The 57,671-nt window shown below is 67.4% G+C and carries 54 protein-coding genes, 1 tRNA gene and 1 pseudogene (2 of these 56 only partly in view); 26 read left to right on the plus strand and 30 right to left on the minus strand.

The annotated features are described in order from the left end of the window. Positions 1-61 carry the final stretch of an arginine deiminase gene (arcA, locus tag AU192_RS21530; RefSeq protein WP_120275758.1) on the plus strand. The gene continues 1,151 nt to the left of window position 1, outside the view, so the window shows 61 of its 1,212 coding nt (coding positions 1,152-1,212); the start codon falls outside the window, past its left edge; it ends in the stop codon at positions 59-61. Positions 62-110: 49 nt separating this feature from the next. Here the strand turns inward: arcA and AU192_RS21535 are convergent, their stop codons facing one another. Together AU192_RS21535 and AU192_RS21540 are read right to left on the minus strand one after the other, a co-directional pair. Beyond that, positions 111-974, minus strand: coding sequence for a type IV toxin-antitoxin system AbiEi family antitoxin (locus tag AU192_RS21535; RefSeq protein WP_064399540.1), 864 nt, complete (start codon positions 972-974; stop codon positions 111-113). A 154-nt stretch (positions 975-1,128) separates the two neighbouring features. Beyond that, positions 1,129-2,670: a dolichyl-phosphate-mannose--protein mannosyltransferase gene (locus AU192_RS21540; protein WP_064399541.1), complete on the minus strand. Its 1,542-nt coding sequence runs from the start codon at positions 2,668-2,670 to the stop codon at positions 1,129-1,131. Between the two features lie 23 nt (positions 2,671-2,693). On the opposite strand from AU192_RS21540, the gene rsmI reads away from it, so the two are divergent. Beyond that, the gene (gene rsmI / locus AU192_RS21545; RefSeq protein WP_064399542.1) at positions 2,694-3,530 is read left to right on the plus strand and encodes a 16S rRNA (cytidine(1402)-2'-O)-methyltransferase; all 837 of its coding nucleotides are present in this window, start codon (positions 2,694-2,696) and stop codon (positions 3,528-3,530) included. Here rsmI and AU192_RS21550 read toward each other — a convergent pair. The 7 genes from AU192_RS21550 to metG all read right to left on the minus strand — a co-directional run bounded on the left by AU192_RS21550 (position 3,486) and on the right by metG (position 12,063). Beyond that, on the minus strand, positions 3,486-4,739 hold the full coding sequence (locus tag AU192_RS21550; RefSeq protein WP_064399543.1) for an aminodeoxychorismate synthase component I: 1,254 nt from the start codon (positions 4,737-4,739) through the stop codon (positions 3,486-3,488). The genes rsmI and AU192_RS21550 overlap by 45 nt on opposite strands. Positions 4,740-4,751: 12 nt before the next feature. Continuing rightward, positions 4,752-5,654 carry an RNA polymerase sigma-70 factor gene (locus AU192_RS21555; protein WP_064399544.1) on the minus strand — a complete coding sequence of 301 codons (903 nt, stop codon included), beginning with the start codon at positions 5,652-5,654 and terminating at the stop codon, positions 4,752-4,754. Continuing rightward, complete coding sequence (locus AU192_RS21560; RefSeq protein WP_064399545.1) at positions 5,651-6,826, minus strand: NAD(P)/FAD-dependent oxidoreductase; 1,176 nt, start codon at positions 6,824-6,826, stop codon at positions 5,651-5,653. Before AU192_RS21560 ends, AU192_RS21555 begins: the two co-directional genes overlap by 4 nt. Positions 6,827-6,953: 127 nt before the next feature. Beyond that, positions 6,954-7,859: an RNA polymerase sigma factor SigJ gene (gene sigJ, locus AU192_RS21565; protein ID WP_064399546.1), complete on the minus strand. Its 906-nt coding sequence runs from the start codon at positions 7,857-7,859 to the stop codon at positions 6,954-6,956. A gap of 2 nt (positions 7,860-7,861) precedes the next feature. Continuing rightward, positions 7,862-9,061 carry an NAD(P)/FAD-dependent oxidoreductase gene (locus AU192_RS21570; RefSeq protein WP_064399547.1) on the minus strand — a complete coding sequence of 400 codons (1,200 nt, stop codon included), beginning with the start codon at positions 9,059-9,061 and terminating at the stop codon, positions 7,862-7,864. A 60-nt stretch (positions 9,062-9,121) separates the two neighbouring features. After that, positions 9,122-10,471 carry an NADP-specific glutamate dehydrogenase gene (gene gdhA / locus AU192_RS21575; protein WP_064399548.1) on the minus strand — a complete coding sequence of 450 codons (1,350 nt, stop codon included), beginning with the start codon at positions 10,469-10,471 and terminating at the stop codon, positions 9,122-9,124. Between the two features lie 8 nt (positions 10,472-10,479). After that, entirely contained in the window at positions 10,480-12,063 is a 1,584-nt protein-coding gene (metG, locus tag AU192_RS21580) for a methionine--tRNA ligase (protein ID WP_064399549.1), read from the minus strand. A 24-nt stretch (positions 12,064-12,087) separates the two neighbouring features. Between metG and AU192_RS21585 the strand changes: the two genes are divergently transcribed. The 3 genes from AU192_RS21585 to rsmA all read left to right on the plus strand — a co-directional run bounded on the left by AU192_RS21585 (position 12,088) and on the right by rsmA (position 15,058). After that, positions 12,088-12,936, plus strand: a complete 849-nt coding sequence (locus AU192_RS21585; RefSeq protein WP_064399550.1) for a TatD family hydrolase — start codon at positions 12,088-12,090, stop codon at positions 12,934-12,936. Between the two features lie 89 nt (positions 12,937-13,025). Continuing rightward, positions 13,026-14,153, plus strand: a complete 1,128-nt coding sequence (locus tag AU192_RS21590; RefSeq protein ID WP_064399551.1) for a resuscitation-promoting factor — start codon at positions 13,026-13,028, stop codon at positions 14,151-14,153. After that, entirely contained in the window at positions 14,150-15,058 is a 909-nt protein-coding gene (gene rsmA, locus AU192_RS21595; RefSeq protein ID WP_064399552.1) for a 16S rRNA (adenine(1518)-N(6)/adenine(1519)-N(6))-dimethyltransferase RsmA, read from the plus strand. Before AU192_RS21590 ends, rsmA begins: the two co-directional genes overlap by 4 nt. Here rsmA and AU192_RS21600 read toward each other — a convergent pair. After that, entirely contained in the window at positions 15,045-15,842 is a 798-nt protein-coding gene (locus AU192_RS21600; protein ID WP_064399553.1) for a serine/threonine-protein kinase, read from the minus strand. The genes rsmA and AU192_RS21600 overlap by 14 nt on opposite strands. Positions 15,843-15,921: 79 nt before the next feature. Between AU192_RS21600 and AU192_RS21605 the strand changes: the two genes are divergently transcribed. The 4 genes from AU192_RS21605 (at position 15,922) to AU192_RS21620 (ending at position 20,808) form a co-directional block, all read left to right on the plus strand. Beyond that, positions 15,922-16,896: a 4-(cytidine 5'-diphospho)-2-C-methyl-D-erythritol kinase gene (locus tag AU192_RS21605; protein WP_064399554.1), complete on the plus strand. Its 975-nt coding sequence runs from the start codon at positions 15,922-15,924 to the stop codon at positions 16,894-16,896. A 340-nt stretch (positions 16,897-17,236) separates the two neighbouring features. Next, entirely contained in the window at positions 17,237-18,871 is a 1,635-nt protein-coding gene (locus AU192_RS21610; protein ID WP_064399555.1) for a fatty acyl-AMP ligase, read from the plus strand. 114 nt (positions 18,872-18,985) lie between these two features. Continuing rightward, a complete protein-coding gene (locus AU192_RS21615) occupies positions 18,986-19,945 on the plus strand; it encodes an ATP-binding cassette domain-containing protein (protein WP_064399556.1) in 960 nt (319 codons plus the stop codon). Positions 19,946-19,959: 14 nt separating this feature from the next. Then, the gene (locus AU192_RS21620) at positions 19,960-20,808 is read left to right on the plus strand and encodes an ABC transporter permease (protein WP_064399620.1); all 849 of its coding nucleotides are present in this window, start codon (positions 19,960-19,962) and stop codon (positions 20,806-20,808) included. Here the strand turns inward: AU192_RS21620 and AU192_RS21625 are convergent. Continuing rightward, positions 20,805-21,854: a phosphotransferase family protein gene (locus AU192_RS21625; protein ID WP_064399557.1), complete on the minus strand. Its 1,050-nt coding sequence runs from the start codon at positions 21,852-21,854 to the stop codon at positions 20,805-20,807. The genes AU192_RS21620 and AU192_RS21625 overlap by 4 nt on opposite strands. A gap of 82 nt (positions 21,855-21,936) precedes the next feature. Between AU192_RS21625 and AU192_RS21630 the strand changes: the two genes are divergently transcribed. Beyond that, complete coding sequence (locus AU192_RS21630) at positions 21,937-22,779, plus strand: alpha/beta fold hydrolase (RefSeq protein ID WP_064399558.1); 843 nt, start codon at positions 21,937-21,939, stop codon at positions 22,777-22,779. On the opposite strand, the gene AU192_RS21635 is transcribed toward AU192_RS21630, so the two are convergent. Further along, entirely contained in the window at positions 22,754-23,326 is a 573-nt protein-coding gene (locus AU192_RS21635; protein ID WP_233151321.1) for a TetR/AcrR family transcriptional regulator, read from the minus strand. The genes AU192_RS21630 and AU192_RS21635 overlap by 26 nt on opposite strands. A 120-nt stretch (positions 23,327-23,446) precedes the next feature. On the opposite strand from AU192_RS21635, the gene AU192_RS21640 reads away from it, so the two are divergent. The 4 genes from AU192_RS21640 to AU192_RS21655 all read left to right on the plus strand — a co-directional run bounded on the left by AU192_RS21640 (position 23,447) and on the right by AU192_RS21655 (position 27,419). Next, positions 23,447-24,379: a metal-dependent hydrolase gene (locus AU192_RS21640; RefSeq protein ID WP_064399560.1), complete on the plus strand. Its 933-nt coding sequence runs from the start codon at positions 23,447-23,449 to the stop codon at positions 24,377-24,379. A 9-nt stretch (positions 24,380-24,388) separates the two neighbouring features. After that, on the plus strand, positions 24,389-25,549 hold the full coding sequence (locus AU192_RS21645; RefSeq protein ID WP_242656992.1) for an Rv3169 family protein: 1,161 nt from the start codon (positions 24,389-24,391) through the stop codon (positions 25,547-25,549). A gap of 61 nt (positions 25,550-25,610) precedes the next feature. Continuing rightward, entirely contained in the window at positions 25,611-26,639 is a 1,029-nt protein-coding gene (locus AU192_RS21650) for an epoxyqueuosine reductase (protein WP_064399562.1), read from the plus strand. 57 nt (positions 26,640-26,696) lie between these two features. Further along, on the plus strand, positions 26,697-27,419 hold the full coding sequence (locus tag AU192_RS21655; RefSeq protein ID WP_064399563.1) for a cutinase family protein: 723 nt from the start codon (positions 26,697-26,699) through the stop codon (positions 27,417-27,419). A gap of 2 nt (positions 27,420-27,421) precedes the next feature. Here the strand turns inward: AU192_RS21655 and pth are convergent, their stop codons facing one another. From pth to AU192_RS21670, 3 genes are all read right to left on the minus strand, one after another. After that, on the minus strand, positions 27,422-28,000 hold the full coding sequence (pth, locus tag AU192_RS21660; RefSeq protein ID WP_064399564.1) for an aminoacyl-tRNA hydrolase: 579 nt from the start codon (positions 27,998-28,000) through the stop codon (positions 27,422-27,424). A gap of 6 nt (positions 28,001-28,006) precedes the next feature. Next, on the minus strand, positions 28,007-28,684 hold the full coding sequence (locus AU192_RS21665) for a 50S ribosomal protein L25/general stress protein Ctc (RefSeq protein WP_064399565.1): 678 nt from the start codon (positions 28,682-28,684) through the stop codon (positions 28,007-28,009). Positions 28,685-28,824: 140 nt separating this feature from the next. After that, the gene (locus AU192_RS21670) at positions 28,825-29,697 is read right to left on the minus strand and encodes an oxidoreductase (protein ID WP_064399621.1); all 873 of its coding nucleotides are present in this window, start codon (positions 29,695-29,697) and stop codon (positions 28,825-28,827) included. A gap of 115 nt (positions 29,698-29,812) precedes the next feature. Between AU192_RS21670 and AU192_RS21675 the strand changes: the two genes are divergently transcribed. Next, on the plus strand, positions 29,813-30,655 hold the full coding sequence (locus tag AU192_RS21675) for a hypothetical protein (RefSeq protein WP_064399566.1): 843 nt from the start codon (positions 29,813-29,815) through the stop codon (positions 30,653-30,655). 82 nt (positions 30,656-30,737) lie between these two features. On the opposite strand, the gene AU192_RS21680 is transcribed toward AU192_RS21675, so the two are convergent. The 5 genes from AU192_RS21680 to AU192_RS21700 all read right to left on the minus strand — a co-directional run bounded on the left by AU192_RS21680 (position 30,738) and on the right by AU192_RS21700 (position 34,485). Further along, positions 30,738-31,382 (minus strand): LpqN/LpqT family lipoprotein, encoded by a 645-nt coding sequence (locus AU192_RS21680; protein ID WP_064399567.1) that lies wholly within the window; start codon positions 31,380-31,382, stop codon positions 30,738-30,740. 32 nt (positions 31,383-31,414) lie between these two features. Further along, the gene (gene arsC / locus AU192_RS21685; protein WP_064399568.1) at positions 31,415-31,771 is read right to left on the minus strand and encodes an arsenate reductase (glutaredoxin); all 357 of its coding nucleotides are present in this window, start codon (positions 31,769-31,771) and stop codon (positions 31,415-31,417) included. Further along, complete coding sequence (locus tag AU192_RS21690; protein ID WP_064399569.1) at positions 31,772-32,752, minus strand: ribose-phosphate diphosphokinase; 981 nt, start codon at positions 32,750-32,752, stop codon at positions 31,772-31,774. A 98-nt stretch (positions 32,753-32,850) separates the two neighbouring features. Then, entirely contained in the window at positions 32,851-34,329 is a 1,479-nt protein-coding gene (gene glmU / locus AU192_RS21695) for a bifunctional UDP-N-acetylglucosamine diphosphorylase/glucosamine-1-phosphate N-acetyltransferase GlmU (RefSeq protein WP_064399570.1), read from the minus strand. An 84-nt stretch (positions 34,330-34,413) separates the two neighbouring features. Beyond that, positions 34,414-34,485, minus strand: a tRNA-Gln gene (locus tag AU192_RS21700). A gap of 159 nt (positions 34,486-34,644) precedes the next feature. Here AU192_RS21700 and AU192_RS21705 point away from each other — a divergent pair. From AU192_RS21705 to AU192_RS21750, 10 genes are all read left to right on the plus strand, one after another. Continuing rightward, positions 34,645-35,250, plus strand: a complete 606-nt coding sequence (locus tag AU192_RS21705; protein WP_064350709.1) for a TetR/AcrR family transcriptional regulator — start codon at positions 34,645-34,647, stop codon at positions 35,248-35,250. A gap of 76 nt (positions 35,251-35,326) precedes the next feature. Beyond that, on the plus strand, positions 35,327-38,962 hold the full coding sequence (gene mfd / locus AU192_RS21710; RefSeq protein ID WP_064399571.1) for a transcription-repair coupling factor: 3,636 nt from the start codon (positions 35,327-35,329) through the stop codon (positions 38,960-38,962). 257 nt (positions 38,963-39,219) lie between these two features. Further along, positions 39,220-39,795 carry a hypothetical protein gene (locus tag AU192_RS21715; protein ID WP_064399572.1) on the plus strand — a complete coding sequence of 192 codons (576 nt, stop codon included), beginning with the start codon at positions 39,220-39,222 and terminating at the stop codon, positions 39,793-39,795. Positions 39,796-39,963: 168 nt separating this feature from the next. Next, entirely contained in the window at positions 39,964-41,034 is a 1,071-nt protein-coding gene (locus tag AU192_RS21720) for a nucleoside triphosphate pyrophosphohydrolase (RefSeq protein ID WP_064399573.1), read from the plus strand. A 103-nt stretch (positions 41,035-41,137) separates the two neighbouring features. Beyond that, positions 41,138-41,869: a lytic transglycosylase domain-containing protein gene (locus tag AU192_RS21725; protein ID WP_064399574.1), complete on the plus strand. Its 732-nt coding sequence runs from the start codon at positions 41,138-41,140 to the stop codon at positions 41,867-41,869. 86 nt (positions 41,870-41,955) lie between these two features. Next, on the plus strand, positions 41,956-43,245 hold the full coding sequence (gene eno, locus AU192_RS21730) for a phosphopyruvate hydratase (RefSeq protein ID WP_064399575.1): 1,290 nt from the start codon (positions 41,956-41,958) through the stop codon (positions 43,243-43,245). A 14-nt stretch (positions 43,246-43,259) separates the two neighbouring features. Further along, positions 43,260-43,955: an FtsB family cell division protein gene (locus tag AU192_RS21735; RefSeq protein WP_064399576.1), complete on the plus strand. Its 696-nt coding sequence runs from the start codon at positions 43,260-43,262 to the stop codon at positions 43,953-43,955. Further along, positions 43,948-44,445, plus strand: coding sequence for a DUF501 domain-containing protein (locus tag AU192_RS21740; RefSeq protein WP_064399622.1), 498 nt, complete (start codon positions 43,948-43,950; stop codon positions 44,443-44,445). The genes AU192_RS21735 and AU192_RS21740 overlap by 8 nt, the downstream gene beginning before the upstream one ends. Then, positions 44,438-45,379 carry a Ppx/GppA phosphatase family protein gene (locus tag AU192_RS21745; protein WP_064399577.1) on the plus strand — a complete coding sequence of 314 codons (942 nt, stop codon included), beginning with the start codon at positions 44,438-44,440 and terminating at the stop codon, positions 45,377-45,379. Before AU192_RS21740 ends, AU192_RS21745 begins: the two co-directional genes overlap by 8 nt. A 106-nt stretch (positions 45,380-45,485) precedes the next feature. After that, entirely contained in the window at positions 45,486-46,463 is a 978-nt protein-coding gene (locus tag AU192_RS21750) for an Acg family FMN-binding oxidoreductase (RefSeq protein WP_064399578.1), read from the plus strand. On the opposite strand, the gene dosR is transcribed toward AU192_RS21750, so the two are convergent. From dosR to AU192_RS21780, 6 genes are all read right to left on the minus strand, one after another. Then, positions 46,460-47,098: a hypoxia response regulator transcription factor DosR/DevR gene (gene dosR / locus AU192_RS21755; RefSeq protein WP_064399579.1), complete on the minus strand. Its 639-nt coding sequence runs from the start codon at positions 47,096-47,098 to the stop codon at positions 46,460-46,462. The two genes, AU192_RS21750 and dosR, sit on opposite strands and share 4 nt — an antisense overlap. 22 nt (positions 47,099-47,120) lie before the next feature. Further along, the gene (locus AU192_RS21760; protein ID WP_278183974.1) at positions 47,121-48,125 is read right to left on the minus strand and encodes an Acg family FMN-binding oxidoreductase; all 1,005 of its coding nucleotides are present in this window, start codon (positions 48,123-48,125) and stop codon (positions 47,121-47,123) included. After that, the gene (locus tag AU192_RS21765; protein ID WP_064399580.1) at positions 48,106-48,558 is read right to left on the minus strand and encodes a pyridoxamine 5'-phosphate oxidase family protein; all 453 of its coding nucleotides are present in this window, start codon (positions 48,556-48,558) and stop codon (positions 48,106-48,108) included. Before AU192_RS21765 ends, AU192_RS21760 begins: the two co-directional genes overlap by 20 nt. Positions 48,559-48,564: 6 nt before the next feature. Then, the gene (locus tag AU192_RS21770; protein WP_064399581.1) at positions 48,565-49,974 is read right to left on the minus strand and encodes a WS/DGAT/MGAT family O-acyltransferase; all 1,410 of its coding nucleotides are present in this window, start codon (positions 49,972-49,974) and stop codon (positions 48,565-48,567) included. A gap of 63 nt (positions 49,975-50,037) precedes the next feature. Then, on the minus strand, positions 50,038-50,376 hold the full coding sequence (fdxA, locus tag AU192_RS21775) for a ferredoxin (protein WP_064399582.1): 339 nt from the start codon (positions 50,374-50,376) through the stop codon (positions 50,038-50,040). Positions 50,377-50,540: 164 nt separating this feature from the next. Beyond that, positions 50,541-50,993, minus strand: coding sequence for a DoxX family protein (locus AU192_RS21780; protein WP_064399583.1), 453 nt, complete (start codon positions 50,991-50,993; stop codon positions 50,541-50,543). 92 nt (positions 50,994-51,085) lie between these two features. Between AU192_RS21780 and AU192_RS21785 the strand changes: the two genes are divergently transcribed. Beyond that, the gene (locus AU192_RS21785; protein WP_064399584.1) at positions 51,086-51,754 is read left to right on the plus strand and encodes a helix-turn-helix transcriptional regulator; all 669 of its coding nucleotides are present in this window, start codon (positions 51,086-51,088) and stop codon (positions 51,752-51,754) included. A gap of 16 nt (positions 51,755-51,770) precedes the next feature. Here AU192_RS21785 and narI read toward each other — a convergent pair. The 4 genes and pseudogenes from narI to AU192_RS21805 form a co-directional block, all read right to left on the minus strand. Further along, a pseudogene (narI, locus tag AU192_RS21790) lies at positions 51,771-52,505 on the minus strand (respiratory nitrate reductase subunit gamma); the annotation flags it as partial. Next, positions 52,504-53,157: a nitrate reductase molybdenum cofactor assembly chaperone gene (gene narJ, locus AU192_RS21795; protein WP_064399586.1), complete on the minus strand. Its 654-nt coding sequence runs from the start codon at positions 53,155-53,157 to the stop codon at positions 52,504-52,506. The pseudogene narI and the gene narJ, both read right to left, overlap by 2 nt. Further along, a complete protein-coding gene (gene narH, locus AU192_RS21800; protein WP_064399587.1) occupies positions 53,154-54,821 on the minus strand; it encodes a nitrate reductase subunit beta in 1,668 nt (555 codons plus the stop codon). The genes narJ and narH overlap by 4 nt, the downstream gene beginning before the upstream one ends. Next, positions 54,818-57,671: the 3' portion of a nitrate reductase subunit alpha gene (locus AU192_RS21805; protein ID WP_064399588.1), read on the minus strand. 842 nt of this gene lie beyond the right edge of the window; 2,854 of the gene's 3,696 nt are visible here — the last part of the coding sequence; its start codon lies beyond the right edge, outside the window; it ends in the stop codon at positions 54,818-54,820. The genes narH and AU192_RS21805 overlap by 4 nt, the downstream gene beginning before the upstream one ends.

A 57,671-nucleotide genomic window follows, 5' to 3' on the forward strand; every position in this document is an offset into this window, starting at 1 on the left:
GGGCACCGGCCGCGGCGGCCCGCGGTGTATGTCGTGCCCGGCCGGCCGCGACCCGCTGTAGCACCTGCAGTTTCGCGAGACGTACACCAGGGCCGTCAGCTTGCCGGCTCTCACGACCCTGGTGTACGCCTCGCGAGCGGAGACCATCCGCGACGCTCAGCGGCTTCCCGTAGCCGGTGCAGCGTGAAGCCGCGGCTGTGCTCCTTGACCACATGGATGTCGAGCCAACCCTGACTCTCGACCATCGCGTTGCGTCCGATGTCATGAACGAATCGAGGTCGGTCGGTCTGATGCTGCTCACCGTCATAGTCCAACGCGATCATCGGCTCGTCCCAACCCATGTCGAGGAAAGCCTCGGCGGCACCGTCGCAAACCCGGATCTGTGTGCGAGGCCGTGGATACCCTGCGTCCAGGACGAGGAGGCGCAACCACGTCTCCTTCGGCGACTGAGCACCGCCGTCCATCAGGTCCAGTGCGATGCGAGCGCGCTTCATCCCCCGCCAACCGCGATACCGCTCTACGAGCGGCGCTACGTCGTCCACCTTCACGCCGGTCGCCGCCGCTAATGCGTCGAGGTGCCTTACGGCTAAGTCGCGGTGCAGGTGTCGAGCCAGATCCAGCGCTGTGCGAGCCGGTGTGGTGACTGCGAGTTCACCGATCGTGCAGATCTCATCCCAATCGATCCGTTCATTCCGAACGACCACACCTGATCTGAGTCGCTCACGCGGGCCAATCAAGTCGATCACCGTTCCGGGTGAGACCCATTGGGCTCCATGAAGTGAAGCCGCCGCTCGCCCGGCGACGATGCCCCGCCGATTGCTCCAGAGCCAAGCCGCGTGCGCCTCGAGCTGGAGCGATGGCAAGGCGGCCCGTGGCACGTATACGCGGGGGTGAACAGACCTGTAGCGCCAGCGTAGCTGGCTGCGAGTGAGACCGCCCTCAAGTAGTTCGTTGCCGAGAACTGCTCGTTCCATGCGCCGATGCTGGGTGCGCGCACTGACAAGTCGACTCACGATTCGCGATATCTACACCAGGGCTGTGGATAACTCGTCGACTGCGACCCTCGTGTGTGTTTCGCGAAAACAACTAGTGTCCGAGAGCCGATTAGCGTGGCTTCTGCGGCGACGGCTAACGCCAGGACGGCAGCCAGATCTGCATGTTCCAGGTGTTCTGCGATATCGGGATGCCGGTCAGGATCGGGTACATCCACGCGAAGTTCGTCAGCACCAGCGCGACATAACAACTCACCGCGATCAGCCCGAGCGTTCGGCGTTCGGCGTTCTGGTTCGGCTTGTGCAAGATGTCGCCGAGAATCAACGCGATCATCATCACCAGGAACGGCGCCATCGTCGCCGCATAGAAGAAGTACATCTGGCGGTCGATGTCGGCGAACCACGGCAGGAAGCCCGCGCTGTAGCCCACCAGCGCGACGCCATAACGCCAGTCGCGCTTGATGAATGCCCGCCACACCGCCCAGCCCAGCACCGGCACCGCCAGGAACCACATCGCGGGCGTGCCGACCAGCATCACGGCCTTCACGCACGATTGCGCGCCACACCCGGGCACGTCCTGGTTGTCGATGGCATAGAGCACCGGGCGCAACGACATCGGCCATGTCCACGGCTTCGATTCCCACGGGTGATGGTTTCCGTCGGCGTTGGTCAAGCCGGAGTGAAACCGGTACGCGGCATGCGTGTAGTGCCACAGCGAGCGCAACGCATCGGGGATCGGCAACACGCTGTCCGGGCCGATCGACTGCCCGACTTCATGGCGGTTGATGGCCGTCTCCGAGGCGAACCACGGCGTGTACGACGCGAGGTACACCCCGAACGGGATGAGCACCAGCGCGTACAGCGACGGTCCCAGATCGCGACGGAATGCGCCCAGCCACGGTCGCGTGACGCGGTACTGACGGCGCGCGAGAATGTCGAAGACCATCGTCATGACGCCGAAGAACGCGATGAAGTAGACGCCCGACCACTTTGTGGCGCAGGCCAATCCGAGCAGAACCCCCGCGCCGAACCGCCACCACCGGACCCCGAGCCTCGGCCCCCACACCGTCTCGCCGATGCGGCCCTCCAACAGCGCGATATGCATCCGCTCGCGCACCTGGTCCCGGTCGACGATGAGGCACCCGAACGCGGCCACCACGAACGTCACCAGGAACCCGTCGAGCAGCGCGGTCCGCGAGGCGACGAAGCTGACCCCGTCGGCGATCACCAGCAGTCCCGCGATGCCACCCACCAACGTCGAACGGCTGATGCGTCGCGTGATCCGCGCGACCAGGATGACGACGATCACGCCGCACACGGCGCCGGAGAACCTCCAGCCCAGCCCGTTGTAGCCGAACAGCGCCTCGCCGATCGCGATCAACTGCTTGCCGAGTGGCGGGTGCACCACCAGGCCGTAGCCCGGGTTGTCCTCGACGCCGTGGTTGTGCAGCATCTGCCAGGCCTGCGGCGCGTAGTGCTTCTCGTCGAAGACCGGGGTGCCGGCGTCGGTTGGCGATCCGAGATTGAGGAACCGCGTCACCGCGGCCAGCGCGCCGATGACGGCGGTCATCACCCAGCCCTGGAGCCGGTCTACCGGGCCGAAGTCCGCGGCGGGCACCTGCGGCGCTGGGCTGATGACCGGGACCGCGCGCGGCGCTTTGGTGGCGGGGGCGGTCACGAGAGCGATCGTAGGCTGTCGGCATGAGCCCCGGACGACTGCTCATCGGCGCCACGCCGCTGGGCCAGCCCTCCGACGCCTCGGCGCGGCTGGTCGGCGCGCTGGGCAGCGCCGACGTCATCGCCGCCGAGGACACCCGCCGGGTCCGCACGCTGGCCCAGTCGCTGGAGGTGAGGCTGACCGCGAAGGTGGTCAGCCTCTACGACCAGAACGAGGCGTCGCGGATCGCGGGCCTGCTCGACGGGATCCGGTCAGGCGCGACGGTGCTGCTGGTCAGCGACGCCGGTATGCCGTTGATCAGCGACCCCGGCTATCGCCTTGTGACGGCGTGCATCGACGCCGGGCTCACGGTCGCCTGCCTGCCGGGCCCGTCGGCGGTGACGACGGCGCTGGCGGTCTCCGGGCTACCGGCCGAGAGGTTCTGCTTCGAGGGGTTTGCACCCCGCAAGCAGACCGCCCGCAAGACGTGGCTGACGACGTTGGCGACCGAGCAGCGCACCTGTGTGTTCTTCGAGTCGCCCCGCCGGTTGGCCGGCACGCTCGCCGACGCGGTCGAGGTGCTCGGGCCGGACCGCCGCGCCGTGGTGTGCCGGGAGCTGACCAAGACGCACGAGGAGATCGTCCGGGGCCGGCTGGACGAGCTCTCCGACTGGGCCGCCGACGGGGTGCTCGGCGAGATCACCGTCGTGCTGGCCGGCGCCGTCCCGAAAGCGGACCTCGAGACCCTGGTGGCCGCGGTCCACAAGTTGGTCGACGACGGCGCGCGGGTCAAGGACGCCTGCGCCGACGTGGTCGCGGCGAACCCGGGCTCGCCGTCACGTCGTGAGCTCTACGACGCGGTGCTGCGGTCGCGTACGTGACGCGACGATCGGTGCCGCCTTGTGCAGGCATTCCTCCCACTCGCGATCCGGATCCGAGTCGGCGGTGATACCGCCGCCCACGCCGAGCACGGCATTGCCTGACGCGTCGAACTCCACCGTGCGGATCGCCACGTTGAGTTCGCACCCCGCCACCGGAGACGCCAGCCCGGCTGTGCCGCAATAGATTCCCCGCCTGACCGGTTCCCACTGCTCGAGCAGTTGGCGTGCCCGCGTCTTGGGTGTCCCGGTCACCGACGCCGGTGGGAACGTCGCGTCGAGCACCGTCGACATCGGCACGTCGACGGGCACGCGCGCGGACACCGTCGACACCAGATGCCACACCCCGGGCGCCGGTTGCACGACCAGCAGCTCGGGAACCGTGACGGTGCCGACATCGGCGACGCGGCCCAGGTCGTTGCGCACGAGGTCGACGATCATGATGTTCTCGGCGACATCCTTGACCGAGCCGCGCAACGCGTCCGGATCGGCCGAACGCGGCAGTGTGCCCTTGATCGGGCTCGACGCGATGTGCTCACCGCGCCTGCGCAGGAACAGTTCCGGCGACAACGACGCCACCGCCCCCCAGCTCCCCGCGAGGTACGCGGCACGCGCGGGCGACGTGCGGTGCACGGCGTCGGCGAAGAAGTCGAGCGGCGAGCCCTCCAGTCGGCCGCGGAACTGCGTGCACACGCACGCCTGGTAGACCTCCCCGGCGGCGATCGCGTCGAGGCAGTCCAGCATCCCCCGGCGATGCGCACCGCGATCGGCTTCGCCCCACTCGACGTGCGACGGCCGTGGCTCGACCGGCACCCGCAGCGCGTCGGCCACCCACCCGGGAAGCGTTGCGTCGGAGAGGCTTTCGAACCACCATCGCCCGTCGCCGTCCTGGCGCAGCACGCAGTCGGACCAGCCGCCCGCAGCCTCGGGAATCCGCGGACCGAGACCGTCGGCCGCCGCATCCGGATACGACAGAAAACCGAACCAGCCGCCCCCGACCGCCTCGCCATCACCCGACCCGCAGGGAATGTCGAAGGTACGCGACGCGTCGACCGGCGCGGCATCGACCGTCGGCGCGATGACCGCGCCCGAGCCGAACCACTCGCCGATCAGCGCGGCAGGTGGCGCCAGCCCGCGATCGGCCGCGGCGTATCCGACGGCGCGCAGAACCGCTTGGGCGCTGCCGAGGTCGCCGAGCAGGTCGATGCGCACCGACTCAGCTTGTCAGATGCTCCGCGTGACTTCCCGCGGGATCTCCACCCCGGTCAACTTGTCCGGGTTGCGCATCACGTAGAAGTGCGAGATCCGGCCATCGGTGATCTCGAGGTTGATGAGCCCCTCGAAGTGGTCGCCCAAGTAGAGCTTGAGCGCGGGCGCGTTGTTGTACATCGCCGGTTCCACCCGGCCGGCCTCGCCCGCCACCCGCACCAGCCCGATGAGCACCCGCGCGACCTTGTCGGCACCGACCACCGGCCGCCGCGCCGCGCTGACCTTGCCCGCCGAGTCGGCGGTCCACTGGACGTCATCGGTCAGCATCTCGAGCAGCGCATCGACGTCACCGGAGGACGCGGCCGCGAAGAACCGCTCCGTGATCTCCATCGACACCTTGGGATCGACGGGCTCGAACCGCTTCCGCCGCGACTGCACGTGTTCGCGGGCCCGGTGCGCCATCTGTCGCACGGCCGCCGCCGACTTGCCCACCGCCTCGGAGATCTCGTCGTGTCCGAAACCGAACACCTCGCGCAACACAAACACCGCGCGCTCGTCCGGGCTCAGGGTCTCCAACACGACCAGCATCGCCATCGAGACCGACTCGGCGAGAACGACATCCGATGACGGGTCATGTGCGTCGAGCAGCAGCGGTTCGGGCAGCCACGGGCCGACGTACTCCTCGCGCCTCCGCGACTGTGCCCGCAGCGCGTTGAGCGACTGGCGGGTGACGAGCTGGGCGAGGTAGGCCTTGGTGTCGTGCACCTTGGCGAGGTCCACCTCGGCCCAGCGCAGGTAACTCTCCTGCAGCACGTCGTCGGCTTCGGTTGCGCTGCCGGTGATCTCGTAGGCGATCGTGAACAGCAGCGGACGCAGCACCGTGAACCGTTCGGCGTGTTCGTTACCCGTGTCGCTCATCGGATCGCCGACCTTTGACTCTGTGCCGACACCACCACGTGCTCGCGGCGCGGGTTCGTCTTCCAGGTGTAGGAGCCCGGCTTGTCGGCCTCGCCGCGGATCCACTTCAACGTCAAGCGGCACACCTGCTCTTTGACCAGGGCACCGGTGCGACCGCCGATGTACCACCGACGTGGGGTGTCATCGACGTCGGCGAACTGGAACGTACCTGCGTTGCGGCCCAGGCTGATGCACTGCCCGGCCATCGCGTGATTCACGGTGGCGGGGTCCTGTCCGGCGAGCCGCGCCAGCACCGTGTTCGCGGCTTGCGCGCCGAGCGGAAGGGCGGCCTGGCAGCTCATGCGCCACGGCACGTCCGACGGTGAAGCCGCATCTCCTGCGCCCACGATGCGCACGTCGTCGACGCTGGTCAGCGTTTCGTCGGTGAGGAGCCGTCCGAGCTCGTCGGTGGCCAGGCCGCTGGCGGCGGCCAGACCCGGCACGCCGAATCCGGCGGTCCACACCGTCACCGCGCTCGGCACCGCGCGGCCGTCGGCCACCACGACCCGGTCGGCCGTGACTTCCGCGACGGCGCTGCCCTCGACGACGACGACGCCCAACTTGGCCAACCGCTTGGCCACCGATCGGCGCCCGCTGGCCGCCAGCGAAGGCCCGAGGACATCTGTCACCAGCGTGACGGGGCGACCCGTCTCGGCCAGCTCTGCCGCGGTCTCGATCCCGGTCAACCCGCCGCCGACCACGACAACCGGCGCCGACTGCGGAACGTCGGCCATCCGCGCGGTCAGCCGCTGTGCCTGCTCCAATTCACTGAGGGGGTAGGCGAATTCGGCGGCCCCCGGCACCGCCGCCGGAACGGTGCCCGTGCTGCCGGCGGCGTACACCAGATAGTCGTAGGGCAACGACGCACCGGACGTCAGCGTGACGGTGCGGGCGGCCGGATTGATCCGTGAAGCTCCGTCGACGACGATCTGCACGGCGGGCGACAGCACGGCCGAGTAGTCGGCGACAGCGTCGTCGTTGCCGGCGACCAACTGGTGCAGGCGGATCCGTTCGACGAACTCGGCACGCGGGTTCACCAGCGTCACGCGGGCGTGCGGGGCGAGGCGATTGGCGGCCATCACGCCGGCGTAACCGCCGCCGATCACGACGACGTGGGTGCTGGGCTCGGTCATTTCGATCTCCTCGGGTCATCCGGCCTGCCGCGCCCGCCGGGGATGGCGGTTCGGCTCAGAGCCGGTCTGACCTCGAGACACCGGGCATCTCCGCAGTGTGACATCTCGAAGGAGAATGTGGCACAGGTCACTGCCTGCTGATGCTGCGGGGGGTCGTGATGCCCGTTAGCTTGTCCGGGTTGCGGATGGCGTACAGGTTGGTGATCTTGTCCTCGATCACCTCGAACACGAACAAGCCCTCGAGGTGGTCGCCGGTGTAGACGACGACGGCGGGCGCACTGTTGTAGACGGCCGTTTCGAAGCGGATCTCCGGTGTCTGTTTGGCCACCTCGAACAGCCGCGCCATGAGCGCGGCCACCGTGCGGGCGCCGACGACCGGCCTGCGGATCGCGGTGGCCTTGCCGCCGTGGTCGGCGGTCCAGGTGACGCCGGGCGACAGCAGCGACATCAAGCCGTCGATGTCACCGGTGGCCGCCGCGGCCAGGAACTGTTCGGTGATCTGCTCGGTCCGCTGCTCGTCCACCGGGCCGAAGCGGTTGCGCCGCGCGTGGACGTGTTCACGGGCGCGGTGCGCCATCTGGCGCACGGTCGACGCGGATCTGCCCACCGCGCCCGCAATCTCGTCGTACTCGAAGCCGAACACCTCACGCAGCACGAACACCGCGCGCTCGTCGGGGGTCAGCGTCTCGAGCAGCACCAGCATCGCCATCGACACCGATTCGGCCAGCACGACATCAGAAGACGCATCGCGTGACTCGAGTAGCAGCGGCTCCGGCAGCCACGGACCGATGTACTCCTCGCGGCGACGTGACCTGGCGCGCAGTGCGTTGAGCGCCTCGCGGGTCACCAACTGCGCCAGATACGACTTCGTATCGCGCACGGTGCTCAGATCGACGTCGGCCCAGCGGAGATAGCTGTCCTGCAGCACATCGTCGGATTCGGTTGCGCTGCCCAGGATCTCGTAGGCGATCGTGAACAACAGCGGCCGAAGGACGGTGAACCGCTCGGCATGGTCTCCCGGTGTGGTGGTCACTTCTACGTGACCACCTTCGCAGCGGGAACCGGCTGCTGGGGACGGGGGCCGCCCTTGAGCCAGAACGTCCAGGCCGGCTTGCGCGCCGAGCGTCGCATCGCCCACAGGGTGCCCTTGCAGACCGCCTCTTTGAACTTGGCGACCGCCCGACCCGCGAAATAGACGCCCACCGGGGTGTCGTCCTTGCGGGTGAACTGCAGCGTCGCGGTGCGGCGCCCCAGGCTGATGCAGGATCCGGTGTACGCGTACTCGAATGCGGCGGGCGTCGCGCCCGCGATGCGGCTCAGCACGGTGTTCGCCGCCTGCGGAGCGAGTTGCGTTGCCGTGGCACAGCACATCCGCAGCGGCTGATCTGACGGAGCCGCACAGTCACCGGCCGCGACGATACGCTCGTCGTCCACGCTCGTCAGTGTCTCGTCGGTGATGAGGCGACCGATCGCGTCGGTACGCAGTCCGCTCGCCGCCGCGAGTTCAGGAACACCGAACCCGGCGGTCCAGACGGTGATCGCACTCGGGCGCACCGCTCCGTCGGCGAAAACCACCGCGCCGGCGCGTACCTCGGTGACCACGTCGGCCTCCATGACCGTCACGCCGAGCTTGGCAAGCGTCTTGGCCGTGGAGCGCCGGCCAGGTTCGGACAGCGACGGTGCAAGGCGCCCGCCGCACACCAGCGTCACGTTGCGGCCCTGCTCGGCGAGTTCCGAGGCGGTCTCGATGCCCGTCAGTCCGGCCCCCACGACGGTGACGGGTGCTGCGGGATGCAACCGCTCCAGTGCGGTGCGCAGTCGCTGTGCCTGCTCGAATTCCGCTATCGGGTAGGCGAACTCGGCCGCCCCGGGGATGGTTTTCGGCACCGTGCCGGTGCTGCCGACGGCGTAGACGACGTAGTCGTAGTCGAGCTCGCGCCCGGACGCCAGGCGCACGGTGCGCGCGGCGGTGTCGATGCGCGTCGCGGTGTCGACGACGAGCCGGATGCCTTCGCCGAGCAGCGTGCCGTAGTCGACTCCGGCGTCGTAACCGGCGGCCACCAGCTGGTGGAGCCGAATCCGTTCGACGAACTTCGGCCTGGGGTTGACCACCGTGACGTCGACGTCGGCGCGCATCCGCAGGTGGTTGGCCGCCAGGATTCCGGAGTAGCCGCCGCCGAGGACGACGACGCGGGTGTGGGCGGTGGAGTCTGTGCGTGCGATGAAATCAGTCATGCCCTCTAGACACCGGCCGGCGCCGGGGCGTGACAGTTTGTGACGCGCGTCACATCGACGTCAGACCAGGCCCAGTGCCAGCATCGCGTCGGCGACCCGGATGAACCCCGCGATGTTCGCGCCTGCCACGTAGTTGCCGGGTTGGCCGTACTCCTCGGCGGTGACCAGGCAGCGGTTGTGGATCCGCCGCATGATCTGCTCCAGGCGCTGTTCGGTTTCGACGAACGTCCACGAGTCCCGCGAGGCGTTCTGTTGCATCTCCAACGCGCTGGTGGCGACGCCACCGGCGTTGGCCGCCTTGCCCGGAGCGAACGTCACACCCGCGTTGGCGAAGTGCTTGAGCGCGGTTGGTGAGCACGGCATGTTCGCGCCTTCGGCGACGACGCGGCACCCGTTCTCGATCAATGCCAGCGCTTCGTCGCCGTTGATCTCGTTCTGCGTGGCGCACGGTATCGCGATCTCGCACGGAACGTCCCATACGTTGCGGTCGGCGACGAACTCCGCTGTGCCACCGCGCATCTCGACGTAGTCGGCGATCCGGCCGCGGCGCACCTCCTTGATCTCCTTGAGGACGTCGAGGTCGATGCCCTTCTCGTCGACGACGTAGCCGCTCGAATCCGAACACGCGACCACGGTGCCGCCCAGTTCCTGGATCTTCTCGATCGCATAGATCGCCACGTTGCCCGAACCGGACACCACGGCGCGCTTGCCCTCGAACGTGTCGTTGTTGGCCTTGAGGATCTCGTTGACGAAGAAGACCGTCCCGTAGCCCGTGGCCTCGGTGCGGACCTGCGAACCACCCCACGTCAGTCCCTTGCCCGTGAGGGTGCCCGACTCGTAGCGGTTGGTGATCCGCTTGTATTGGCCGAACAGGTAACCGATTTCACGCGTGCCCACGCCGGCGTCACCGGCGGGTACGTCGGTGTACTCACCGAGGTGGCGGTACAACTCGGTCATGAACGACTGACAGAACCGCATGATCTCGCTGTCGGAGCGGCCCTTGGGGTCGAAGTCGGCGCCGCCCTTGCCCCCGCCGATCGGCATGCCGGTCAGCGAGTTCTTGAAGATCTGTTCGAAGCCCAGGAACTTGACGATTCCGAGGTAGACCGACGGATGGAACCGCAGGCCGCCCTTGAACGGCCCCAGCGCGGAGTTGAACTCCACGCGGAAGCCGCGGTTGATCTGCACGGTGCCGCGGTCGTCGACCCAGGGCACCCGGAAGATGATCTGACGTTCGGGTTCGCACAGCCGCCGGATGACCTCGGAGTCGACGTATTCGGGGTGCTTCTCCACCACCGGTCCGAGGCTGTTGAGCACCTCGTAGACGGATTGATGGAATTCGGTCTCGCCTGCGTTGCGTTTGGCGACCTCTTCGTAGAGGTCGTGCAGTTTCTCGTGTAGTCCGTTCACTTTTCGAATCACTCAGCCTGGTAGCGGGGGAACACACCGGTCGGGGCCGGTAGGGCGGTGCCTGGCTTCAGCCGGGTGCTGATAGCGGCGAAGGTTCGTTCGTCGGGGTTCTGCCCGAGCAGATCGAGCAGCTTGGCCGACGAGTCGGGCATCACGGGCTGCGTCAGCAGCGCGGCGATCCGCACGACCTCGAGCGTCGTGTATAGCACTGTGCCGAACCGGCGCTGATCCTGCGCCGCCTCCGACTTGCGCAGCACCCACGGTTCCTGGGCGGAGAAGTACCTGTTCGCCGCGCCGAGGACCGACCAGATCGCCTCAAGCGCCAGGTGCATCGCGACGGCGTCGTAATGGCCACGCACCCGGTCGGTCAGCGCGTCGGCGGATTCGAGCAGGGCCGCGTCGTCGCCGGTGAGGTCCCCTGGCTCAGGGACGATCCCGTCGAGGTTCTTGGCCACCATCGACAGCGAGCGCTGCGCCAGGTTGCCCAACTCGTTGGCCAGGTCGGCGTTGATGCGGCCGATGATCGCGTCCTCGCTGTAGCTGCCGTCCTGACCGAACGGCACCTCGCGCAGGAAGAAATAGCGCACCTGGTCGAGCCCGAACGTGTCGACGAGGTTCACCGGGTCGATGATGTTGCCCACCGACTTGCTCATCTTCTCGCCGCGGTTGAGCACGAATCCGTGCGCGAAAACCCTGCGCGGCAACTCGATTCCCGCCGACATCAGAAACGCGGGCCAGTAGACGGTGTGGAACCGGATGATGTCCTTGCCGATCATGTGCAGATCGGCCGGCCAGTATCGCTTGAAGGCTTCCGACGAGGTGTCCGGGAAGCCGACGCCGGTCAGGTAGTTGGTCAGCGCGTCCACCCACACGTACATGACGTGGTCGGGATGGTCGGGCACCGGCACGCCCCAGTCGAACGTGGTGCGCGAGATCGACAGGTCTCTGAGCCCGCCGGAGACGAAGCTGACGACCTCGTTGCGCCGCACTTCGGGCTCGATGAACTCCGGGTGCGTCCGATAGTGCTCCAGCAAACGGTCCGTGTAGGCCGACAGCCGGAAGAAGTACGTCTGCTCCTCGGTCCAGGTCACGGGCGCGCCGGTCTCCACAGCGACCCGCACGCCGTCGGCGCCGGCGTTCGTCTCGGCGTCGGTGAAGAACCGTTCGTCGCGTACCGAGTACCAACCCTGGTAGGAGTCGAGGTAGATGTCGCCGGCGTCGTTCATCCGGCGCCAGATCTCCTTCGAGGCCTCGAAGTGGTCGGCGTCCGAGGTGCGGATGAACCGGTCGAACGAGATGTTCAGCTTCTCCTGCAGGCGTTCGAACACATCCGAGTTCTGCCGCGCCAGGTCGGCCGTGGGGATGCCCAGCGTTTTCGCCGCCTCGGCCATCTTCAGCCCGTGCACGTCGGTGCCGGTCAGGTACCGCACGTCGAATCCGTCCAGCCGCTTGAACCGGGCGATGGCGTCGGTGGCGATGTACTCGTAGGCGTGGCCGACGTGCGGATCGCCGTTCGGGTAGGCGATCGCGGTGGTGATGTAGAAGGGCGCGCCTGGGCTTGGCGCTTGCGCCCCGGGGACAGCGGTAGTCATTTCAACTCAGCTTATGGTGTGGCAGTGAACGCGAAGCGCTCAGGCGGAAGGGAGCGGCCCCCCGCTCCGGATCCGCTGAGCCCGCTGATCGACGCGCACACCCATCTCGACGCATGCGGTGCGTCGGACGCGGCCGAGGTCACCGCGATCGTCGACCGCGCGGCAGCGGTCGGCGTCCGGGCCGTCGTCACCATCGCCGACGACCTCGACTCCGCGCGCTGGGCCACCGAGGCCGCCGACGCCGACGAGCGGGTCTACGCCGCCGTCGCCCTGCATCCGACGCGGGCCGACGCCCTGACCGACGAGGCCAAGACCGTCGTCGAGCGACTGGCCGGGCATCCCCGCGTCGTCGCGATCGGCGAGACCGGCCTCGACCTGTACTGGCCCGGCAAGCTTGAAGGCTGCGCGGAACCGGCCACCCAACGGGACGCGTTCGCCTGGCACATCGACCTCGCCAAGCGGACCGGCAAGCCGCTGATGATCCACAACCGTGAGGCCGACGACCAAGTGCTCGACGTGCTGGCCGCCGAAGGCGCCCCCGACATCGTGATCTTCCACTGCTTCTCCTCGGGACCGGAGATGGCGCGTCGGTGCATCGACCAGGGCTGGCTACTGAGCCTGTCGGGCACCGTCAGCTTCAAGAACGCCCGAGCCCTGCGCGAAGCCGCACAGCTGATTCCGCCCGGGCAAATGCTGGTCGAGACCGACGCGCCGTTCCTGACGCCCCACCCGTACCGCGGCGCGCCCAACGAGCCGTACTGCCTTCCCTACACTGTGCGGGCGGTGGCGGAGATCGTCGGTAAGCCGGCGGAGGCCGTCGCACGCGAAACCACCACCACAGCCGAGCGCGCGTACGGCCTTGCGAGTTGCTGACTCGTGGCCTCTCCGTTACCGTGCTGTGACCGAAAGCGAAGCACCGCAAGGGCGCGGAGTTCCGTCCGATATCGGGGATATACGACGTTTTGAACACTTTCACAAAGCTCCACGAGGCGCGTTCACCGCTACTTCGTCTGCTGGTCGGTGCGACGTTGCTCGCACTCACCTTCGCCGGCGGTTACGCGATAGCTGCGCACAAGACCGTCACGCTGACCGTCGACGGGTCGTCGACGACGGTGGCGACCATGAAGTCGCGCGTGATCGACGTGGTCGAGGAGAACGGCTTCGAGGTCGGCGACCGCGACGACCTGTTCCCTGCCGCCGATCAGCCGGTGAACCAGGCCGACACCATCGTGCTGCGCCGCAGCCGTCCGCTTCAGCTCTCACTGGACGGCGAGGACAGCAAGCAGGTGTGGACGACCGCGTCGACGGTCGACGAGGCTCTCGCCCAGCTGGAGATGACCGACAAGGCGCCCGCGGCCGCCTCGCGCGCCAGCCGGGTTCCGCTGGCGGGAATGTCGCTGCCCGTGGTCAGTCCCAAGACCGTGTACATCGATGACGGCGGAGCGACGCGCAGCGTCACCCTGGCCGCCCCGAACGTCGCGGGTCTGCTCGCCGAGGCGGGCGCCCCGCTCGAGCAGCGTGACGCCGTGGTTCCGGCCGCATCGGCCCCCGTCACCGACGGTATGCACGTGCAGGTGACGCGCAACCGGATCGACAAGATCGCCGAGCGTGTGCCGCTGCCGCCCGGCCTCAAGCGCATCGAGGACCCGACGCTGAACCAGAGCCGCGAGGTCGTCGAGGACCCTGGGATGCCGGGCACCCAGGACGTGATCTTTGCCGTGGCGAAACTCAACGGTGTGGAGACCGGCAGGTTGCCAGTAGCCAATGTCGTTGTAACGCCGGCCCGTGAAGGAGTCGTGCGAGTGGGCACCAAACCCGGAACCGAGGTGCCGCCGGTGTCCAACGCAGCGACCTGGGACGCCCTTGCCCGGTGCGAAGCCGGAGGTAATTGGGCGATCAACACCGGCAACGGATATTACGGCGGCGTTCAATTCGACCAAAACACATGGGAGCGCAACGGCGGTCTGCGCTATGCTGCGAGAGCCGACTTGGCAACAAGAGAAGAACAAATCGCGATTGCTGAAGTCACTCGGGCGCGACAAGGGTGGGGCGCGTGGCCGACTTGTAGCGGGAGGATTGGTGCGCGCTGACCATTCGACTACTCGGGCGGACCGAGATACGACAACTGGCGAAGGCGATCGACTTTCGGCCGCGCAAATCGTTCGGCCAGAACTTCGTCCATGACGCCAACACCGTACGGCGAATCGTTTCGGCGTCCGGTGTCCACAAGCACGACCACGTTCTCGAGGTCGGGCCCGGACTGGGCTCGCTGACGCTGGCGTTGCTCGACCGCGGCGCGCGGGTGACCGCCGTCGAGATCGACCCCGTGCTGGCCCGGCAACTACCGACCACCATCGCCGAGCATTCGCACAGCGAGATCAACCGGCTCAGCGTGCTCAACCGCGACATACTCGGATTGCGCCGCGAAGAACTCGACGAGGAGCCGACGGCCCTGGTCGCCAACCTGCCCTACAACATCGCCGTGCCGGCGCTGCTGCATCTGATGGCCGAGTTCCCCTCGATCCGCACCGTGATGGTGATGGTGCAGGCCGAGGTGGCCGAGCGGCTCGCGGCCGAACCAGGCGGCAAGGATTACGGCGTTCCGAGTGCCAAGGTGCGCTTCTTCGGCAAGGTCCGCCGGCACGGCATGGTGTCGCCGACGGTGTTCTGGCCGATCCCCCGGGTGTACTCGGGTCTGGTCGGCATCGAGCGCTACGAGACGTCGCCGTGGCCGACCGACGAGAGCTTCCGTGAGCAGGTGTTCGAGCTGATCGACATCGGGTTCGCGCAGCGGCGCAAGACGGCGCGCAACGCGTTCGCCGAATGGGCGGGCTCGGGTAACGAGTCGGCCCGCAGGCTGCTCGCGGCCAGCATCGATCCCTCGCGCCGCGGTGAGACCCTGTCCATCGCCGACTTCGTCCGGCTGCTGCAACGGTCTGAAGAGGTCGACAAGCCGGTGGTTCGGGAAACCAAGGGCTCGATCAGCGTCCGCTGACCGCACGCACGATCAGCGCGACGAACTCCCGGCACGACTGGTAGCGGTCCGCGGGCGCCTTCGCCAGGGCTTTGGCCACGATCGAGTCGAAGGTGCGTGGCAGCCAGTCGAATTCAGCTGAGAACCGTGGTGGCGGGCGATGCAGGTGCGCCTCGACCAACCCGACTCGAGAATCGTCCCGAAACGGCGGTGACCCGGTGATCAGTTCGACCGCCGTGCAGGCCAGCGCGTATTCGTCGGTGGCTTCTGTCGGCGCCCGGCCCGCGATCAGCTCCGGCGCCGAGTACGGCAGCGAGGCCTCCACCTGCGAAGGGCGGCGGCCGATGTCGTCGGTGATCTCGACCGCCACCCCGAAGTCGATCAGCACGGCGTGCGAGCGGTCGGGCTCGACCAGGATGTTGGCGGGTTTGACGTCGCAGTGCACGATCGCGCGGTTGTGCATGTAGTCCAGCGCGTCGGCGATCTGGCCGAGGGCGGCGAGGCGGTCGGGGACCGTCGGCAGCTTCTGCACTCCGCCGCCCGCGACGTACTGCATCGTCAGCCACCCCGGGCCCCGCTCGTACACGGTGACGATGTGAGGGTGGTCGAGCCGGTCGGCGAACTCGAATTCACGCCGCAGCCGGGCCACGTGCGCTCGATCGCGAGCGTGTTCGGCGAGGACCTTCAACGCGACCACCCGCTGCGGGTTGTCCGCGGGATGCGCCAGGTAGACCGTGGCCGATCCGCCCTGGCCGAGGACCTCGTCGACCACGTAGTCGTCGAACCGGTCACCGGCGGACAGCACGAGCTCACACTAGTGCCGCCTCCTGCGCCGACTCGCGACACGACGACTGGTCGGCGACTCCTTTCGATAGTGTCGTGCCGTGCCGGGCTGGAACGGGAACACCGCCTCCGAGTGGGTGCCGACGGGGTCGGTCACCGTGCGAGTGCCCGGCAAGGTCAACCTCTATCTGGAGGTGGGTGACCGCCGCGACGACGGCTACCACGAGCTCACCACCGTGTTCCACGCCGTCTCGCTGCTCGACGAGATCACCGTCAGCAACGCCGACATGCTGTCGCTGGAAGTGTCCGGTGAAGGGGCCGAATCGCTGCCCGCCGACGAGCGCAACCTCGCGTGGCAGGCGGCTGAGTTGATGGCCGAACACGTGGGGCGGGCACCCGATGTTGCGATCTCGATCGAGAAATCCATCCCGGTGGCCGGCGGAATGGCCGGCGGTAGCGCTGACGCGGCGGCGGTGCTGGTCGCGATGAACACGCTGTGGGAGTTGGGCGTGCCGCGCCGCGATCTGCATGCGCTGGCGGCCCGGCTGGGCAGCGACGTGCCGTTCGCCCTGCACGGGGGGACCGCGTTGGGCACCGGGCGCGGTGAGGAGCTGGCGACGGTGCTGGCCCGCACGACGTTTCACTGGGTGCTGGCCTTTGCCGACGGCGGGTTGTCGACGCCGGCGGTGTTCGCCGAGATCGACCGGCTGCGCGACTCTGCGGGGCCGAATCGCGAACCACCGCCGCGCCTCGAGGATGCCGAACCGGTGCTGGCCGCGCTGGCCTCCGGCGATCCGGCTCAACTCGCCCCGCTGCTCGGCAACGACCTGCAGCCCGCCGCGCTGAGCCTCGATCCGGGGTTGCGCCGCACGCTGCGCGCGGGCACCGAGGCCGGAGCATTGGCAGGCATCGTGTCCGGGTCCGGGCCGACGTGCGCTTTTCTGTGCGCCTCGGCGGGTCAAGCGGTCGACGTCGGCGCGCAGTTGGCGGGCGCGGGCGTGTGTCGCACCGTGCGAGTGGCCAGCGGGCCCGTCCAGGGTGCGCGGGTGGTGCCGACGCCGTCGACCTCGGCGTGACCTCGTGTCGCCCGGGGAACAGTTCGGTCACGAGAGGGTGTGACCCAGTTCTCAATAATCGCGAGAGTTTGGCGGCTACTTAAGAGTTGCCTAAGATGGCCGATGGTGAAGATTAGCTGTCATGCATCGGAGACGACTTTCTTTCCCGCCGGGACCTCGGTGGGCGCCTCGTCGGATATGGCGAAGGCCTCGGTGCATCACCAATTCGAGACGAAACCGCTCCCGACTCGTGTGCGCGCCTTCGCGACCGCATCCCTGATCAGGCGGAGCATATGACGAGGATTTTTGCGCTGAGCCTCATGCCGCAGGCGCAGCGGCTCCAGGAACCGAGGAGGGTGTCGTGAGCCGATTCACCGAGAAGATGTACCGCAATGCCCGCACCGTGACGACGGGCATGGTCACCGGTGAACCGTACGAACCCGTCCGCCACACCTGGGGCGAGGTGCACGAGCGCGCCCGCTGCATCGCAGGCGGCCTCGAGAAGGCCGGTATCGGACTCGGCGACGCGGTCGGCGTGCTGGCCGGCTTCCCCGTGGAGATCGCCCCGACCGCCCAAGGCCTGTGGATGCGCGGCGCCAGCCTGACCATGCTGCACCAGCCCACCCCGCGCACCGACCTCGCGGTCTGGGCCGAGGACACGATGAACGTGGTGCGGATGATCGAGGCCAAGGCCGTCATCGTCTCCGAACCCTTCATGGTCGCCATCCCGGTGCTCCAAGAGCAGGGCATCACGGTCCTCACCGTGTCGGACCTGATGGCCTCCGATCCGATCGACCCGATCGACGTCGGCGAGGACGATCTGGCGCTGATGCAGCTGACCTCCGGCTCCACGGGCTCGCCCAAGGCGGTCCAGATCACGCACCGCAACATCTACTCCAACGCCGAGGCGATGTTCATCGGCGCCGAGTACGACGTCGAGAAGGACGTCATGGTCAGCTGGCTGCCGTGCTTCCACGACATGGGCATGGTCGGCTTCCTGACCATCCCGATGTACTTCGGCGCGGAACTGGTCAAGGTCACCCCCCTGGACTTCCTGCGCGACACCCTGCTGTGGGCCAAGCTCATCGACAAGTACAAGGGCACGATGACCGCGGCGCCGAACTTCGCCTATGCGCTGTTCGCCAAGCGGTTGCGCCGTCAGGCCAAGCCGGGTGAGTTCGACCTGTCCACGCTGCGGTTCGCGCTGTCGGGCGCCGAGCCCGTCGAGCCCGCCGACGTCGAGGACCTGCTGGACGCCGGCAAGCCGTTCGGTCTGAAGCCCGACGCCATTCTGCCCGCCTATGGCATGGCCGAGACCACGCTGGCGGTGTCGTTCTCTCCGTGCGGCGCGGGTCTGGTGGTCGACGAGGTCGACGCCGATCTGCTGGCCGCGCTGCGCCGCGCCGTGCCCGCGACCAAGGGCAACACCCGTCGGCTGGCCTCGTTGGGACCCCTGCTGCGCGACCTCGAGGCCCGCGTCATCGACGAGCAGGGCAACGTGATGCCGCCGCGCGGCGTCGGTGTGATCGAGCTTCGCGGTGAATCCCTGACTCCGGGCTACATCACCATGGGCGGATTCATCCCGGCGCAGGACGAGCACGGCTGGTACGACACCGGCGACCTCGGCTACATCACCGACGAAGGCAACATCGTCGTGTGCGGCCGGGTCAAGGACGTGATCATCATGGCCGGCCGCAACATCTACCCGACCGACATCGAGCGCGCCGCATGCCGTGTCGAGGGGGTCCGGCCGGGATGCGCCGTCGCGGTGCGCCTCGACGCGGGCCACTCGCGGGAGACGTTCGCCGTCGCCGTGGAGTCCAACGCCTGGCAGGATCCCGTCGAGGTGCGCCGGATCGAGCAGCAGGTCGCCCACGAGGTGGTCGGCGAGGTCGACGTGCGTCCGCGCAACGTCGTCGTGCTGGGACCCGGCACCATCCCGAAGACACCGTCGGGCAAGCTGCGCCGCAGCAACTCCGTCTCGCTCGTCACCTAGTCCCCTAGGTGCGCGAGCGGCCGTGTTTGCACACGGGCACGCCGCGTAGCGCCTGCAATTTGCGGTCGCTCGCCACGTAATGAGCAGTCCGTGAGTGGCGATACGTTCGGTGTCATGCCTTCCGCTCCCGCCATCGAGGCGATCGATCTTGTAAAGCGCTTCGGCGACGGCGAGCCGGCCGTCGACGGCGTCAGCTTCACCGTTCCCCCCGGTACGGTGCTCGGACTGCTGGGCCCGAACGGCGCCGGCAAGACCACCACCGTGCGCATGATGACGACGTTGACCGCACCGACCAGCGGCACCGCCCGCGTCGCCGGCTACGACGTCGTCCGCGAACCCGATCAGGTGCGCCGCAACATGGGCCTGACCGGGCAGGTCGCCACCGTCGACGAGCTGCTCACCGGCCGCGAGAACATCCGGATGATCGGCGGGCTCTACGGCATCCGCAAGAAGGACCTCACCAAGCTGGGTGATCAACTGCTGGAACAGTTCTCGATCGCCGACGCCGCCGATCGCGTGGTGAAGTCCTACTCGGGCGGTATGCGTCGCCGGCTCGATCTCGCGGTGAGCCTGCTCGCCTCGCCGCCGGTGTTGTTCCTCGACGAGCCGACCACCGGCCTGGACCCTCGCAGCCGCAGCGAATTATGGGACGCGCTAAGGGGTCTCGTCGACGGGGGCACCACGCTGCTGCTGACCACGCAGTACCTTGAAGAGGCCGATCAGCTGGCCGACAACATCCTGGTGATCGACAAGGGGCGCATCATCGCCGAGGGTTCGCCGCTTGCGCTCAAACAGCAGGCAGGCAACGCCAGCCTGGTCGTCACCGTGACGAACGCCGAGGACCTCTCCGCGGCCGAGGCGCTGCTCGCCGCGGACGGTAGCGAAGTGTTCGTCAACGCAGGTGCACGCGAATTGACCGCGGCCGCCGAGGGTCTCGATGACATGATCCGCGTCGCGGGCATGCTGCGCGACAACGACATCGCCGTCGACGACATCGGGTTGTCGCGACCCAGCCTCGACGACGTCTTCCTCTCGCTGACCGGTCACCGCAGCGAGGAGGAGGACGGTACATGACCATCGGAGGTGACATGACGACCGTGGCGCCACCGGCACACGCCCCCAGGCGACGGGTCGCGATTCGACGGACCAACATCGCCCAGCAGTCTTGGATCATGGTCAAGCGCAACATGATCCACACCAAGCGCATGCCCGAGATGCTGAGCGACGTCACCACCCAGCCCATCATGTTCGTGTTGCTGTTCGCGTTCGTTTTCGGCGCGTCGATACCTAACCCGGGAGGCACCAACTACCGTGAGTTCCTGCTGCCGGGCATCCAGGCGCAAACCATCGTGTTCTCGGCATTCGTCGTGGCATCCGGTATCACCGCCGACATCGAGAAGGGCATCATCGACCGGTTCCGCTCGCTGCCCATTTCGCGATCGTCGGTGCTCATCGGTCGCAGCATCGCCAGCCTGATCCACTCGTCGCTGGGCGTGGTGGTGATGGCGCTGACGGGCCTGGCGATCGGCTGGCGCATCCGCGGCAGCGTCGCCGAGGCGGTGCTGGCCTTCGCTCTGGTCCTGGTCTTCGGTTTCGGAATGATCTGGTTCGGCATCCTGATCGGCTCACTGCTGCGCACCGTCGAGGCCGTCAACGGCGTGATGTTCACCGTCTTGTTCCCGATCACGTTCCTGGCCAACACATTTGTCCCGACCGAGCCGATGCCTCACTGGCTGCGGGTCATCGCGGAGTGGAACCCGGTGTCGTCGCTGGCTCAGGCGATGCGCGAACTGTGGGGCAACGGCGGACCCGCGCCCGACAGTGCGCAGCTGCCGCTGCACCATCCGGTGCTGGCCACCATCCTGTGGTCCCTGCTGCTGACGGCGGTCTTCGCGCCGTTCGCCCTACGCGCCTACGCCCGCCGCACCGGCAGCTAGGCGCGAATCGCGGCCACCGTCCATGCGGGCAGGATCGGCGCCCTGGTGAGGAAGTGCTCCGACTGCCCGGTCGCCCGCAACAGGACCTGCGTCCGCAGGATGCAACACCCCATGCGGACCATCGCGAATATCTCGTACCAGTCGAGATCTTCGAGCGGCCTTCCGAGCATCTCCTCGTAGCGTCCGACAACCGAAGCGCGGCTGTCGAAGCCTTCCAGTTCGGGGTCGAGGTCCAAGCCGTTGACCTCGAGCATCTGCTTGCGGGTGGCCAGCCACCACGCGACATCGGCTTCGGCGGGGCAGACGCAGGCCTGCTCCCAGTCCAGGGCGCCGACAAGTTCGCCGGAGTCGTCGAAGATCGCGTTGGACAACCGCGCATCGCCCCAGCAGATGCTCAAATGGGTTGTGGCGGAGGGTGTGCGGCGTGTCAGCCAGTCGAAAGCTTCGGTGATGACATCGGGGACCTGGTCATCAGTGCCCCATCTGACGTACTCCCGCCACCACTCGAGTTCGGCGCTGACGCCGACTCCCTCGGGTCGGGCCAGCCACGGGGCCTGTTCGGGTGGCACCCGATGCAGGCGCGCCATCGTTTCCAGGAATGAGTCGTGCACTCGGCGCTGCACGGTCATGCCGGCGTCGTGCAGCCAACCGCGCGTGGCATAGCTGGTGTCCGACGGTGTGTGGCCGACGATCCGTGGCATTACAAGGAATTTCGACCCGATCCACGACTCGTCGGGCTCGTAGACGATCGGTGACGGCGTCGCGACACCGTGTTCGTGGAGGAGTCGCTGCGTCGCGGACTGGGCGTCGAGGTCGTATTCGGGAAAGATCCCGCCGCCGGCAGGCGGTATCCGGATGACGTGCTCGCTGGTGCGTCCGCCGGTTTCGACGGTGAACACCAGCGTTTCGCTCGACCACCCCGCGGCCCGGTTCGCCGGCCGTAGTTCGGAGAGGACCACCTCGTCGGTGTGCCGGTCGTCGAACCAGTCCCGCAGCCTGGCACGGGTGGCCTCGAGGTCGCGTCTGACCAGAGCGATGCCCGCCATGGAGAAAGGCTTACACGCTGCCGGTGAGATGTAAAGAAGAACCCTGTTACATCCGATGGTCCGTATGTAATACGCTCGCGAAGTGACCCGACCGCAGGCGCTCACCTTCGGCGACATCTCCGACCACGACCGGCCACTGGCTGTCCTGGTCCACGGCTTCCCCGACACCCCGTTCACGTGGCGCCACCTGGGACCGCATCTGGCCGGCCACGGCTATCGCGTCATCGCACCGTGGCTCCCCGGATACGACGCACCGATCGGGCACCCGGTCAGCGTGGGCACGTACGTGCGCCACGTACGCCGGGTCGCCCACGCGAGGGGAGCCGACGACCGCGCGGTGCTGATCGGTCACGACTGGGGTGCGCACGCGGGTTACGGCGTGGTCGCGGGCCCCGCCCCGGTGTTCGGGCGTTTCGTGGCGCTCGCCGTACCGCCGATCGGTGTGCTGGCGACCGGCCTGTTCACCTATCGGCAGCTCAAACGGTCGTTCTACATCTGGTTCATCCAGCAGGTCGGGTTGGCCGAGGCGGCGGTGCTCGCGCCGGGATTCTGGGAGTCCCTGTGGGCGGACTGGTCACCGGGATACGACTGCGCTGAAGACATCGCCGAACTGCGCAGGCACGTCACCGCCGAGAACGTCGCCGACGGCGTCGGGCCGTACCGCGCATCGTTCAATCCGGAGTTCGGCGATCCCGAAGTCGCCGACGAGACCGCGGCGACGGCCGTGCCGCCCCCGGTCCCGACGCTCTATCTGCATGGCCGCAACGACGGGGCGATAGGCGCCGAGCTGCTCGGGAAACTGGACGAGTACCTGCCGACCGCTGGGTCGTCGCACGAAGTCATCGACGGGGTCGGACACTTCCTGCACCTCGAACAGCCCGAGCTGATCGCGGCCAAGATCAGCGACTGGCTGGACGCGGGCTGAGCGATGCTGAACGGCCGTTGCGCGCGGCGTCGAGACCTGCGGCGTGGCGCAGTTCGGCGAGGAAGTTCTCGGGGCTGGCTCCTCCGAGCAGGTAGTGGCACACCGCGATGCGCACCACGGCCGCCGCGGCGACGTCCTTGTTGTCGCCGGGGATGATCCGTGCGATCCGCTCGTGCATGATCGGCAGCACCCGCCTCATTTGATGGAGCACGTGATCGGGTTCGGTATCGGCGAGCGATCCGAGGGAGTAGGTGCTCTGGAACTCGACGATGAAGCGCAACGCCGCATCGAGGCGGTCGCTGTCCACGAGGCCCGCCATCGCGTTCGCGATTCCCGCATCGAAATTGTCCTGTTCGTAGAGGCCGAACGCCTCGAGCAACCCCTCCTTGGAACCGAAGTGGCGGTACAGCGTCGGGCGGGAGACGCCCGCTTGGGCGGCGACATCGGACAGCTGCAGCTTCCGCCGACCGTCACGAGCCAGCACGACGAAAGTGGCCGCGAGGATGCGCCGCCGCGTCGACTGCTCGGAATCCTCGGTGTGGGCCACGATCAACCTTTACATCTGCAGGGTCAAATGTCACACTAGCGCTACATCAAGCCCGAGCACCCCATTGACGGGTGAGTTACCGGATGCGCAGTGCCACGTCCGGTGCGGAGGAGAGCAACGGTGACCGACCTCGTCGTCCGCAAGATCGGATGGGAGTTCGACGCCTCAGTGCCGTTCATGTGGCAGCCGGCCAACCCGAATTTCGGACTGTTCTGCAATGCGTTCACGTTCATCGCGGTGCCCTTCGAGCGCTACATCGTCAGCGCGGTGCGGATGGCCGCTGACCGGTTGGCCGAAAGTCCCGGCGTCGCGGAGGAAGCCGAGGGGTTCCTCAAGCAGGAAGCCCAGCATGCCGCCGCGCATCGCAAGCACATGCTCGCGCTGATCGACCGCTACCCCGACCTCGAGCAGTGCTACGCCGACGCCTGCGCGGCCTACGACGAGCTGCTGAGGAACGAGCCGGTCGCCTTCCACCTCGCCTACGTCGCCAACCTCGAAGCCACGTTCACCCCGCTGTTCAAAGTGATTCTGGACCACCGAGATTCGCTGTTCGGCGGGGGCGATGTCCGGGTCGCCTCGCTGATGATGTGGCACTTCGTCGAGGAGATCGAGCACCGCAGTTCGGGGCTGATCCTGTGCAATCACGTCAACCCCCACCCGTGGTCCCGCGTCAAGCACATCAAGAGGACGTTCAGCCATGTCGCCGCCATCGCCGACGCGATCGCGACGGTGTTCGACGAGGTCGTCCCGATCGAGGATCGCGGCGTCTCCACCCGCGAGTTGTTGTCGGGTGGCTTTCTGACCGGTGAACTCAAACACCGCCTGCCCATCCTGCGCCGCCGACGCGAGGGCGGGGGAGCACCCACGATCTTCCAACCGGTGCCGACCGCCGACCTGGCGAAAATGGTGTGGCGGCTGGCGCTTTCGCAGACGCCGTACCACGATCCGGCCGATCAGCCGCTGCCCGCGTGGGCGCAGACCTGGATGCGCGCCTACGACGACGGCGCAGATATGACGACGTTCGCCCGGTCGTCGTCCACCACGGGAAGGTGACATCGATTGTTGACGACGAACTACGGCGGTCTGGTGCCCGAAGACGAGTCGCTCACCCACCAGATCGTCGACACGTTCGCAACGGTCAGCCAATCGGATCCGTCGTGGACGGAGAAGATCTGGACGCTCGCGCATGCACGGGACAACTCGCTGCAGGTTGTGCTCGGCGTCGGGAAGTACACCAACCGTGGCGTGTTCGACGGTGCGGCCGGGGTCTGCCGCGGCACCGAGCAGTGGACCGTGCGCGGCGGGCGCCGCCTATCGGCCGATCCCTCCTCGACCGCCGTCGGGCCGATTCGCTATCGCGTGCTCGAGCCGCTGCGGTCGATTCAGGTGAGCCTCGAGCCGTCCGAACACGCGCCGATCTCCTTCGACGTCGTCATGCAGGGCAGCTTCGATGCGGCGCTGGAGGATCCATGGCCCGACCGCAGCCCGGATGGCTACCGCGTCTCCCATAATGTGTTGCGCTACCACCAGATCGGCGTGGCGTCCGGCTGGGTCGAGGTCGAAGGTCGTCGCACCGAGATTCGGCCCGACGAGTGGATATCGGTGCGCGACCATTCTTGGGGACTGCGACCCGGGGTCGGTAAACCCATCGCCGGCCTGCCTCGTGGTGGGCGCAAGATCAAGCAGATGTTCATGACCTGGCTGCCGATGACGCTGACGCGCCCCGACGGATCGGCGTACTCGCTGTTCGTGATGTATCAGGAGGAGCGTGGCGACGGTTTTCTCGAAATACGTTGCCAGGCAGAGCAACAGAACGACGACGGCACATCGCACCGGTTTGTCTCGGTGGAACAGGATCTGCACTTCAACGACGAGAACCGGCGACTGACCCACGGCACCGTCACGTTGATCGACTCCGACGGATCGCGGCGACCGCTGACGATCACCGCGGCCGGACCGACGGGCTTTCACCTCGGCACGGCCGGCTACTACGGCTGGAACGACTGGGTCTACGGCCAGTGGGTGGGCGATCTGCGCGTGGAGGGCTACCACGTGACCGACTGCGACACCGCGGACAACGCGCGCAAGCTGCATCAGCTGCGGGATCTGCTGGTCCGCGTGGAAGATCCGGTGGGTGGCGGTTCCGGGCTCGGCAACGCCGAGACGTTCGCGCTGGGGGAGTTCCCGGAGCGAGGGCTCACCGCCGAGAACTCGTTCCTCTGAACCAGAAACGAGCGTGACGCCTCTGGGCGCACCCATCTGAGTATTGTGTACTATACTTAGCATGGTGCACAAAGCCGGCCGACTGGACGACCACCCCACCGTGCGCAAGGTGCGCTCGCGAAAGGCGACGACCCCGGACATCGTCGATGCCGACTGGCTCCGCCGGGTATGCCTGGACGCCGGGGTCGACGACGTCGCATTCGTCAGCGTCGACAACCCGGACCTGGCCGCTGAGCGTGAGCACGCCGACGCGGCCCTGCCCGGCGTGCGCAGCTACATCGCGCTCGTGGTGCGGATGAACCGCGACAACGTCCGCTCGGCGGCCCGCAGTGTGGCCAACCAGGAGTTCCACCGCAGTGGCGAGATCATGAACGAGGCCGCCCACCGCATCACGCGGGTGCTTCAGGACGCGGGATACCGGGCGGTCAATCCGTCGATGTCGTTCCCGATGGAGATGGACCGGTACCCCGGCCGCATCTGGGTGGTCGCGCACAAGCCCATCGCCGTGGCGGCGGGCTTGGGCGTGATGGGCATCCATCGCAACGTCATCCATCCGAAGTTCGGGAACTTCATCCTGCTCGGCACCATTCTTCTCGCTGCGCCTGTTTCGAGTTACGGTGAGCCGCTGGACTATTCACCGTGCCTGGAGTGCAAGCTGTGCGTCGCGGCATGCCCGGTCGGCGCGATCAAGAAAGACGGTGATTTCGACTTCCTCGCCTGCTCGGTACACAACTATCGCGAGTTCATGGGCGGTTTCACCGACTGGGTGCAGACCGTCGCCGACAGCGAGGACGGCGCCGATTTCCGCTCCCGCGTGAGCGATTCGGAGAACGCGTCGATGTGGCAGAGCCTGTCGTTCAAGGCGAACTACAAGGCCGCATACTGCCTGGCGGTGTGCCCGGCGGGCGAGGATGTCATCGAACCGTATCTCGATGACCGCAAGGGGTTCATGGACCTGGTGTTGCGGCCGCTGCAGGAGAAGAAGGAAACGCTCTACGTGCTGCCCGACTCCGCGGCCAAAGAGCACGCCGAACGCCGGTTTCCCCACAAACACGTGGAGGTCGTCGGCAGCGGCATCCGGGGGGTATGACGCAGGCCGCCGGCCGCGTGCGGAATACATCGTCGTCGACTGGGCGTTTGGCCATGCATGAAGACGAGACTGCCGCTGCGTCGGCTGATGATCATGGTTGCGGCAGTACTCATCTCGGGTGCGGCACTGGGTGCTCCGCTCGTGATGTCGGCAGCACCGGCCGCTGCGGCGCCCACCGGGGAGTGTCCCGATGTGCAAGTGGTGTTCGCTCGCGGCACCGGGGAGCCGGCGGGCGTCGGCCGCGTCGGCCAGGCATTCGTCGACACGTTGCGGCCGCTCGTGGGCGACAAGACCGTCGCCGTTTACGCGGTCAACTATCCCGCGACACGGGACTTCCTGCGCGCCGCCGAGGGCGCCATCGACGCCAGCCTGTTCGTCCAGAACATCGCCACCACCTGCCCGGACACCAGGATCGTGCTTGGTGGGTACTCACAGGGTGCCGCCGTCATCGACGCCATCGCCCTGGCGAACACGCCGACACTCGGCTTCACCCAGCCCATGCCCGCCACGGTCGCCGACCGCGTCGCGGCGGTCGCGGTGTTCGGCAATCCCTCCGTCCGCCTGCTCGGCGGTCCGCTCACCGCGCTGAGCCCGGCGTACGGGGCCAAGACCATCGACCTGTGCAACGGCGCGGATCCGGTGTGCTCCAACGGAAACGACGTCGCGGCGCACAGCCGCTACGTCGAGTCGGGGCTCACTGCGCAGGCGGCGCAGTTCACCGCCGACCGCCTCGGTGCCGCCGCGCCGATCACCACGCTGTCCGGCCACACCGGAGGCTGACGTCAGCCCCAGGCGTGCACGATGTTCTGCGCCGGCTCCACGCCGTGTGCCACCAGGATCTCGGTGGCGTCAGCGGCCTGCTCACAGATCGTCGGGACGTCCTTCCACTCCGCGGAGGTGAAGGTGCTCAACACGAACTTCGCGCCGTCGGTGCGGCCGGGCGGCCTACCGATACCGATCCGGACGCGCTGAAAGTCGTTGCTACCCAACGACGAAGCGACCGACCGTAGCCCGTTGTGCCCGGCCACACCGCCACCGAACTTCAGCCGGATCCGGCCGAAGTCGATGTCGAGCTCGTCGTGGATCACCACGATGTCGGCCGGTGGCACCGAGTAGAACTTGGCCAGCGGTCCGACCTGCCGACCCGACTCGTTCATGTAGGTACGCGGTTTGGCCAGCACCACCGAGCGTCCGGCGAGGCGGCCGGTGACCACCTCGGCGCCGGACTTCTTGTGCACCTTGAATCCCGAGCCGATGCGATCGGCGAGGATGTCGGCGACGAGGAACCCGAGGTTGTGCCGCGTCGTGGCGTATTGCGGTCCCGGGTTGCCCAGGCCGACCACGAGTAGTGGTTCGGCCATGCCGGACTACTCGGATTCTTCGGCGGGAGCCGCCTCGGCGGAGTCGCCCTCGCCCTCGTCGGCGACCTCGGCGACGTCGGCTTCCGCCTCCTCCGGCGTCTCACCGCCGCCCTCGGCCTCGAGCTCCTCGGCCGTCGGCGCGACGACGACGTTGACCACGAGCGAGTCGGGGTCGGTCACCAGCGTGACACCCGACGGCAGCTCGAGTGAGCCGGCCGTGAACTGCGTTCCCGCCTCGACGCCTTCGACCGAGACGACGACGTTCTCCGGAATCGACTGAACGTCGGCTTCGACCTCGATCGTGTTGGTCTCCTGGGTGACCAGGGTCCCGGGCACCGCGTCACCCTCGATGACGACGTTGATCTCGACGACGACCTTCTCGCCACGGCGCACGACGAGCAGATCGGCGTGCGTGATGGTGCGGCGGATCGGGTGGATGTCGAGAGCCCTGGTCAGCGCGAGCTGCTCCTTGCCGTTGATATCGAGGGTGAGCACCGCGTTGGTGCCCGAGTTGCGAAGCACGGCCGCGAAGTCACGGCCGTCGAGTTCGAGGTGCTGCGGATCGGTGCCGTGACCGTAGAGGACCGCGGGCACCTTGCCGTTGCGGCGGGCGCGGCGCGATGCGCCCTTGCCGGTCTCGGTGCGCACCGCTGCGGTCAGGTTGTTGGGGGCGTTCTTCGCCATGATGTGGGTGCTCCTGTCGTGTGCTCAGCACGGCGGGGCTCAACCACAAGGTTCGCGTCGATAACGGTGGCCTCCGCTGGCGCGGCCACCCTCGCCGTGATCACCGGCCAGGGTAGCCGGAAACGGTGCTGCGCCCCAAATCAGAGCGGGAACGCGGTGTCGGTGAGCTGCTCGGAGAGCTTCCACAGTGCCGTCGCCATCCGGCCGTCGCGAGCCAGCGGGCTGCGGAAGACCGTCGGCCCGGTGGGACCGCGGCTGCCGAAGCGGGGTCCGACGAATGTGTCGCCCGGCAGGTCCTCGGCCACCGCGTACAGGGTCTGGCGGGCACCGAAGTCGGGCTCGGTGGCGAAGATCCGGTTGGCGGCGAGCCAGAAGCGGGTCCCGATCGGGTTGCCCGTCTGGCCCTGCAGGTTGGTGGCGGAGTAGCCCGGGTGTGCGGCGATCGCCCGGATCGGCGAGCCCACCTCGTCGAGTCGACGCTGCAGGTCCTTCGTGAACAGCAGGTTCGCGAGCTTGGACTGCCCATACGCCGGCCACGCCAGGTACGGCCGGGCCTTCCAGTTGAGGTCTTTGAGGTTGATCCGGCCGAAGATGTGCATGATCGACGACACCGTCACGACCCGGTCGCTGATCTTGGGCAGCAGCAGGTTGGTCAGGGCGAAGTGGCCGAGATGGTTGGTGCCGATCTGGCTCTCGAAGCCGTCGACGGTCAACGCGTACGGGACGGCCATGATGCCGGCGTTGTTGACCAGCACGTCGACGGCGTCGATACCGTCGGCGAATGCGCGCACGGACGCCAGGTCCTGCAGGTCCAGCTTGCGGACCTCGACATCCCCGGTGATCGTCGCCGCGGCCTCGTCACCCTTAGCGGTGTTGCGCACGGCCAGGATGACCTTGGCGCCTGCTCCGGCCAGTTCGCGCGCCGTGATCAAGCCGATGCCGCTGTTGGCGCCGGTGACGATGACGGTGCGTCCGGAGAAGGAGGGCAGATCCGCGGCGGTCCAGTCGCTCATGCCGACCACCCTAGTGACGTACCGCGAAATGGCATTCCAGCAGGTCTCCACTCGCACTTTCGCTGCTGGAATGCAATTTCGCGGCATTGTCGGGGCTGGTCAGCACAATCTGGCCATGGGGGAGATATTCATCGGGTCGGAAGCAGTCGCCAGCGGCATCGTCACTCGACATGAACTGGCCCGGTGGTACCGGCCGGTGTATCCGGATGTCCATGCTCGGCGGGGGCGACAACTAACGGTTGAAGATCGCACCTTCGCAGCATGGCTGTGGTCCAAACGCGGCGGAATCGTCACCGGCGTCGCGGCCTCAGCACTTCACGGCGCGGAGTGGGTCGACGACACCGCGATCGAATTGGTCTACGACTGCGCCCGGCCCCCGAAAGGCATCATCACCCGCAATGAACGCATAACGGGCGACGAGTTCGTCTGGCAACGGCTATTCCTCGCGACTCCCGCGCGTACCGCCTTCGACCTCGGCCGGCACCTGCCTCGTGGACAGGCAATCGCGCGGCTCGACGCCCTCATGCGTGCGCAGCCATTCTCGATGGAGGACGTGTTGCTCCTGGCCAAGCGGTATCAGGGCGCCCGGGGTGTCAAACGGCTCAAGGAGTTGCTACCGCTGGTCGACGGCGGTGCCGCCTCACCCCGCGAGACCTGGCTTCGGCTGCTGTTCATCGACGCCGGACTTCCCAAGCCGAGCACCCAGATCCCCATCGTCGACGAGTTCGGGAACCTACTTCGGACAGTCGACATGGGCTGGGAGGATTTCGGGGTGGTCGCCGAGTACGACGGCGATCAGCACCGCACGTCGCGCGCTCAGTACGTCAAGGACCTGCGAGTGATACCGCAGATCGAGCGGCTCGGCTGGATCGTGCTCAGAGCGATAAAGGAAGACCATCCGCAGTACTTGGTCAGAAGGGCGTGGGACGCGCTGGTGTCCCGCGGCTGGCGACCCTGACCCCAATCCCCGAAATTGCATTCCCGCAGGCCGCTACTCGCACTTTTCCTGCTGGAATGCCATTTCGCGCAAAAAACTGGGGCTACTTCGGCGGCGGCTTGGGGACCGCGACGTTGAAGCCGGCGATGATCTTCTCGATGTCGGGGGCCTCTTCGGCGGCTTTCTGGGCAAAACTCGTCACCGTGAACTGCACGAGATAGCGCTGCTTGGCGGGCGGTGCGCCGGTCGCGATGACGATGCGGTTGTAGCTGTGCATCCGGGTGCCGTTGAGGTCGTAGCTGCCCTCGATCATCGCCGACGGGAAACCCTTGAAGTCGTCCATGGACGCGTTGAGGCGCTTGAAGTTCTGCGACATCTCGGCGTCGACATAGCCGTGCTTGATCGCCTCGCGCGGATCGAAGTCGCCGGTCAACTTCATCACCACCAGCATCGCGATCGGGTACGTCTCGCCCTTGGCGATCACCCTGGTTCCCGGCGCGAAGTTGGTATTGAAGTACGGCTCCCACCCGGCCGGCGTCGGATACGAAACGGTCAGATCGGTGAGCTTCTCGGGGAACACCGGCTGACCCGTCACACCGGCCTGTTCCAGGAACGCCGCGACGGGCACCGGCTTGTCATCGGGGTTGGCGGTGGTCGACGGCGGCGGCGGCGACGTCGACCACACCGACTGATAGTTGGGCGGTTCGGTGCCGCAGCCGGACACGGCGATCGCACCGACGACCGTCACCGCAGCGGCAAGAACTCGAAAGCCTCGACGGCTCACAGAATCTCGCGCACCGCGTCGATCGGCCGGGCCAACCGGGTGCCCTTCTGCGTGACGACGAACGGCCGCTCGATCAAAATCGGGTTGGCGGCCATCGCGTCGAGGAGCTCGTCGTCCGAGGCATCCGCCAAACCCAGTTCGTCGTAGAGGGATTCACGCTTACGCACGGCGGTGCGCACGTCGATACCGGCGTCGGAGATCATCTTCTCCAGCTCGGCGCGGGTCGGCGGCGTCTTCAGGTATTGCACGATCTCAGGCTCGATCCCGTTCTCGCGCAACAAGTCCAACGTCTTACGCGAGGTCGAGCACTTGGGATTGTGGTAGATCGTCGCGTTTGGACTTGGGGCCGACATCTATGCCGACCCGTCGAAAAGGCTTGTCACCGAGCCGTTGTCGAACACCGCGCGGATCGTGTTCGCCAGCAGCGGTGCGATCGAGAGCACGGTCAACTGCGCGAAGTGCTTGTCCTCGCCGATGGGCAGCGTGTTGGTGACGATCACCTCGCAGGCGCCCGAATCGGCCAGCCGCTCGCGGGCCGGATCCGACAGCACGCCGTGTGTCGCCGCGATAATCACGTCGCCGGCGCCGTCGGCCTTGAGCAGCTTGACCGCGCCGGCGATGGTGCCGCCGGTGTCGATCATGTCGTCGGTCAACACACAGGTCTTGCCCCGCACGTCGCCGACGACGCGGTTGGACACCACCTCGTTGGGTTTGAGTGGGTCGCGCGTCTTGTGGATGAACGCCAGCGGGACGCCTCCGAGGGAGTCCGCCCACTTCTCGGCGACGCGAACCCGGCCGGAGTCGGGGGAGACGACCACCATGTCGTGGTGGGAGTAATGCTCGGCGATGTACCCGGTGAGCAGCTTCTGCGCCCGCATGTGGTCGACCGGTCCGTCGAAGAAGCCCTGGATCTGGTCAGTGTGCAGATCGACGGTGACGATCCGGTCGGCACCCGCGGTCTTGAGCAGGTCGGCGACCAACCGCGCCGAGATCGGTTCGCGCCCGCGGTGCTTCTTGTCCTGCCGTGCATACGGATAGAACGGAAGGATCGCGGTGATCCGCTTGGCGCTGCCGCGCTTGAGCGCGTCGATCATGATCAGCTGTTCCATCAGGTGCTGGTTCAGTGGCGCCGGATGGCTCTGCAGCACGAAGGCGTCGCAACCGCGAACGGATTCGTCGAACCGGACGAAGATCTCGCCGTTGGCGAAGTCCCGCGCGGTCTGCGCCGTCACGGGTACGTCGAGTTCCTTGGCGACCTGTTCAGCGAGTTCGGGGTGCGCCCGACCCGAGAACAGCATCAAGTTTTTGCGATTGTCGGTCCACTCGGTGCCCACACTGCGCCCTCAAGGTCGGGGATCGATACCGGCTAATCCTACGTAGCTTGACGCGCCGGCCGTGCCCGGGTGGCCAGATCGTGAACGGCCGGGGCCGCTCACCCGGATTCGACGTCGTCCGCAGCCTGCCCGCCCTCCTCGGCGGATGCCTGCTCCGCGGCCCGCGCCGCCGCCGACCCCGGTCGCTTGCGCGTCACCCAGCCCTCGATGTTGCGCTGCGGCCCCGCGGACACGGCGAGCGCTCCCGGCGGCACGTCGTCGCGCACGACGGTCCCCGCTCCGGTGTAGGCGCCGTCGCCGACGGTGACCGGGGCGACGAACATCGTGTCCGACCCGGTGCGAACGTGCGAGCCGATCGTGGTGCGGCTCTTGGTCTCGCCGTCGTAGTTGACGAAGACGCTCGACGCGCCGATATTGCTGTGCTCGCCGATGTCGGCGTCGCCGACGTACGTCAGATGCGGCACCTTGGTGCCGGTGCCGATCGTCGAGTTCTTGGTCTCGACGAACGCGCCGAGCTTGCCGTCGGCGCCCAGCACGGTGCCCGGCCGCAGGTAGGTGAACGGTCCGACCGTCGCGCCGTCCCCGACCACCGACGAGCTGGCGTGCGTGCGGCACACCGTCGCGCCGTCACCCACAGTGACGTCGGCCAACGTGGTGTCGGGCCCGACCTCACACCGCCCGCCGATGCGGGTGTCGCCGAGCAGCTGGGTGCCCGGCTTGACCACGGTGTCGCGGCCGATGGACACGTCGACGTCGATCCACGTCGTGGCGGGATCGACCACCGTGACCCCGGCCCGCTGGTGCGTGGCGACGATGCGCCGGTTCAGCTCCGCGCCGAGTTCGGCCAGCTGCACGCGGTCGTTGACCCCCGCCACCAGCATCGAGTCGTCGACGTGCTTGGCCCGCACGACCAGACCGTCGGACCGCACGATCGAGACGACGTCGGTCAGGTATTGCTCCTGCTGGGCGTTGTCCGAGCTCAAGCGGCCCAGCGCCGACCGCAGCGCGGCGGCGTCGAACGCGTACACCCCGGCGTTGACCTCGGTGATGGCCCGCTGTTCGGGGGTGGCGTCGGCCTGTTCGACGATGCCCATCACTTCGCCGTCCTGGGTGCGCAGGATGCGGCCGTAACCCGTCGGGTCGGGCAGCGTGGTGGTCAACACGGTCACCGCCGTCGGCCGCCTGCTTTGCGTGTCGATCAGGTCGGCCAGCGTGTCGGCGTCGAGTAACGGCACGTCACCCGAGGTCACCACCACCGTGCCCGCGAAGTCGGCCGCCAGTGCCGCCAGACCGCACTGCACGGCGTGTCCGGTGCCGAGCTGCTGCTCTTGGGTCGCGGTGTCGATCGGGCGGCCGAGCTCGGCGGCCAGCCGCTCGACCTCGGGCGTCACCCTTTCCCGGTCCTTGCCGACCACGACGACCAGGTGCCGCGGCGCCGCCTTGGCCACCGCGTGCAGGGCGTGGGCGAGCATGCTGCGACCCGCCAGCGTGTGCAGCACCTTCGGGGTGTCGGATCGCATCCGGGTTCCGGCGCCGGCCGCGAGCACGACCACCGCGGTTTCAGGGGCTGCCGTCATCCGGTCTCCTGCCTATCGGATGTGCGGTTTCATGCGCGACACGCCGGTCACGCCGCATGTGAGCGCACAATCGCGGCCAAATTGCTCCGTCGCCAGGACTCGAACCTGAACTATCTGAACCAAAATCAGAGGTGCTGCCGATTACACCACGACGGATCGGACAACTCGTGATGCTAGTCCAATCGCCGGACCCCTCTTCGTTTGTTCCCGACGGCAGGCGCCTCGCCGTCTGATCGCCGCCCGACCACTACATCTGCATCTACCCTGGTGACCGTGGCAGCACTCGACAAGGAGGTCAGGGCACCGCGGGCGCGGATGACGGGCGCCGAGCGGCGCCACCAGCTCATCGAGGTCGCGCGCAAGCTCTTCGCCGAGCGCGGCTACGAGGGCACCTCGATCGAGGAGATCGCCCAGCGCGCGAACGTCTCCAAGCCCGTCGTCTACGAGCACTTCGGCGGCAAAGAGGGCCTCTACGCGGTGGTCGTCGACCGCGAGATGTCGGCGTTGCTCGACGGGATCACCTCCTCGCTGACCCGGATGACCAACAACCGCTCGCGGCTGCGCATCGAACGCGTCGCGCTCGCCCTGCTGACCTACGTCGACGAACGCACCGACGGCTTCCGCATCCTGATCCGTGACTCCCCGGCGTCGATCACCTCAGGCAGCACCTATTCGACGCTGCTCAACGAGGCCGTCAACCAGGTGTCCTCGATCCTGGCCGGCGACTTCTCCCGCCGCGGACTGGACCCGGAGATGGCGCCGCTCTACGCCCAGGCGTTGGTCGGCTCGGTGTCGATGACCGCGCAGTGGTGGCTCGACGTACGCGAGCCCAAGAAAGAGGTCGTCGCAGCGCATCTGGTCAACCTGTGCTGGAACGGGCTGATGCATCTGGAGAACGATCCGCCGTTGCTCGACGAGTGACGTAGATCTCGTCAGCGGATCCGCGCAAACCCTCGTCGCGGCAAGCCTTTCGGCGCGTGCCTACGATGGAAGCATCATGACCGCATCGGGGACCCTGTCCGTCCCAACCCCGATCGCCGGGCTCGTCGAACTGGCCCTACGAGATCCCTCCCTCGCCGAGATCTCGCGCCGCGCCGCCGACAAGCCCGCCGATCTCGCCATCGTCGGCCCGGCCGCCGCCCGCGCTTTCGTCGCGTCCGCGATCGCGCACGCCTCTGCGCTGGTCGTCGTGACCGCCACCGGGCGCGAGGCCGACGATCTGACCGCCGAACTGCGTGGCGTGTTCGGTGAAACCGTCGCGATGTTGCCCTCGTGGGAGACGCTGCCGCACGAGCGGCTGTCCCCGGGAGTCGACACCGTGGGCGCTCGGCTCATGTTGCTGCGCAGGCTGACCCATCCCGACGACGCGCGTCTAGGCCCGCCGCTGCAAGTGGTGGTCACCACCGTGCGCTCGCTGCTGCAGCCGATGGTGCCCGACGTGGCCGACGTGGAACCGGTGACCTTGAGCGTGGGCGTCGAGGCGGAGTTCGACGGTCTGATCGCCCGGTTGGTCGAACTCGCCTACACCCGCGTCGACATGGTCGGCAAGCGCGGCGAGTTCGCGGTGCGCGGCGGCATTCTCGACCTGTTCCCGCCGACCTACGAGCATCCGGTTCGCATCGAGTTCTGGGGCGACGAGGTGTCCGAGATGCGGATGTTCGCGGTCGCCGACCAGCGGTCGATCCCCGAGGTCGACATCGAAACCGTCATCGCCGTTCCGTGCCGTGAGGTGCTGCTGACCGACGACGTCCGAGAGCGCGCCGTCGAACTGGCCCGCGAGCACCCCGTTCACGAGAACACGCTGCCCGGCACCGTGCCCGACCTGCTGGCCAAGCTGTCCGAGGGCATCCCGGTCGACGGGATGGAAGCCCTGCTCCCGCTGTTGCGTCCCGACGCGCTGTCGACGTTGTCGGATCTGCTGCCCGACGGCATGCCGCTGCTGATCTGCGATCCGGAGAAGGTCCGCACCCGGGCCGCCGATCTGATCAAGACGGGCGGCGAGTTCCTGGAGGCGTCCTGGTCGACGGCGGCGGTGGGCGGTGACACCCCGATCGACCTCGAGGCTTTGGGTGCGTCGGGTTTCGTCGAACTCGACGATGCGCGCGCCGCCGCCCGCGAGGGCGGACATCCGTGGTGGACGTTGAGCCAGCTGTCCGACGAAGCCGGATTCGAGGTGGATATCCGGCCCGCCCCGTCGGCGCGCGGTTCGCAAGCAAGTATCGGCGAGATCTTCGCCATGCTGCGCGCCCACGTTGCGACCGGCGGTTGCGCCGCGGTCGTCACGGCCGGCGCGGGCACCGCGCAGCGCGTTGTCGAGCAGCTTGCCGAATCCGATGTTCCGGCAGGACTTTTGGAGCCCGGTGGCTCGCTCAAGGACGGCGTCGTCGGCGTGCTCAAGGGCCCACTGCACGACGGTGTCGTGATGCCGGGCGCGAAGCTGGTGGTGATCACCGAGAGCGACCTCACCGGCAACCGCGCGACCGCCGCCGAAGGCAAGAGGCTTGCGGCCAAGCGGCGCAACGTGGTTGACCCGCTGGCGCTGACCGCAGGCGACCTGGTGGTGCACGACCAACATGGCATCGGCCGGTTCGTCGAGATGACCGAGCGTGTCGTCGGCGGCGCCCGTCGCGAGTACCTGGTGCTCGAATACGCCTCCTCGAAACGGGGTGGCGGCACCGACAAGCTCTACGTGCCGATGGACTCGCTTGATCAGTTGTCCCGCTACGTCGGCGGGGAGTCGCCGACGCTGTCGCGGCTGGGCGGCAGTGACTGGACCAACACAAAGACCAAGGCACGCCGCGCAGTTCGCGAGATCGCCGCCGAACTGGTGTCTTTGTACGCCAAGCGACAGGCCTCGCCCGGCCACGCGTTCGCCCCTGACAGCCCGTGGCAGGCCGAGATGGAGGACGCGTTCGGCTTCACCGAGACCGTCGATCAGCTGACCGCGATCACCGAGGTCAAGGCCGACATGGAAAAGCCGATCCCGATGGACCGGGTGATCTGCGGCGACGTCGGCTACGGCAAGACCGAGATCGCGGTGCGGGCGGCGTTCAAGGCGGTGCAGGACGGTAAGCAGGTCGCGGTGCTGGTGCCGACGACGCTGCTGGCCGACCAGCACCTGCAGACCTTCTCCGAGCGGATGGCGGGGTTCCCGGTCACCGTCAAGGGCTTGTCGCGGTTCACCGACCCGGCCGAATCGCGCGCGGTGCTCGAGGGCATGAAGGACGGCAGCGTCGATATCGTGATCGGTACACACCGCCTGCTGCAGACGGGCGTGACGTGGAAGGATCTCGGCCTGATCGTGGTCGACGAGGAACAGCGTTTCGGCGTCGAGCACAAAGAGCACATCAAGTCGTTGCGGACCCACGTCGACGTGCTGACCATGAGTGCCACCCCCATCCCGCGCACGCTGGAGATGAGCCTGGCAGGTATCCGGGAGATGTCGACGATCCTCACTCCGCCCGAGGAGCGTTATCCGGTGCTGACCTACGTCGGGCCCCACGACGACAAACAGATCGCCGCCGCGCTGCGCCGCGAACTGCTGCGCGACGGGCAGGCGTTCTACATCCACAACCGGGTCAGGACCATCGACCAAGCGGCCGCGCGTGTTTCGGCACTGGTGCCCGAGGCGCGCGTGGTCGTCGCGCACGGCCAGATGCCCGAGGAACAGCTCGAGCGCACAGTCGAAGGTTTCTGGAATCGCGAATACGACATTCTGGTCTGCACGACGATCGTCGAGACAGGCCTGGACATCTCCAACGCCAATACGTTGATCGTCGAACGCGCCGACACCTTCGGTCTGTCCCAGTTGCATCAGCTCAGGGGCCGGGTCGGTCGTAGCCGTGAACGCGGGTACGCGTATTTCCTGTATCCGCCGGAGGTTCCGCTCACCGAGACCGCTTACGACCGGCTGGCCACCATCGCGCAGAACAACGAGCTCGGCGCGGGCATGGCAGTGGCCATGAAGGACCTGGAGATTCGCGGCGCGGGCAACGTGCTCGGCGCCGAACAGTCCGGACACGTCGCCGGTGTCGGCTTCGACCTCTATGTGCGTCTGGTGGGCGAAGCTGTCGAGGCCTATCGTGCCGCCGCGGACGGTGAAACCGTTGCCGCACCGGAAGAACCGAAGGACGTACGAATCGATCTGCCCGTCGACGCGCACCTGCCACCGGACTACATCGGCAGCGACCGGCTCCGGTTGGAGGGCTATCGCAGGCTGGCGGCGGCCGCGGATCAGGAGGCGGTGGACGCCGTCGTCGAAGAACTCGTCGACCGCTACGGTCCGCTACCCGAACCCGCGCGGCGCCTCGTGGCCGTCGCGCGTCTGCGGTTGCTGTTGAAGGCCTACGGCGTCACCGAAGTCAGCTCGGTGTCGGAGTCGACGGTTCGGCTCTCCCCGCTGCAGCTGATGGATTCGCAACAACTCCGGCTCAAGCGGATGTACCCGAGCGCCGGTTACCGGGCGACCACGTCGACGGTGCAGGTGCCTATCCCGCGTGCCGGCAACGGCATCGGCGCACCGCGCATCCGCGACCTCGAGTTGGTGCAGATGGTCGCCGACCTGATCTTGGCGTTGGATGGGAAACCACAGGGCAGCGTCGACATAATTTCGAGCCCGATTTCGTCTGGTTGATCGCCTGGTCAGGTGGGCTTTCAAGAGTGCCGCGCCCGGCCCGAATCCAGAAGCGCTGTTAACGCACCGTCATGCCGGTCCGACATACCCGTCGGGGGGTCAAGGTGTTGCTTGCCTTCTAAACCGAGGGAAGTCGTCCAAACCGAGGGCGTCGATCACCTGAAACAGGTGGTTAAGCAATTTCCTAAACCGAACATCACACGATGCCACCGAGCAATCGGTGCGTGTCGCGATGACGCAAGGCGAAGGAGTTTTCGATGGACTTCAAGAAACTGGCAGTGACCACCACGATGACCGGTGCACTCGGACTCGGCGCGCTTGGCCTGGGCGCAGGTCTGGCACAGGCGCAACCGCACATCAACATCCCGCAACCGCCTCCGGTGCCCGTTCCGAGCGTGAACGTTCCCGATGTGAACATTCCGGCTGTCAACGCGCCGGATGTCGACGTGCCGGCTGTGAACGTTCCTGATGTGAACGTGCCGGGTGTGAACGTTCCCGATGTGAACGTGCCGGGTGTGAACGTTCCCGATGTGAATGTTCCGCGGGTGAACCTGCCCGATGTGGATGTTCCGAGCGTGAACGCTCCCGATGTGGAGCTGCCCGAGGTGCAGTTCCCTGAGGTGGACAACTACTTCAAGCTCCCGCACGGGCACATCCCGCCGGGGCAGCTGAAGAACTCGCCGTTCATCAACGGGGTTCCTAACCCGTTCTACGGAATTCCGCCCGGGCAGCTGAAGAAGCTTCCGGATGTGAATGGGGTCGTCAATCCGTTCTTCGATGAGAAGCCGGGCCACTGGGTCCTCCCGGACGAGCCGTTCGAGCCGGTGTCCTGAGCAACCAGATAGGGACACGATGGCCGTCCTGCCGCCAGGCAGGGCGGCCATCGCCGGTCGGGGCGCACGAAAGCGGGGAGCCAGGTTCTGCGCGCTTCGGGGGCGGACGAGGTGTTGGTATAACCGAGGTCAGCGATTCGGACAAAACGCGTGAGGGGGTGTAACCCGATGACCGTCGTTTTGGTCGACCCCCGACGCCCGTCCCTGATCCCGATCGACGCGATCGCCCTGCTGGCCGGCGACGTCCAGTACACCGAGGAGATGCCGATCAAGGTGCCCTGGTCGTTGCCCTCGGCGCGGCCGGCATACGACGGCGAGGACGCGCCGGTGCTGCTGTCCTCGGATCCCGAGCACCCCGCGGTCAAGGCCCGGTTGGCGGCCGGAGACAGGGTGATCTCGGCGCCCGAGGCCGCGCCGGGTGAACGTTTGGTCGACGCCGTCGCGATGATGGACAAACTGCGCACCTCCGGGCCCTGGGAGAGCGAGCAGACGCACGACTCGCTGCGCCGCTACCTGCTCGAGGAAACCTACGAGGTGTTCGACGCCGTGCACAGCGGCGACGCTCACGCGCTGCGCGACGAACTCGGAGACGTGTTGCTACAGGTCCTTTTTCACGCCCGCATCGCCGAAGACGCACCACAGAATTCGTTCGGCATCGACGACGTCGCCGACGCGCTGGTACGCAAGCTGGGCAACCGCGTACCCGCGGTGCTGGCCGGGGAGCCGATCTCGCTGGACGACCAGCTCGCCCAGTGGGAGGAGCGCAAGGCGCTGGAGAAGAAGGCGAAGCGGGCGCATTCCACGATGGACGACGTGCCGACGGCTCAGCCCGCTTTGGCGTTGGCGCAGAAGGTGATCGAGCGGGTGAGTGCCGCTGGGCTGCCTGCGGACCTGATCCCCCATGCGGTCACGTCGGTGACGGTAGCGGTGGGTAGCGATGCCGAAAACACCTTGCGTTCAGCTGTTTTGGAGTTCATGGATACGGTGCGACGCGCGGAGCGGGCGATCGCCGTCGACCGTCGAGGTGACGATGTGCCAGAGGAGCTCGACGCCAGCCCACTCGGCGTCGTGACCGAAGACGAGTGGCGCGCGCACTGGCCGTCCGATCGCGCGGACGAAACAGACGGCGAGGACGACGCGATTGAACCAGATGAGACCAATGACGACGCCGATGAAACCAAAGAAGCAGAGGTGGCCGATGAGGCTGCTGAGGCTGAAGTTGCCGATTCGGCGTCCTGACCCCGTGAAGAATTTGTGCACCCGAATCGCTCCCGACGCTGAGCCGCGACGTCCCGAACACGTGGGACCATGGGCAGCGACCGAAGTTGGTTGAGGGAGTTTGGTGTCGCCGGTGCGTTGGCTGCGTGCTGTCGCCGTTCTAGGAGCGACGGCGCTGCTCTTGGCTTCTAGCTGCTCGTGGCAGCTCGGGACGCCCATCCCTGAGGGCGTACCGCCGCCGCCGGGCGACCCGGTGCCTCAGATCGACACCTACGCCAAGGGCCGCCCGGCCGATCAGCTTCACGAATGGGCCGCCGAACGCGCCCCCAAGCTGGGCATACCGGTCGCCGCGCTCGAGGCGTACGCCTATGCGGCCCGGGTGGCCGAGGTGGAGAACCCGGACTGCAAGTTGGCCTGGACGACGCTGGCCGGGATCGGGCAGGTGGAAAGCCACCATGGCACGTACCGCGGCGCGGCGATCGGCGCTAACGGCGACGTCGAACCACCCATTCGGGGGGTGTGGCTCGACGGGACCAACGGCAACCTCGAGATCTTCGACGACTCCGCGATCAGCCATGACGGCGACTCGAAGCATGCCCGCGCGATGGGCCCGATGCAGTTCATCCCCGAGACGTGGGGCCACTACGGCGTCGACGCCAACAACGACGGCCAGATCAACGCCGACAACATGGACGATGCGGCGCTGTCGGCAGCGGGCTACCTGTGCTGGACCGGCAAGGACCTGGCCACCCCGCGCGGATGGATGAACGCGCTGCGTGCCTACAACCATTCCGACCAGTACGCGCGGACCGTGCGGGACTGGGCGACCGCTTACGCCAACGGGCACCCCCTCTAGACACGCCTGCCGAACAGGAAGGCTCTAGGCTCGTCGGTTGACGCGAAAACTCTCGCCCCCACACCGAGGACACCAAGGAGACGCCAGTGCCCACTATCGATCAGGTCGGAGCCCGAGAGATCCTCGACTCCCGGGGAAACCCGACGGTCGAGGTTGAGGTTCTGCTGGGCGACGGGTCGTTCGCCCGCGCCGCCGTGCCGTCGGGCGCCTCGACGGGCGAGCACGAAGCTGTCGAACTCCGCGACGGCGGCTCACGGTACGGCGGGAAGGGCGTCGAGAAGGCGGTCGAGGCCGTCCTCGACGAGATCGCGCCGGCCATCATCGGGCTGCAGGCCGACGACCAGCGCCTCGTCGACCAGGCGCTGCTCGACCTCGACGGCACACCCGACAAATCACGCCTCGGGGCCAACGCGATCCTGGGCGCCTCGCTGGCCGTGGCCAAGGCCGCGGCTCAGGCGGCCGATCTCGACCTGTTCCGCTACCTCGGCGGCCCCAATGCCCACATCCTCCCGGTGCCGATGATGAACATCCTCAACGGCGGCGCACACGCCGACACCGGCGTCGACGTGCAGGAGTTCATGGTGGCCCCGATCGGCGCGGCGTCGTTCAAGGAGGCGCTGCGCTGGGGCACCGAGGTGTACCACTCGCTCAAGTCGGTGCTCAAGGCGCAGGGCCTGGCGACCGGTCTCGGCGACGAAGGCGGGTTCGCTCCCGACGTGGCCGGCACCACGGCCGCGCTCGACCTGATCCTGTCGGCCATCGAGTCAGCCGGGTTCAAGGCCGGCTCGGATGTGGCGCTCGCACTCGACGTCGCCGCGACCGAGTTCTACTCCGACGGACAGGGCTACAAGTTCGAGAATGAGGTGCGCACCGCCGAACAGATGGGCACCTTCTACGCGGGTCTGCTCGACACGTATCCGCTGGTGTCGATCGAGGACCCGCTGTCCGAAGACGACTGGGACGGCTGGGTCGCGCTGACGTCGGCCATCGGGGATCGCGTGCAGCTGGTCGGCGACGACCTGTTCGTCACCAACCCGGAGCGACTCGAGGACGGTATTCAAAAGGGCGCCGCCAACGCACTTTTGGTGAAGGTGAACCAGATCGGCACGCTCACCGAGACGCTCGATGCGGTGGCGCTGGCCCACAACAGCGGCTACCGCACGATGATGAGCCACCGCAGCGGCGAGACCGAGGACACCACGATCGCGGACCTCTCGGTTGCGGTGGGCAGCGGTCAGATCAAGACCGGCGCCCCGGCCCGCAGTGAGCGCGTCGCCAAGTACAACCAGCTGCTGCGCATCGAGGAGAACCTCGGCGACGCCGCCCGCTACGCCGGCGACCTCGCCTTCCCGCGGTTCGCGATGGAAGCCAGATAGTCCGGTAACGGCCTGTGCCCGAAGCGAAACGGCCCGACCCCAAGCGCCGGTCACCGACCTCCCGACCCGGGAAGTCGGGCAAGGCAGGCGGTGCGGGCAGGGGCCGTCCGCGGGTCGCCGCACGTCGCGAGCCGCGTACCACCGACTCGCGGCCCGCGACCGAGGCAGCGGCCGATGCCCCGGCCAAATCCCAGGAAACCGGTGTCGTCATCCGCCGCGCCATCGCGGAATCGGCCGAGCAGCAGTCCGAGCAGCGGTTCGGGTCCGCGGCGCGGCGCGCGGCCATCCTCGCGGTGGTGGTGTGCGTGCTGACGCTGACGATCGCCGGGCCGGTCCGCACTTATTTCGCACAGCGCACGGAGATGAAGCAACTCAAAGCGACCGAACAGCAACTGCGGACCCAGATCGCCGAGCTCGAACAGCAGAAGGTGAAGCTGGCCGACCCGGTGTTCATCGCCGCGCAGGCCCGCGAACGGCTCGGTTTCGTGATGCCCGGCGAGATTCCGTATCAGGTGCAGCTGCCTCCCGGTGCGGTGGTGCCCGGCACACCCGATCAGGAACCAGAAGCCGTCGACCGCGGTCAGCCGTGGTACACCGCGCTGTGGCACACGATCGCCGATGAGCCACATGGGATCACACCCGGTCCACCACCGACCGCACCCGGTGCGCCCCAACCGCCGCCTCCGCCCCCGCCCGCTCCCGGTGGTTGACCCCGCAGACCTCGACGCCGTCGAGCGCCAGCTCGGACGCGCGCCGCGCGGCGTCCTTCAGATTGCCTACCGGTGTCCCAACGGTGAGCCCGGCGTCGTCAAGACCGCGCCGAAACTGCCTGACGGCACGCCGTTTCCGACGTTGTACTACCTCACCCACCCGGTGTTGACCGCCGCCGCGAGCAGGCTGGAATCGTCGGGCATGATGCGGGAGATGACCGAGCGGCTGCAAGGCGACGCCGAGCTGGCGCGGGCGTACCGCAAGGCGCACGAGTCCTATCTCGCCGAGCGCGACGCGATCGAACCTCTCGGGACGACGTTCTCCGGAGGAGGCATGCCGGACCGGGTCAAGTGCCTGCACGTGCTGATCGCCCATTCGCTGGCGAAGGGTCCGGGCGTCAATCCGTTCGGCGACGAAGCGCTGGCGGCGCTGGCCGACGATCCCGCGATCGAAGGCATCATCGATCCGGAAAGGTGGGCCCATGAGTAGGGTCGGCGCGATTGACTGCGGTACCAACTCCATCCGCCTGCTGATCGCCGACCAGGTCGACGGCAAGCTGGCCGACGTGCACCGCGAGATGCGCATCGTCCGATTGGGTCAAGGTGTCGATGCCACAGGGCAATTCGCGCCGGAGGCACTGTCGCGCACGGAGTCGGCGTTGGCCGATTACGCCGAGCTGATGCGCCACCACGGCGTCGACGACGTCCGGATGGTGGCGACCTCGGCGACCAGGGATGCCGCGAACCGCGACGTCTTCTTCGCGATGACGGCCGCGGTGCTGGGCGCCGTTGTGCCCGGTGCGGTAGCCGAGGTGATCACCGGCGCCGAGGAGGCCGCGCTCTCGTTCAACGGTGCGGTTGGCGAACTGGACTCGGCGGCAGCGCCGTTCGTGGTCGTCGACTTGGGCGGCGGGTCGACCGAAGTGGTGCTCGGTAGCGACGAGATGACCGCAGGCTATTCGGCCGACATCGGATGCGTCCGGCTCACCGAGCGCTGCCTGCACTCGGACCCGCCAACCGCAGAGGAGATCGCCGCGGCGCGTGATGTGGTGCGCGAAGGGCTGCACGAGGCGTTCCGGGCGGTGCCCGTCGAACAGGCCCGTACCTGGGTCGGAGTGGCCGGCACCATGACGACGCTGTCGGCGCTGGCGCAGAAGATGCCCGTCTACGACTCGGATGCGATTCACCTGTCCCGTGTTCGGTTCGGCGAACTGCTGAACGTGTGCGAGGGGCTCATCGCGATGCCGCGAGCCCAACGCGCGCAGCTGGGGCCGATGCATGAGGGCCGCGTCGACGTCATCGGCGGTGGGGCGATCATCGTCGAGGAGCTGGCTGCCGCACTGCAACAACGGGCGGGTATCGAGGAGCTGACGGTCAGCGAGCACGACATCCTCGACGGCATCGCGCTGTCGATCGCCGGCTGACTGTCGACCTCGTCCCCCCGCATCGGGGACCTTCGTCACTAGCCGAGGGCCCTGCATCCCGGCCACTGTGGAGTCAGGAACACTGACACAGGAGAGCAGGACCGCCATGAACGTTCACTTCCCCGACCGGGACACCGTGCGAACCGCGTTGTCGCTGGCCACCAGGGCGCCCTCCATTCACAACTCGCAGCCGTGGCAGTGGCGGGTGGGCGACGAAAGCCTGCACCTGTACGCCGATCTGGACCGTCGGCTACCCAGTGCCGATCCAGACAGCCGTGACCTGCACCTCAGTTGCGGGATCGCCCTGCACCACGCCGTCGTCGCGCTGGCGGCGCTCGGTTGGCACGCCAGGGTTCACCGGTTCCCCAACCCGGCAGAACCGCAACACCTGGCCGCCATCGAGCTGAGCCGGCAAGCCGCAGGCGAACTCGACATCGTTCTGGCCGCGGCGATCCCGCGGCGCCGCACCGACCGTCGCCTCTACAACTCCTGGTCCGTCCCGGAGGCCGACATCGCCTTGATGGGTGCGAGGGCGGCGCGTTACGGCGTCATGCTGCGGCAAGTTGCACAACTGCCAAAGTTGCAACATGTTGTGGCGCAAGCGGTCCAGGAGCACGCCGCCGACGACGCGTATTTGCGCGAGCTGACCGCATGGAGCGGACGGCACGCGTCGGTGGCCGGTGTGCCCGCCAGGAACACCCCGGTGTCGGATCCCCACGCAGCGATACCTGCCAGGCACTTCGCCGGCCCCGCCCTGGCCCAGCCGCCCGACGCCTCACCCGAGGACGACTCGGCGACGGTGCTGGCGCTGGGAACCAAGGAAGACACCCCGCTGGCGCGGCTGCGCGCGGGTGAGGCATGCAGCCTCGTCCTGCTCACGGCGACGGCACTGGGCCTGGCGAGCTGCCCGGTGACCGAACCGCTGGAGATCGCCGAGACGCGGGAAGCCGTGCGGGAAGACGTTTTCGGCGATTACGGCTACCCCCAGATGCTGTTGCGCGTGGGTTGGGCGCCGGTGAACGCCGACCCGCTGCCGTCCACGCCGCGGCGCGCGCTGGCCGATGTGGTTCAGTGGTTGGACTAGTCCTGCCGACGGTCCAGCTTGGACACGAACACCGCGGCCTGCGTCCGGCGCTCCATGCCGAGTTTGGCGAGCAACCGTGACACATAGTTCTTGACGGTCTTCTCCGCCAGGAACATCCGTGCCGCGATCTGCCTGTTGGTCAGGCCTTCGCCGAGCAACCCGAGCAGCGTGCGCTCCTGGTCGGTCAACCCGGAGAGGGGATCCTTGCGGTCGGCCGAGCCGCGCAACTTGGCCATCAGCGCCGCCGCGGCGCGGTTGTCGAGAAGCGATCTGCCGGCGCCGACATCCTTGATCGCCTGCGCCAGCTCCATGCCCTTGATGTCCTTGATGACGAACCCGCTGGCGCCTGCCAGGATCGCATCGAGCATGGCCTCGTCGGAGGTGTACGAGGTCAACATCAGGCAGCGCAGGTCGGGCAGATCGGACAACAGGTCGCGGCACAGTTCGATTCCGTTGCCGTCGGGGAGCCGCACGTCGAGGACGGCGACATCGGGCCGGACCGCGGGGATCCTGACCATCGCCTCGGCGACCGATCCGGCCTCGCCGACCACCTCGAGTTCTGGGTCTGATCCGAGCAGGTCGACCAGTCCGCGTCGGACGACTTCATGGTCGTCGACCAGGAAGACCGTGACCATGTGAGCCCTTCCGATCAGCGCCTCAACGGCGAATCTCCAGCACTTCCCGCACCGCCCGTCTCGGCGTCGGTGCCGGCGTGTTTTCGATCGTCGGCACTTTACCCACTCGAATCAAGGCCTGGGGGACCGCGTCGCGTCCTGTCAGCCGGCGGATGGCGTCGCGCCCGGCCTCCACCTCGGTCAGATGGGTCATCGTGCAGGTTGCCAACCCGGCGGCCGTGAGGTCGAGCAACACCCGCGACAGCGCCTGACCGCTGATGAACGCGTCCTCGCGGGTGTCCGCCGGTGTCGACAACACCACGACGTCGGCCTCGTCGAGCGCGGTTCCGCTGCGGCGGTCGAGGTGGCCGCTGGGCCGGAAGCTTCGGTTGACGCCGACGCGCCGCCGTTCGGACTCCGACACCAGCGCGCTGGGCGGAATGCCTTCGGACAGCCGGAAAGGCGTGGTCCACCACTGCAATTCACCGTGGTAGCGATCGTCGTGCGAACGCAGCGACTCGGTGAGCCGGGAAGCCTCGGCCAGCTCGGCATGCGTTGCGGCCTGCAGTGTGTCGACGAAGGTTCCCTCGGGTCGATTCGACAGCACGACGTCGAGGCTGTCATCGGGCGCCCGGAACGGCAGACGGTCGGTGCGGCGGGTCAGGATGGCGTCGGCGCGCTCGCGTGCGCTCGGTGTGACGGGTGCCGGGGCGCAGACGCGCACCGACGCGAGATGCTCGGGCCTGTCGGGGTCGGGGAACGTCTCGACCGAGGTGTCCCAGCCGGCGGCGGCCATCGCGACGCGGAAGTGGTCGAGCGCTGCACCGCAGGCGATCAGGGCTTCACGCCCCGAGTTGTCGGTTGAGCGGATCACCCGGGAGCGGTCGGCATGAAGCTCGATCGTGGTCTTGCCGATCACCCATCGCCACGGTTGGCTGTTGTGCAACGACGGGGCCCGGCACGCCAACTCGACCGCGTTGACGACGACTTCGATGTCGATCGTCGTGGGCGTGGAAGCCCTTTCGGCCTCAAGACGTGACGGCATCATGGTCGGTGCTCCGGTACTGCGGGAGGCCGCGTTCGCGAAACCTGCGGCCGGTCATTTTCTCGGTGCGGATCCGCACGAAGTGGTCCCGGCGACCGTCGACCCACGGCTGCAGAAATGTTCCTGACAACTCGACCAGTTCGTCGACGTCGGTGATCGGTTCGGCGTGCCCGACGACGGTGACGCTCCAACCGGTGCGCAGGTCCGCGTCGAGCTCGTCGGCCTGGAAGGCCACGACCTGGTTGTCGGTCGCGGCGGCCAGCTTCGGTCCGCCCGCGACCCGGATCACGACGTCGTCATGCCAGAGCCGGAAGTTCACCGGCTGCACCGCGGGCAGAGCGTCCTCGGTGAAGACCAGCCTGCCCACCCGCACGCCCTGTAGTAGGTCCAGGCATTGCCTGCGGTTGAGGGTCTCCAGTTCTTGACCTTTGGTCATCGTCTTTCAGCCTCCTTGGACCAGAGCGAGGGTGCCGACGGGCGTGCAACGCCAGTGTCCGTTGCTCAGGTCGGCCAGTCGGGTAACGGCGCGTTCGATGCCGTCGGCGAGTTCGTTGACGTCGGGCGCGGCGTCGTAGTCGCCGATGATGCCAAACGACAGGTGGTCGGCGTAGCTGAGGATCGCGATGCCGGTTCGCAGTCGAAGTGCCAGTGGCGGAATCGGCAGCAGCCGAATGACTTCGCGGCCCTTGAGCCGCATCCGCTTGCGGGGGCCGGGCACATTCGTGGCCAGTGTCACGATGCCCCGCTGGGGGAGCCGGGTCAGGGCCCGAACCGCCCACGCCGTCAGCGGGAACGGAATCGCGTTGGCCGCGGTGACGAAGAGGTTTCCGGCCTCGCGCTGTCCGCTCGCCTTGGACTTGCCCAGTCGTGCGTGCACGGTTTGCAGCTGCTGGATCGGGTCGTCCTTCTCGACGGGGAGGTAGGGCAGCATCACCGATACCCGGTTGTCGGGTTCGCCCGCCGCATCGGCGGACCGCACCGACACCGGCACCAGGGTGCGCAGCGACGTGCGCCCGGGGTTCTCGCCGCGGCGCAGCAGGATGGTGCGGAAGCTGTCGGTGATCGCTGCCAGCGCTACATCGTTGACCGTGACGTCGAACCGCTCACAGATGTGGTGCACGTCGGGCAGCGAAACCTCGACGGAGGCGTAGCGCCGCATATCGGTCACCGGACCGGTCAGCGACGACGGCGAGGCCGGCCGCAGCAGCCCGCCGGCGATCTCGACGGCCCCGTGTAGCGCCTGGGTCGCGGTGGTGGTCACGTCGCGAGACGTACGCCACGCAGATGCCATCCAATCGACTGGATTGAGCGAAAGAGCGGGCAGGCGCCAGGGTTTCGGCTTCGGTTGGGCGCCGCTGAGTGCCGTCGCGAACGTCTCGGTGCCGTGTCCGTCGCACAGATGGGCGAGCAGATGGGTCGCCGCGACCCCGTCGGCGATGCAGTGGTGGATCTTCATCAGGATCGCCCAGCGGTTGTGGGCCAGGCCGTCGACGACCCAGCACTCCCACAGGGGCCGGTCGCGGTCCAAGCGCCGCTCCATCACTTCGGCGGCCCAGCGGAACAGCGCCGTATCGTCGCCGGGCCGGGGCAGCGCCGCCCGGCGGATGTGGTGGGAGGCGTCGACTCCCGCGTCCTCCACCCACTCCGGTGCGCCGAGGTCGAGTGGATGGGTGCGCAGGATCTGCCGGAAGCGCGGAACGGCCATCACGCGTTCGGTGAGATCGGCGACGAGCGAATCGAATTCGGGCATCGGCCCGGCGAGCACGGCGATCGCCCCGATCGCGAGGCTCACGTGAGGGTCGGAGTCTTCGGCGTGTAGGAATCCCGCGTCCAGTGTGGTGAGCTGCTCCATACCCTTACTGTCGGCGACCGGCGGATGTGGCAGTAGGGCCTTAGGTCCCTACTTCGCCCGTGGTCAGCGCGGCGGCATGCCGGCGACGAGGGGTGCGTCGGCGCCGACCGGGCCGAGCTTGGCGGCGCCGCCCGGAGCGCCCAGGGGCGCATCGCGGCCCGGCAGGACGTCGGTGAAGAACGCGGCGTTGTCGGCGAGGTGGCCGTGCTCGTCGTCGGGCAGATCCGTCTCGAAATAGATCGCGCCCTCTTCGCACGCCAGCTTGCACGCGCCGCAGTCCACGCACTCGTCGGGATTGATGTAGAGCGACCTCGCGCCCTCGTAGATGCAATCGACCGGGCATTCCGGCACACAGGACTTGTGCATCACGTCCACACACGCACTGCTGATCACATAGGTCATGGCCCCAGCGTAAGAACAGCCGGACGCGGTCGTCGCGGGTCGAAAGCCTGTTGCTTCGAGGACCAAAGTCCCTGGCGCAGCGCCGAAGCCGGTGCGGTCGAGCGTGGGCACGAGCTCGACGGACATCCCAGCTCGTGCCACGCCCAACGTCGGCGGCGCCTGACTCAACGCGTAGCGCGGGTGTGCAGCGGCGCGTCGTACACCGAGGCCAGCCGGCCCAACGTCAACGCACCCAGCAGCAGGCCGAAGTCGCGCAACGCGACGTCGTAGAACCCGGGGTAGGTGAGCAGGTTGACGATGATGCCCGCGAGCCAGATGGCGACGACGTACGCGGCGTATCGCGGTTTGACCGCGACCGCGATGCCGGCCACGATCTCGACCACGCCGACGACCAACATCGTCTGGTGCGCGGTGAACGGGCTGATGTCGACGATCCACGGCGCGAGGTAACCCTCCCAGTCGGTCAGCACGTTGGTGAACTTGTCGAGGCCCATCACGATCGGCAGCACCGAGAACCCGATCCGCAGGATCAGGTAGGCCGCGTAGACGGGATCGGTTCGGGCGCGCAGCAGCGGGCTCTTCGAGTGGTCGGTCGATGGCGCATTCGAGGTGGTCATGGCGCCGTTCCTTTCTATAAATAAATGTTATGTCTTTTAGAGCACACCTTCCGCCTCAGTTTGTCAAGAGTTTTTGGTGATAGAGTTTGGACGTGCCCCCGCAGTTCGCCGACCCTGCCTCGTTGGCGGCGTTGACCAGCCTGGACGACCCGATTCGCCGTCGGCTGTACGAGTTCGTCGTTGAGCACGAGGAGCCGGTTTCCAGGGAGGCGGCCGCCGCGGCGGTCGGCATCGGCCGCACCCTGGCCGCCTATCACTTGGACAAACTCGCCGACGGTGGGTTGCTGGCCGTCAGCTATCAGCGCCCCGCCGGCCGTGGCGGTCCCGGCGCCGGACGGCCGGCCAAGCTCTACGCCAGGACCGCAGACGAGATCGTGGTCAGCGTTCCGCCGCGCGACTATCTGCTGCTCGCTCGGCTGTTGGTGTCGTCGATCGAGCAGGACGCCGGAGGGGCGGTGCGCTCGGCCCTGAGCGCGGCCGCCCGCGAAACCGGGCGCCAAGCCGCGGTCGACGCCGACGGTGACGTGGTGGTCGCGCTGCGCGCCTGCGGATATTTACCCCAGTCGGATGCCGAGGGCTGTATCACCCTGCGCAACTGCCCGTTTCACTCGGTGGCGAAGGACCACCTGGAGGTGGTCTGCGGGCTGAACCTTCAGCTCGTCGAGGGTGTGATCGACGGCAGTTCAGCGCCCGACGCGCGCGCGGAGCTCAGTCCTCGACAAGGCCGGTGCTGCGTGCTGGTGCACGGCGCCTCGGGTTGACATGGCCGCCCGCAGGTCACCAACCGCGGCGGTGCGGGCGCGAACCGACCAACTCACCCTTGTCGACGACATCGCGGCTGCGGTAGACGATGTAGGGCCGGAACAGGTAACCGATGGGTGCGCTGAACACATGGACCAGCCGCGTGAACGGCCACAGGCAGAACAGCACCAGCGCGATGATCACGTGGATGTGAAACCACAGCGGCGCCTGGGCCATCAGGTCGCCGCGCGGTTGCAGAATCCAGATGGACCGGAACCAGGGCGACACCGTCTGTCGGTAGTCGTGTTCGGCGCCGACGGGGGTCGCACCGATCAGGGTGCACGCCAGGCCTGCCACGATGGCCATCACCAGGACCAGGTACATCACCTTGTCGTTGGCGGTGGTGGCGAGGAAGACCGGTCCGGTGGTGCGGCGGCGGAACACCAGCAACGCGATACCCGTCAGCGTGGTGACGCCGGCGATCGCGCCGAGCACCATCGCCTGGATGTGGTAGGCGTGGTCGCTGAGCCCGATTGCGTCTGTCCATGATTCGGGGATCACCAGACCGATGATGTGTCCGACGATCACCACCAGGATGCCGAAGTGGAACATCGGGCTGCCGATGCGCAACAGCCGTGATTCGTACAGCTGCGACGAACGGGTGGTCCAGCCGAACTTGTCGTAGCGGTACCGCCACCAGATCCCGACCGCGACGATCGCGAGCGTCACGTACGGCACCACGTCCCAGAAGATCACCCAGCCCGACATGTCAAACTCCTTGTGCGCGTCGTGGCGGCACGGTCAATGTAAAGGGTTGTAGACCAACGGATTCGGCGGGCGGTCCCGAGGCGGCCAGTCGCTGAGCCCGTTGGATGTCCTGCTCGGTACGGGCCGGAAGCGTTTCGCAGATGGCGGCCACGGCGTATGCGTACGGCGATGCGGACTGCTGCAACGCATCACACAGCAAGTCGATCGGGGCACGGTGCTCGACGAGCAGGCGCCGCCCCGCCTCGGGGTCGACGGTGGCGGCGAACTCGAGTACCACGGGCAGGTAGTCGGGGGCCTCGCGTTCCGGCGGGCTGACGCCCGCCTCCCGGTAGGTGCGAGCGAACGCCAGCATGTGGTTGCCGCGGTTGCGGGTGTCGCCCGCCGTCCAGTACGTCAGGTACATCGTGGTGCGGCGCCGCATGTCGAAGGTGTCCACATAGTCGGCCTGCGCTTGCATCGGGTCCCTGTCGCGCAATGCCGCGACGGTGGTCGCGAGCAGGTCTGCCGGGGCGGCGGGAACGTGCGTCAGCAGTTCCTCGACGGTGGCCAGCCGTTCGGCCTGCTGGTCGTCCGGATAGGTCAACAGCAAGGCGGCCGCCTGCCACACGAGGCGGTGCTCGAGGGTCGATTCCCGTCTGCTCCTGAGCAATTTCATTGATCCGCGCTCCGCTCGGGGAAGATTCCGCTGGGTTCCCCCCGGCCGTCCCAGTTGAGCAGGTTGACCCGTGACGGGCGCGACTCGGTGACCGCGATGCCCTCACTGGTCTGTCGGTGGTGCAGTGCATGGAAGCTCTCCACCGCGACGGGCACCGGGGCGCCACTGGCCTCGCCGAACGGACCCGACTCGTACATGCCGGGTCCACCCTCGAACGACAGCGAGCAGCCCGGTTCTTCGAGCGCCTGCGCCTCGAGGGCGTGGGCATCGGCGACGTAGGCGGTCGGAATGACATAGCGCTCTTCGTATTTCGCCAGTGCCAGCAGGCGGTACATCTCGTAGATCTGCTCTTCGGTCATGCCGACCGCCTGCGGGATGTGGGGCTGGGTCTCCCGGCCCAGGTTGATGTCGCGCATATAGGACCGCATCGCGGCAAGCCGCCGCAGCACGTCTTCGACCACCGCGGTGTCCCCGGCCGTGAACAGCCCGGCGAGGTACTCGATCGGAATGCGCAGCGCCTCCAACGCGCCGAACAGGTTTCCGAGCGCCTCACCGTCATGGCCGTCGCGGGCGACCGCGTCGACCACGGGGGACAGCGGCGGGATGTACCAGACCATCGGCATCGTCCGATACTCGGGATGCAGTGGCAGCGCAACCTGATAGCGGTGAATCAGTGCGTACACCGGCGAACGTTGGGCGGCCTCGATCCACTCCTCGGAAATGCCCTCCGCGTGGGCGCCGGCGATGACCTCGGGGTCGTGCGGGTCCAGGATGATCGACTTCTGCGCTTCGTAGAGGTCGGTGTCCTTCTCGGTCGCCGCCGCCTCGAGCACACGGTCGACGTCGTAGAACACCAGGCCTAAATACCGCAACCGACCGACACAAGTCTCCGAGCACACCGTGGGCAGCCCGACCTCGATGCGCGGGTAACAGAACGTACACTTCTCGGCCTTGCCGGTCTTGTGGTTGAAATACACCTTCTTGTAGGGACATCCGGACACACACATCCGCCAGCCGCGGCAGCGGTCCTGGTCAACGAGCACGATGCCGTCCTCGGAACGCTTGTAGAGCGCCCCTGACGGGCACGACGCGACGCACGAGGGGTTCAGGCAGTGCTCGCAGATCCGCGGCAGGTAGAACATGTACGTCTGCTCGAGTTCGAGGCGGACCTGCTCGTTCACCTTCTGCAGCACCGGATCTCCGGCCACGATCTCCGGTGAGCCGCCCAGGTTGTCGTCCCAGTTCGCCGACCACTCCACCTTCATCGGTTCACCGCTGATCAAGCTGCGCGGCGGGGCCACCGGTATGTGCTCACCCAACGGCGCGTTCGTCAGATTCTCGTAGTCGTAGGTCCACGGCTCGTAGTAATCGTTGATGCTGGGCATCTTGGGGTTGGCGAAGATCCGCAACAGCTTGCTCAGCCGCCCGCCGTCGCGCAGCCTCAACCGACCCCTGCGGTCGCGTATCCATCCACCACGCCACCGCTCCTGATCCTCGTAAGTCCGCGGATAACCTTGTCCCGGACGGGTTTCGACGTTGTTGAACCAGACGTACTCGGTGCCGGGCCGGTTGGTCCACGCCTGTTTGCAGGTGACCGAGCAGGTGTGGCAGCCGATGCATTTGTCGAGGTTCATCACCATCGCCATCTGCGCCATGACTCTCATTCGTACGCCACCTCCTGGCTGCGACGCCGCACCACGGTCACCTCGTCGCGTTGGTTGCCGGTCGGACCGAGATAGTTGAATGCGAACGCCATTTGGGCGTACCCGCCTGCCAGATGGCTCGGCTTGATCAGCAGGCGGGTCAGCGAATTGTGGATACCGCCGCGCTTCCCGGTGGCCTCGCTGAGCGGCACATCGATGGTGCGCTCCTGCACGTGGTAGACGAACACGACGCCCTCGGGCATCCGATGCGACACGATCGCGCGGCACACCAGCACGCCGTTGCGGTTCACCGCCTCGACCCAGTCGTTGTCGCGCACCGAGATCTTCGCGGCATCGGCCGGGCTCATCCACATCGTCGGACCGCCGCGCGACAACGACAGCATGAACAGGTTGTCCTGATACTCCGAGTGGATCGACCACTTCGAATGCGGGGTCAGGTAGCGCACCGTCAGTCCCACACCGTCGTGGTCACCCACCGCCGACGCGCCGAACAACCGCGACATGTCCAGCGGCGGACGGTAGACCGGTAACTGCTCACCGAGTTCCTCCAGCCAGTCGTGGTCCAGGTAGAAGTGCATCCGGCCGGTCAGCGTGTGGAACGGTTTGAGCTCCTCGATGTTGATGGTGAACGGTGCGTAGCGACGCCCACCGGTCTCGCTGCCCGACCACTCCGGGCTGGTGATCACCGGAACCGGCCGCGCCTGGGTGTCGGCGAACGTGATGCGGCGCTCCTCGCTGCCGCCGGCCAGATGCACCAGTCGACGCCCGGTCCGACGCTCCAATTCGCGGAAGCCCTCGACGGCCAGCCGTCCGTTGCTGGTGCCGGACAGTGCCAGGATCGCCTCGGCCATCCGTTCCGCGGTGTTGATCGCCGGACGGCCTTCTGCGCGACCGGAACTCATGACACCGAACTTGGCCGCGAGTTCGCCGACCTCTTTGTCGGGTCGGACGGTGACGCCTTTGGTGGTCAGCCCCAGTTTCTCGACCAGCGGCCCCAGCGCCGCCCACTTCTGGGCGATCGCCGGATAGTCACGCTCCACCACGGCGATCGGACCCATGGTCTTACCGGGTACCGGGATGCTCCCGTCGGTCCGCCAATCCTGCTCGACACCACCGGGATACGCCATCGCACCGGGTGTGTCGTGCTGCATCGCGCCGAGCACCACGTCGGTGCGCACCCCCAGATGCTTGGCCGCCAGCCCGCTGAACACCCGGGCGATCGCACCGAAGGCCTCGAAGTCGGAATGGGTCTCCCACGGCGGGTCGACGGCGGGGTTGAACGCGTGCACGTACGGGTGCATGTCCGTGGTGTTCAGGTCGTGTTTCTCGTACCAGGTGGCGGCGGGCAGCACCACGTCGGACAGCAACGTCGTCGACGTCATCCGGAAGTCGATCGACATCAACATGTCGAGCTTGCCCTCGGGGATGTCGTCGGTCCACGATATGTCGTTGGGCCGCACCGCCTCCGGCGTCGGCTCGGCCTGTAGGTTCGAGTCGGTTCCGAGCAGATGACGCAGGAAGTACTCGTTGCCCTTACTCGACGAGCCCAGCAGGTTGGCCCGCCAGACCGACAGCACCCGAGGCCAGTTCGACGGGTTGTCCGGGTCGGTGACGGCGAGTTTGAGTCCACCATCGGCGAGCTTCTCGGTGACGTAGGTGGAGATGTCCTGACCGGCGGCGCGGGCCTCGTCGGCGACGTCGAGGCTCGAGCGGTCGAACTGCGGATAGAACGGGCTCCAGCCCATGGCCGTCGATGCGGCGAGCACATCCATGGTGTGGCGGTCCCGGAACCGGCCGCGGCTCAGCGGACTGGACAGCGCGTCGGCTCGGTAGCCGTCGTAGCGCCACTGATCGGTGTGGACGTACCAGTACGAGGTGCCCGGCATCTGTCGCGGCGGCCGCGACCAGTCGGTGCCCATCGCCAGCGCCGACCATCCCGTCACCGGGCGGCACTTCTCCTGGCCGACATAGTGGGCCCAGCCGCCGCCGTTGCGACCCATCGCGCCGGTCAGCAACACCAACGCCAGCACCGCCCGGTAGGTGGCGTCGCCGTGGAACCATTGGCATATTCCGGCGCCCATGATGATCATCGACCGCCCACCGGACTCCTCGGCGTTGCGGGCGAACTCGGTGGCGATCCGAATGGCCTGTGACGCAGCCACTCCGGTGATCGACTCCTGCCAGGCAGGAGTGTACGGCTTGGGATCGTCGTAGCCGGTCGGCCAGTCACCAGGTAGGTCGGGTCGGGCCACGCCGTATTGGGCCAGCATGAGATCGAACACCGTGCACACCAGGTGTTCGCCGACCCGTCGCACCGGCACGCCCCGGGTCAGCGTTTCGCCGTGGCCGTCGAAGGTGTCGAATCGCGGCAACGCCACCTCGGCTGTCTCCCCGCCCTCGGTGAACAGCACCGTCAACGCCGGTACGAGATCACCCAGTTCGAGGTTCCACTTGGTGACGCCGTCGTCGCCGAAGCGGAATCCCAACGAGCCGTGCGGTACGGCCACGGAGTCGGTCGCCGCGTCCAGCAGCACCGGTTTGAAGGCCGCGTTCTCCTGTGCCGCGACTTCACCGCCGAGGTCGGCCGCGGTCAGGTTCTTACCGGGGACGAGCCTGCCGTCGCGGTCTTCGAGCTTGACCAGGAACGGCAGGTCGGTGAACTTGCGGACGTAGTCGACGAAGAACGGGACGCGCTGTTTGACAAAGAATTCCGAGAGCACGACGTGACCCATCGCCATGGCCAACGCACCGTCGGTGCCCGCGGCGCACGGCATCCACTCGTCGGCGAACTTGGTGTTGTCTGCGTAGTCGGGGCTGACGCTGACGACCTTCGTGCCGCGGTAGCGCACC

The sequence above is a fragment of the Mycobacterium lehmannii genome, assembly GCF_001499925.1.
Classification (GTDB): domain Bacteria; phylum Actinomycetota; class Actinomycetes; order Mycobacteriales; family Mycobacteriaceae; genus Mycobacterium; species Mycobacterium lehmannii.

Excerpts from the sequence above, each read along its gene's own strand:
- AU192_RS21750 (WP_064399578.1), top strand. The coding sequence starts at position 45,486 with ATGAACGTTCACTTCCCCGACCGGGACACCGTGCGAACCGCGTTGTCG.
- glmU (WP_064399570.1), bottom strand. The coding sequence starts at position 34,329 with ATGACGGCAGCCCCTGAAACCGCGGTGGTCGTGCTCGCGGCCGGCGCC.
- AU192_RS21620 (WP_064399620.1), top strand. The coding sequence starts at position 19,960 with ATGACGACCGTGGCGCCACCGGCACACGCCCCCAGGCGACGGGTCGCG.
- AU192_RS21675 (WP_064399566.1), top strand. The coding sequence starts at position 29,813 with ATGGGGGAGATATTCATCGGGTCGGAAGCAGTCGCCAGCGGCATCGTC.
- mfd (WP_064399571.1), top strand. The coding sequence starts at position 35,327 with ATGACCGCATCGGGGACCCTGTCCGTCCCAACCCCGATCGCCGGGCTC.
- AU192_RS21560 (WP_064399545.1), bottom strand. The coding sequence starts at position 6,826 with ATGACCGAGCCCAGCACCCACGTCGTCGTGATCGGCGGCGGTTACGCC.
- dosR (WP_064399579.1), bottom strand. The coding sequence starts at position 47,098 with ATGGTCACGGTCTTCCTGGTCGACGACCATGAAGTCGTCCGACGCGGA.
- AU192_RS21770 (WP_064399581.1), bottom strand. The coding sequence starts at position 49,974 with ATGGAGCAGCTCACCACACTGGACGCGGGATTCCTACACGCCGAAGAC.
- AU192_RS21650 (WP_064399562.1), top strand. The coding sequence starts at position 25,611 with ATGGTGCACAAAGCCGGCCGACTGGACGACCACCCCACCGTGCGCAAG.
- AU192_RS21535 (WP_064399540.1), bottom strand. The coding sequence starts at position 974 with ATGGAACGAGCAGTTCTCGGCAACGAACTACTTGAGGGCGGTCTCACT.
- AU192_RS21665 (WP_064399565.1), bottom strand. The coding sequence starts at position 28,684 with ATGGCGAAGAACGCCCCCAACAACCTGACCGCAGCGGTGCGCACCGAG.
- arsC (WP_064399568.1), bottom strand. The coding sequence starts at position 31,771 with ATGTCGGCCCCAAGTCCAAACGCGACGATCTACCACAATCCCAAGTGC.
- pth (WP_064399564.1), bottom strand. The coding sequence starts at position 28,000 with ATGGCCGAACCACTACTCGTGGTCGGCCTGGGCAACCCGGGACCGCAA.
- AU192_RS21705 (WP_064350709.1), top strand. The coding sequence starts at position 34,645 with ATGACGGGCGCCGAGCGGCGCCACCAGCTCATCGAGGTCGCGCGCAAG.
- AU192_RS21715 (WP_064399572.1), top strand. The coding sequence starts at position 39,220 with ATGGACTTCAAGAAACTGGCAGTGACCACCACGATGACCGGTGCACTC.
- AU192_RS21720 (WP_064399573.1), top strand. The coding sequence starts at position 39,964 with ATGACCGTCGTTTTGGTCGACCCCCGACGCCCGTCCCTGATCCCGATC.
- AU192_RS21760 (WP_278183974.1), bottom strand. The coding sequence starts at position 48,125 with ATGATGCCGTCACGTCTTGAGGCCGAAAGGGCTTCCACGCCCACGACG.
- AU192_RS21780 (WP_064399583.1), bottom strand. The coding sequence starts at position 50,993 with ATGACCACCTCGAATGCGCCATCGACCGACCACTCGAAGAGCCCGCTG.
- metG (WP_064399549.1), bottom strand. The coding sequence starts at position 12,063 with ATGACTACCGCTGTCCCCGGGGCGCAAGCGCCAAGCCCAGGCGCGCCC.
- AU192_RS21555 (WP_064399544.1), bottom strand. The coding sequence starts at position 5,654 with ATGAGCGACACGGGTAACGAACACGCCGAACGGTTCACGGTGCTGCGT.
- fdxA (WP_064399582.1), bottom strand. The coding sequence starts at position 50,376 with ATGACCTATGTGATCAGCAGTGCGTGTGTGGACGTGATGCACAAGTCC.
- AU192_RS21655 (WP_064399563.1), top strand. The coding sequence starts at position 26,697 with ATGAAGACGAGACTGCCGCTGCGTCGGCTGATGATCATGGTTGCGGCA.
- narH (WP_064399587.1), bottom strand. The coding sequence starts at position 54,821 with ATGAGAGTCATGGCGCAGATGGCGATGGTGATGAACCTCGACAAATGC.
- AU192_RS21615 (WP_064399556.1), top strand. The coding sequence starts at position 18,986 with ATGCCTTCCGCTCCCGCCATCGAGGCGATCGATCTTGTAAAGCGCTTC.
- narJ (WP_064399586.1), bottom strand. The coding sequence starts at position 53,157 with ATGAAATTGCTCAGGAGCAGACGGGAATCGACCCTCGAGCACCGCCTC.
- rsmI (WP_064399542.1), top strand. The coding sequence starts at position 2,694 with ATGAGCCCCGGACGACTGCTCATCGGCGCCACGCCGCTGGGCCAGCCC.
- AU192_RS21625 (WP_064399557.1), bottom strand. The coding sequence starts at position 21,854 with ATGGCGGGCATCGCTCTGGTCAGACGCGACCTCGAGGCCACCCGTGCC.
- AU192_RS21745 (WP_064399577.1), top strand. The coding sequence starts at position 44,438 with ATGAGTAGGGTCGGCGCGATTGACTGCGGTACCAACTCCATCCGCCTG.
- AU192_RS21765 (WP_064399580.1), bottom strand. The coding sequence starts at position 48,558 with ATGACCAAAGGTCAAGAACTGGAGACCCTCAACCGCAGGCAATGCCTG.
- AU192_RS21570 (WP_064399547.1), bottom strand. The coding sequence starts at position 9,061 with ATGACTGATTTCATCGCACGCACAGACTCCACCGCCCACACCCGCGTC.
- AU192_RS21670 (WP_064399621.1), bottom strand. The coding sequence starts at position 29,697 with ATGAGCGACTGGACCGCCGCGGATCTGCCCTCCTTCTCCGGACGCACC.